This window comes from Sphaerisporangium rhizosphaerae (genome assembly GCF_042665155.1).
GTDB classification, from domain to species: domain Bacteria; phylum Actinomycetota; class Actinomycetes; order Streptosporangiales; family Streptosporangiaceae; genus Sphaerisporangium; species Sphaerisporangium rhizosphaerae.
Genome location: NZ_JBHTCG010000015.1, coordinates 115,344 through 171,694, shown reverse-complemented (window position 1 = coordinate 171,694; position 56,351 = coordinate 115,344). Strand labels below are relative to the sequence as shown.

Sequence of the window (56,351 nt, the reverse complement as noted above, 5' to 3'; positions counted from 1 at the left end):
GTCGAGGACGCCTCCGCCCGGCTGCGGGAGGCGCTCGCCGGCGCCGACGTCGTGGCCGCCGAGGACACCCGCCGGCTGCGCCGGCTGGCCGCCGACCTCGGGGTCACGCTCGCGGGCCGCGTGGTGTCCTACTACGACGCCAACGAGGCGGCCAGGGCGGGCGAACTGCTCGCCGACCTCCAGGACGGGCGCACCGTGCTGGTCATCACCGACGCCGGGATGCCGGGGGTCTCCGATCCCGGCTACCGGCTGACGCACCTCGCGGTCGAGGCCGGCATCCCGGTGACGGCGCTGCCCGGTCCGTCGGCCGTGACGACCGCGCTCGCGATCTCCGGCCTGCCCAGCGACCGGTTCTGCTTCGAGGGCTTCCCGCCGCGCAAGCCCGGAGAACGGGCCCGGCGGCTGGCCGCGCTCGCCGCCGAGGAGCGCACCATGGTCTTCTTCGAGGCCCCGCACCGGTTGCGCGCCTGCCTGGCCGCGATGGCCGAGGCGTTCGGCGCCGAGCGGCCCGCGGCGGTCTGCCGCGAGCTGACCAAGACCTACGAGGAGGTGCGGCGCGGCCCGCTGTCGGAGCTGGCGGCCTGGGCCGAGGGGGACGTGCGCGGCGAGATCACGCTGGTCGTCGCCGGGTACGCGCCCGGTGACGCCGAGCCCGACATCGGCGCGCTGGTCGCGGAGGTGGCCCGGCGGGAGCAGGCGGGGGTGTCGCGCAAGCAGGCCATCGTCGAGGTGGCCAAGGCCGCCGGCGTCCCCAAGCGCGAGCTGTACGACGCCGTCCACCGCGCCTGACGCCCCTGCCGCGGGGCCTGATCTCTGGATGCGGGTGGCGCCCTGCCAATAGGGTGCCCGGGTGTCCGTTCGCGTCTTCCTTCCGAGATTCGCCAGAAACACGCGACTTGTCGCCGGAGCGCCGCTCCGACCGCCCGGCGAGGCCGGCGACGTCGGCGACGCCGTCGGGAGCGCCGAGGACGCGGCCCCCGTGCCGGTGCGCGACCGGCTGGTCCCGCCGTTCCAGGGCGGCGCCCTGTGGGGGTGGCTGAGCCCGATCCTGGTGGCGGTGTTCGGCGCCCTGCTGCGGTTCGACCGGCTCGGCACCCCCAAGGCGGTGGAGTTCGACGAGACCTTCTACGCCAAGGACGCGCTGTCCCTGCTCAGGTACGGCGTCGAGCGCACCTTCCTCGGCACGGACAAGGACCCGATCGCCGACCGGCGGCTCATCGCCGGCAGGGACGACCTCTGGGTGAGCTGCACCCCCGACAACCTCGACCCGTGCGCGCAGTACGTGGCGCACCCGCCGTTGGGCAAGTGGATGATCGGGGTGGGTGAGTGGTTGTTCGGGGCGAATCCGTTCGGGTGGCGCTTCGCGGCGGCGCTGGTGGGGGCGGTGTCGATCCTGGTGCTGGCCCGGCTGGCGCGGCGGATGACGCGTTCGACGCTGCTGGGGTGCATGGCGGGGTTGCTGCTGGCGCTGGACGGGCTGCATTTCGTGCTGAGCCGCACGGCGCTGCTGGATGTGTTCCTGATGTTCTGGGTGTTGTGCGGCTTCGCCTGCCTGGTGGTCGACCGCGACCGCTCCCGCGAACGCCTGGCGGACTGGTACGAGACCTCGCCGCTGAGCGACGGCGGACCGTGGCTGGGCATGCGACCTTGGCGGATCGCGGCCGGGGCGTGTCTCGGCGCGGCCTGCGCCACGAAATGGAGCGGCATCTTCTTCCTGGTGGCCTTCGCGGTGATGAGCCTGGTGTGGGACGCCGGAGCCCGCCGGGCGGTCGGGCTGCGCCGCCCGTTCTCCGGCATGTTCCGCCACGATGTGCCCACCTCACTGGTCGCGGTCGCCGCCGTACCGGCGCTGACGTACACGGTGTCCTGGACGGGCTGGTTCGCCACCGCCTACGGCTACGGCCGCAACTGGGCCCAGGCGACCTCCAGCGGCTGGGTCTACTGGGTGTTCAGCTCGGCGCGGTCGTGGATCGACTACCAGCTCCAGGTGCTCACCTTCCACACAGGCCTGGAGCAGACCCATCCCTACCAGTCGTGGCCCTGGCAGTGGCCGCTGCTGCTGCGCCCGGTCGCCTTCTACTACCAGAGCCCCAAGGGATGCGGCGCGGCCAGCTGCTCGCAGGCGACGCTCGGGGTGGGCACGCCGGTCATCTGGTACGGCGCGCTGGTGGCGTTGATCGCGCTGATCGCCTGGTACGTGGCCGCCCGCGACTGGCGGGCCGGCGCGGTGCTGCTGGCCTACGGCGTCGGCTGGCTGCCGTGGGTCTACTACGCCATCGCCGACCACCGCACCATGTTCCTGTTCTACATGGCGCCCGTGGTGCCGTTCATGATCCTGGCGCTGACGCTCGCGGCCGGGCTGCTCATCGGCCCCTCCCGCGTCACGGGCTCCCGCAGGGCCGTCGGGGCGGCGGTGACCGGGGCGTTCGTGCTGCTGAGCATCGCCAACTTCGCCTGGCTGCACCCCGCGCTGACCGCCGAGCTCATCCCCTACGACGACTGGTACCGGCGCATGCTCCTACGCAGCTGGATCTAGCCGCGTCTCGGCGGGCGGCGCCGGCTCGCCGCGGCGCGCGGGCCACAGGCCGTGCCGGACGGCGATGGCGGCCGACAGGAAGGCCAGCGGCGCGGCGGGCAGCAGGTAGCGGTAGTCGAACTCGGCGGTGGCCGCCGGCGCGACCACCAGGGCCGCGGCCGCCACCAGCGGCAGCAGCCCGGGCCCGCCCAGCCGGCGCCAGCGCACGACCGCCCCGGCCGCGCCCACCAGCATCGCCAGTCCGAGCCCCAGACCGGGCATGGCGGCGACGCGCTGGTAGCGCTCCATGACCGTCGCCCACGGCCAGTACACCCGGGTGCTGGCCCTGCCCTGCTCGTAGGCGACCATGTCGCGGTCGGTCCAGCCCAGGTAGCTCGGCCAGTGGGGGAGCGAGGTCAGCAGCCGCGTGGTGTCGTGCCGGTTCACGCCCTTGCCGTCGAACTGGTACTGGTTCCAGGTGTTGGGGTCGGGGAAGACCGGCCGGTCCCAGCGGAAGCTGCGCAGCAGGTCGCCGGTGACGGCCGCCAGGTAGTCGCCGGGCTGGGCGAGGATGGCCCGCTTGGCGAACGTGCCCGCCGCGTCGTTCAGCGACCGGTCGAACTTGTCGGCGCCGTAGCGGTGCAGGACCTCGCCCCAGCCGCTGTACCAGAGGTAGAGCTGGGAGAACTTGCTGCGTTCGACGTTGGGGTTGATGCACAGGGGGATGAGGTTCTGCTCGCGCTGGACGTCGATCTGCATCTTCCTGCAGTCGGCGAACTTGGCGGTGCGCATGTAGAGGATCAGCCCGTCGCTCTGCGTCATCGCGAACTGGCCGTTGACCGCCGAGAACCACCCCATGTACGCGACCACCGGCACCGCGCAGGCGGCCACGACGGCGACCACGGGTTTCCAGTGGGTGCGCTTGACCAGCAGGAAGACCACCACGACGGCGAGAATGGGCAGGCCGATGCTGCGCGTCAGCGCCGTCAGGGCCAGCAGCAGCCCGACGGCGGCCCCCGCCTTCCACGACAGCCGCCTGTGCCACAGCACCAGCGTGACCACGCCCACGATGAGCAGCGTGAACATGGTGTCCGACATGATCATCTGTTCGAGCTGGATCTGGTAGGCGTCGAACAGCACCGGCACGGTGGCCAGGGTCGCCCCCCAGTCGGGCAGGCCAAATTTGCGCCTGAGAAGCGCATAGACCAGCACCGCCGTCGCCAGCCCCATGAGGTGCTGGGTAAAGACCACCAGCGCGAAGCTGTGGAACGGCTTGAGGATCAGCAGCCAGAATCCGTACCCGTCCGGGCGAATGGGGTGCGGGCGGGGGTGCAGGGCGACCGAGACGTACTCGTAGGAGTCGTTGAACCACATCGCCGGCCGGTAGCCGAGCATCGCGATCACCCGCAGGACCGCGCCGAGCGCGACGGCGATCACGAACAGCCGCCGCGTCCTGACGAACTCCCAGAGTCGCGCACCCTTGCGCGGCGTGGGCAGGCCGGCCTGTGCCGGGTCGGCAACGGTCACCATGGTTTACAGGATGCCAGCCCTTTCGACGTCTTGACCCGAGCACCGGGGGGCAGAGGGCATCATGGTTGAACTACGCAGACGATGATCGAGGCGCGAACGAGGGGTTTCGACGTGGAACTGACCGTGGTCATGCCATGCCTGAACGAGGCGGAGACCGTCGAAACGTGTGTCCGTAAGGCGCTGGCCTGCATGGCGGAGCAGGGCATCGAGGGCGAGGTGGTGATCGCCGACAACGGCAGCACCGACGGGTCCCAGCAGCTCGCCCGCGACGCCGGGGCCCGCGTGGTCCACGTGGACGCGAAGGGCTACGGCAACGCCCTGATGGGCGGCATCCGCGCCGCGCGCGGCCGTTATGTGATCATGGGGGACGCCGACGACTCTTATGACTTCACCGCCTTGGCGCCCTTCGTGCAGGAGCTGCGCTCCGGCGCCGACCTGGTGATGGGCAACCGCTTCCGCGGCGGCATCGCCCCGGGCGCCATGCCGCCGCTGCACCGCTACCTCGGCAACCCGGTGCTGTCGTTCATCGGCCGCCTGTTCTTCCCCAGCGCCATCCGCGACTTCCACTGCGGCCTGCGCGGGTTCCGCCGCGAGTCCATCCTCAACCTCGGCCTGCAGACCGGCGGCATGGAGTTCGCCAGCGAGATGGTCGTCAAGGCCACCCTCCAGGGCCTGGACGTGCGCGAGGTGCCGACGACGCTCAGCCCCGACGGCCGCACCCGCCCGCCGCACCTGCGCTCCTGGCGCGACGGCTGGCGCCACCTGCGCTTCCTGCTGCTGTACAGCCCGCGTTGGCTGTTCCTCATCCCCGGCATGGTGCTGATGGTCCTCGGCCTGGCGGCGGGCGCGGCGCTCACCTTCGGCCCGGTCTACATCGGCAAGCTCGCCTTCGACGTCGACACCCTGGTCGGCGCGTCGGCGGGGGTGGTCATCGGCTTCCAGGCGGTGCTGTTCGCGCTGTTCACCAAGGTGTACGCCGCCGAGGAGGGCTTCCTGCCCGAAGACCGCCGCATCAAGCGGCTGGTCGACGTCGTGACGCTGGAGAAGGGCCTGGTGGCGGGCGGTCTGCTCGCCCTCGCGGGCCTGGCCGGCATGGTCGCCTCGCTGGCCCACTGGCAGGTGCGCAACTTCGGGCCGCTGATCCCCGCCGAGTCGCTGCGCCTGGTCGTCCCGTCGGCGACCGCCCTCATCATGAGCTTCCAGACGATCTTCGCGTCGCTGTTCATCAGCATCCTCGGCATCCGCCGCACCAAGGAGACCCTGGCCGACGTCGCCGCCTCCGCCGCCGAGGAGGCCGCCGAGGCCGTCAAGCGCGAGAGCACCCCGGCCGCCTGATCCTTCCTTCCGCCCAGAGCCGTCTGACAGGGTGTCAGGCGGCTCTTCGCGCGGGTAGGGGTAAACGGTTCGAGACGTTCCGCCGGGGCATCTAGGCTTGTGCCATGTCCCAGCACATCTTGACCGCCGTCGCGTGGCCGTACGCCAACGGCCCCCGCCACATCGGGCACGTCTCCGGGTTCGGCGTGCCGTCCGACGTCTTCAGCCGCTACCAGCGGATGGCGGGCAACAAGGTGCTGATGGTCAGCGGCACCGACGAGCACGGCACGCCGATCCAGGTGCAGGCCGACAAGGAGGGCGTCACCGCCCGCGAGCTCGCCGACCGCTACAACCGGGTGATCGCCGAGGACCTCACGGCCCTCGGCCTGTCCTACGACCTGTTCACCCGCACCACGACCGGCAACCACTACGCCGTCGCGCAGGAGATCTTCAAGGGCCTGTTCGACAACGGGTACGTCTTCCCCAAGACCACCCTGGGCGCGGTCTCGCCGTCCACCGGCCGCACGCTGCCCGACCGCTACATCGAGGGCACCTGCCCCATCTGCGGGTACGACGGGGCGCGCGGCGACCAGTGTGACAACTGCGGCAACCAGCTCGACCCGGTCGACCTGATCAACCCGCGCAGCAAGGTCAACGGCGAGACGCCGAAGTTCATCGAGACCGAGCACTTCATGCTCGACCTGCCCGCCTTCACCGAGGCGCTGGGCACGTGGCTTTCGTCCAAGCAGGGCGAGTGGCGGCCCAACGTGCTGAAGTTCTCGCTGAACCTCCTCGGCGACCTGCAGCCGCGCGCGATCAGCCGCGACCTCGACTGGGGCGTGCCGATCCCGCTGGACGGCTGGCGCGACCGCGGCGACAAACGGCTGTACGTCTGGTTCGACGCCGTCATCGGCTACCTCAGCGCCTCCATCGAGTGGGCGCGCAGGTCCGGCGACCCCGACGCCTGGCGGCAGTGGTGGCAGAACCCCGACGCCCGCGGCTACTACTTCATGGGCAAGGACAACATCGTCTTCCACTCCGAGATCTGGCCGGCGATGCTGCTCGGCTACAACGGCGAAGGGGCGCGGGGCGGCACGCCGGGGTCCCTGGGCAAGCTCGCGCTGCCGTCCGAGGTGGTCTCCAGCGAGTTCCTGACCATGGAGGGGCGCAAGTTCTCCTCCAGCCGCCAGGTCGTCATCTACGTGCGCGACTTCCTTCAGCGCTACGACGCCGACGCGCTGCGCTACTACATCGCCGTGGCCGGCCCGGAGAACCAGGACACCGACTTCACCTGGTCGGAGTTCGTGAACCGCAACAACGGCGAGCTCGTCGCCGCCTGGGGCAACCTGGTCAACCGCTCGATCTCGATGGCGGCCAAGAACTTCGGCGCGGTGCCCGAGGCGGGCGAGCTGACCGACGCCGACCGCGCGCTGCTCGAGCGCAGCCGCGCGGCCTTCCCCGCGGTCGGCGCCGAACTCGGCAGGTCGCGGTTCAAGAACGCCGTCACCGAGGCCTTCGACGTCGTCCGCGACGCCAACCGCTACCTGGCCGAGCAGGAGCCCTGGAAGCTCAAGGACGACCCCGCGCGCGTGAAGTCCATTCTGCACGTCGCGCTCCAGGTCGTCGACGACGCCAAGACCCTGCTCACCCCGTTCCTGCCCGGCTCGTCGAACAAGGTGCACGCCATGCTCGGCGGGGAGGGCGTGTGGTCGGGCATGCCGCAGATCCGCGAGGTCGACGACGAGGACGGCCGCCACTACCCGGTGATCGGCGGCGAGTACGACGGCGCGGCCACCTGGGAGTCCAGGCCGCTGCGGCCGGGCGTTCCGCTGGCACCGCCCACGCCGCTGTTCGCCAAACTCGACCCCAAGGTGGTGGAGGAGGAGCTCGCCCGCCTCGACTCCCCGTCCGCCGAGTGAGCGAGCGCCCGGCGGCCGAGGTTCCGCCCGCGCCGTCGCCGCTCGGCGCCGAGGTCTTCGACAGCCACTGCCACCTGGACATCATGGTGGGCGACCGCAAGGCGTCCTCGGGTGACCAGGTGGCACTGGCCGCCCAGGCGGCGAGCGGCGGGGTCGAGCGCATCCTGGCCAACGCGCGGGCGGTCGGCGTCACCCGGCTGGTGACGATCGGCTACGACCTGCGCTCCTCGCGGTGGAACGCCGAGACCGCGCGCCGGCACGACGACGTCTACGCGGGCGTGGCGATCCACCCCAACGAGGCGCACGCCGCCACGCCCGAGGTGCTCGCCGAGATCGAGAAGCTCGCCGGCGAGCCGCAGGTCCGCGCCGTGGGTGAGACCGGGCTCGACTACTTCCGCGACTGGGCCTCCCATGACGACCAGCAGGCGTCCTTCCGCGCGCACATCGAGATCGCCAAGCGCACGGGCAAGGCGCTGGTGATCCACGACAGGGACGCCCACGACGACGTCCTGCGGGTCCTCGCCGAGGAGGGCGCCCCCGAGGTCGTGGTGTTCCACAGCTTCTCCGGGGACGCCGAGATGGCCCGGCGGTGCGGGAAGGCGGGGTACGTCATGTCGTTCTCCGGCCCGGTGACCTACAAGAACGCCGCCTACCTCCGCGAGGCAGCCAGGGTGGCGCCGCCGGAGCTCGTGCTGGTGGAGACCGACGCCCCTTACCTGCCGCCCACCCCGCACCGCGGCAAGCCGAACGCGCCCTACCTGATCCCGCTCACGCTCCGCTGCCTGGCCGAGGTCAAGGGGACGCCCGTCGACGACCTGGCCCGCGCCATCAGCGCCAACGGCGAAAGAGTCTTCGGCGCCTGGTGATTCCGCAGGGGCCGTCCCCGTCCCGGCCGGTCGATCACGGCCGGGGTGCGGTGGCGGAGCAGCCGTTCGTCCCTTCGTCCCTTTGATCCGGTCCGGTACTCCCAAGCGGAGTCAATGTCACGGATTGGTTTCGGCGAACCGGTTGAGGAGGGGGGAGGCCCGGCGCTAGCGTCGGCAGCCCTCGGTGGGACCGACCGCGCGGCCCACCGGTCCTCTACCGTCTTCGGTCTACCTGAAGGACGCGCTGTGGATCCATCTCCGGCCCCTGGACGGGGCGCGCGGCGTGCGGGATCGCGTCGTGCCCGCCGTCGCCGCACGTCCCGGCCTCGTCCGCCCGGCCTGCACTCCGGTCCGCGGCCGGCCGTCCGCGCCGTCCGCGCGGTGTGGGCGGTGTGGGCATGGGCGGTGGGCGCGGTCGTGGCGGGCGTCTCGCTCGGCCTGCTGACCGGCCACGTGCTGGCCAAAGAGGTGCGGCTGGCCGTGGACGGCGGCGAGACCACCGTCCGCAGCCTCGGCGCGACCGTGCGGGACGTCCTCGCCGCGGTCAAGGTGCGGGTCGGCCCGGGGGACGTGGTGTCCCCGCCGCCCGCGGCGCCGGTCGCCGACGGCTCGTCAATCGTCGTGCGCCACGCCCGCCCGCTCCGCCTCACCGTGGACGGCAGGAGGAGCGTGCACACCGTGACCGCCATCAACGTGGGCGAGGCGCTCCAGCAGCTCAAACTGAACGACCGCCTGGCCACCCTGTCGGCCTCCCGGATGCGGCAGATCCCCATCTCGGGCTTCGCGCTCGACGTGCGCACGCGCCGCCGGGTGACGGTCGTGCGGGGCGGGGTCCGGCTGGACGCCGTGACCACCCGGCGCACGGTGCGGGCCGTGCTGGCCCAGCAGAAGATCACCCTGGCCCGGGGCGACCGGGTGCGTCCCCCGATGGACGCCTTCCCCGAGGACAGCGAGGTGATCCGCATCATCCCGGCGGCGCCCGCCGTCCCGCCGCACACGGTGGCGGTCAGCCCCGCCGTCGCCGCGCTCAACTGGCCCGCGCTGGCGCGATGCGAGACCCTCGCCAACCCCAAGGCGTTCGACCCGGCGGGGCCGTACTTCGGGATGTACCAGCTCAGCCTGGCCATGTGGCAGGCGGCCGGAGGGATGAGAACCCCGCTCGACTGGGCGGCGGACGAGCAGACCTACCGCGCCCAGCTCCTCTACCAACGGGTCGCCGGCCGCTGGCGCGCCCAATGGCCGGTCTGCGGCGCCCTGCTGTTCACCCGCTGACGCCCCCTCCGCCGGACGCGGCACTCGTCTCCGGGGCGGTGGCCGCGCGGTCGTCAGCCGCTGACGGAGGCGCCGAAGTCGACGGAGGCTCCGCCGGGGACGGCGGGCACCGCGTCGCGTCCGGGGACGACCAGGCGGGCCGCGGCGCCGTCGCGGAGCACCGCCACCGCCCCTCCGGGAGCGTCCCGCCGGTCCGGCACCCCCGCCAGCAGCCCCGCGCCGGGGCCGAAGGAGTCCGCCGCGCCGAAGGCGGCGATCGACCCGCCAAGGTGGTCGTACGGCCGGGCCAGGCCCGCCTGCGCGGCCCCGCCCGCCGGGCCGCCGACGAGCGGCACCTGCCTGATCGCGCCGCCCTGCGGTGCGCCGGCGGAGTCGAACGGGCCGCCGATCGCCAGCCGCAGCGACGTCGCGGACCCGACCATGGCCAGCGACCAGCCGAGGGACGCCCCGGCCTTCGGGGGCTGGTCGGCCAGGCCCTCGCCGCCGAGCCGGATCGTCCGTGAGGGAACGGGAGCGCCGTCCTTGCCCAGGGTGAACACCTGCACCAGGCCGGCGTCGGTCGCCCCCGGCAGGTCGGCGAGCGGCGCGCCGGCCGCCAGATACGGCCGGCCGCCGGACTCGGCGTAGGCCAGGGCGTACCCGTACCGGTCGCCGGGGTGCTCGGTGACGCCCTTGACCGAGTTCGGGATGCCCCACTTGACGCTGGTGTACTTCTTCGTGGCCTCGGCGGCGTCGTAGATGATCTCGACCGCTCCGGTGTCGGCCTTGCCGGAGTCGCCCGCCTGCCTGCCGACGCCGTCGTCGTTCTCGTACGGAGTGCCGACCGCGAGGTCCACCGAGTCGTCGCGCCCGCCGAACCGGCCGAACACCAGCGACCAGCCGTACATGTCGCCCTGCTCGCCGTTGCCGACGATGCCCTCGGACTCCTGGGTGATGCGCAGCGCGGGCTCGGCGCCCCCTTCGGGCTTGGCGCAGTACAGGTAGATCGCGCCGGAGTCGCCGGTGCCGTCGGCGTCCTCGTACGGCGCCCCCACGGCGATCACGCCGGCCGGGCGGCCCGCGGACCGGGCGGCGGCCAGCGACCAGCCGAAGTGGGCGTCCCGCTCGGGCTGGGGGGCGGAGATCTCGCTGATCGCGCCGGCCGGCACCCGCCCGTCGTAGGCGCCGCCGCGGATCACGTACACCGCTCCGGCGTCGGCGGCGTCCCCGCTGTCGGCGTAGGGGGCGCCGACGATGACGTCCAGGCACCGGTCACCGTCGTAGTGGGTCGTGCGGACGGTCCAGCCGAACGCGTCGCCGGGACGCGGCGTGGGCGCGGTGATCACCAGACCCCGGCCGGGGCCGTCGCCGCCGACCGGCAGCACGTGCACCGCCCCGGCGCCGCGCACGCCGGCCGCGTCGGCCAGCGGATCGCCCGCCACGACGTCGTCGCGGCCGTCCCCGTCGAAGTCGTTGGCGCTCGCCTTCGCGCAGCCGGCCGCCGCCTCGGCACGCTGGGCGCCCGGCACGACCAGCGACACGGCGAGCATCCCGGCCGCCACCAGCACGGCCGATAAGCGGGATGACCCGGATATCTCTGATCGGCTCGATAACCCGGACGAGCCCGAGGTTCCGGACGGACCCGACGAGCAGGACGATTTTGCGGCCCTGCCCGAGGTCGACGAACCGGACGAGCCTGAAGCCCGGGGCGAGCTCGAGGTCCCGCGCGAGCTCGAGGGGGAGTCGGCCGGTGAGGTGGTGAAGGCGGCCGATGACGGCCGCGGGCGCAGGGTCACAGCCGCACCTCGATCGTGGTCGTGTCGGAGATCGGCACCTTCAGGGTGGCCGCGCCCCGGGCCGGCGGCAGGTCGTAGACGAGCACGCCGTCGAGCCTGCCGCCCGGCGGCAGGGTCGCGGGGGCCGCTGAAGACCCCGAGGACGCCGCGCCGGTCGTAAGCGGCTCGTGCTCGGCGCCGCGGTCGTCCACCAGCACGGGCGGCGTCGGCGAGACCGCCGCCGGGACCCCGCCGGGGTTGATCAGCGTCCACCTGACCACGCAGAACCGGCCCTCGTCGGGCGTGGCTCCCTGGTAGGAGGTGAGGCCGCACTGGGGCCTGGACGGGATGACGAACTGCGGGCCGTCGAGCGTCTCGCTCGCCGCGTAGCGGCGGCCGATGTCGGTCTCACGTGTGGGGGTGGGGGCGGTGACGGCGGCCACGCCGGTGGCGCGAACCGGGGTGCGGTCGGGCAGCACCATGACCAGCACGCCCGCCGTGACCAGGAGCCCGCCGAGCACCGTCAGCGCCGGCACCAGCCACCTGCGGCCGAGCGACCTGCGCCGCGGCTCGCCGCCGGTCGTGGGGATCACGGACGGCACGGTGACCCCGTCCGCCCCCGCGGACGGCCGCGTGTCCTCGGTCCGCGTCCCCGCGGCGGCGGTCGCGCTCTCCGCCAGGAAGGCCCCGGGATCGATCGCGGTGTCCGTGGGGAACTCCGCGGCGGTCGGGGCCTGCGATGCGGCGGCGAAGCCACGGCCGGCCGAGGAGACGGCCTCGGCGGACGCGGCGCCCCCCGGACCGGACGGCGCGGCCGTTCCCGGGGCGGCGGACGCGGCGCCCCTCGGACCGGACGGCGCGGCGGTTCCCGGGGCGGCGGACGCCACGGCTCCGGACGCGGAGGGGGCGGCGGTCTCCGGGCCGGCGGACGTCGCGGTTGCCGGCGTGAGAGGCCCGGTGGTCCCTGAGATGGCGGACGTCGCGGCTCCGGGCGCGGAGGGCACGCCGGTCCCCGGGCCGGCCGGTGCCGAGGTCGCGGACGGGGGCGGCGCGGTGGTCCCCGAGGCGCCGGGCGGCGTGGTTCCCAGGCCGGACGGCGTGGTTCCCGGACCGGACGGCGTGGTTCCCGGACCGGACGGCGCGGGGGTTCCCGGGGCGGAGGGGGTGCCGGTTCCCGGGGCGAAGGGTGTCGCGGCTCCTGCTGTGGAGGTGGCGGTGCGTCCTGGGATGGAAGGTCCGGCGGCGCCGGGTGCCGGGCGCGAGGACAGGTGCCGGGGCAGGGCGAGCCCGGGGAGCGACAGGCCGGGGTTGGTGTCGTCGGTGTCCCCGATGCCCTCGGCGGCGATCCCGCTCGAAGTCCCTCCTACGGCAGCCCCGGAGGGGACGTCCGCGGTGGATGTGGATGCAGCGGAGGGCGTACCGGCGGCGGGCGTGGCAGGAACGAAGGGCACGCCGGCGGAGGGCCCCGTGGCCCCTTGAGAGCCCTGAGAGCCCTGAGAGCCGTGAACGCCTTGGGCGCCTTCGGCTCTCTGAGCCTCTTCGGCGGCGGCGACGTTGGCGGGGGGTTCCCACGACTCGTTCAGCATCTCGGTGGCCACGAGCGTCGGCGGGTCCACGGGAACGACCCGCGCGGCGGCCGGCGGCGGCGTGGCACCGGTCGGGTCGCCGCCGACCAGGGCGATCAGCAACTCCTGGGCGGAGGGCCTGCGACGCGGGTCGGGATCGGTGGCCTGCCGCACGAGCCGGTCCAGCGGAGCGGGCAGCGTCCCGAGGTCCGGCCGGCCGGCCAGCACGCGGGAGGCGAGCGTCATCAGGTCGCCGCGCCCGTAAGGGTGCCGCCCGTTGCCGGCGTAGGCGACCAGGCATCCCCAGGCGAAGACGTCGGCGGCCGGGGAGATCTCCTCGCCGCGCACCTGCTCCGGCGCCCACCAGCCGGGGCTGCCGAGCAGCTCGCCCGAGCGGGTGACCCCCTGGGTGGCGTCGAGGGCGCGGGCGATGCCGAAGTCGATCACTCGCGGGCCGGACATCGACAGGATGACGTTGGCCGGCTTGAGGTCCCGGTGGACCAGCCCGGCGACGTGGATGGCGGCCAGCGCGGCGGCCACGCCGAGGGCGACACCGTGCAGGGTGCCCGCCTCCAGCGCGCCGAAGCTGGAGATCTGCTTGGACAGCGGCGTCCCGGCGATGTACTCGGTGACCATGTACGGCCGGCCGTCGTCGGCGTTGCCGTTGTCGAGCACCTCGGCGGTGCAGAACGACGCGACGCGCCGGGCGTTGGTGACCTCGGCGTGGAAGCGGACGGCGAAGCCCTCGTCCACGGTGAACTCGGCTTTGACGACCTTCACCGCGACGGGCCGTCCGGTGGGCGCCTCGGCGAGATAGACGGTGCCCATACCTCCCTGGCCGATGCGGCCGAGCAACCGGTAGGGCCCGATGTTCGGGGGATCGGCAGGGAGGAGCGGGTCCGCACCTGTACGGTCCATCGACGACGCCTCCTCGCTCCCTGGCGTGGCCACACTACCCATGCCCACTTTCCTTCCGCTTGAAGATCGGTTACGGCTCGCAGGGCGATTCGAGCGGTTCGTCCGCCGGTTCTGGGGAGTGTTCGGTGCGAGACACTGAATGGATGGGGAGTTCAATTGTGGGTTTGCTGGGCCCGTCCGAAATACGTAATTTGGCGCACAAGCTCGACCTTCGTCCGACAAAGCGGCTCGGGCAGAACTTCGTCATCGACGGCGGCACGGTCCGGCGCATCGTCAGAGTGGCGGAGGTCACCTCCGACGACGTCGTGATCGAGGTGGGGCCCGGGCTCGGGTCGCTGACCCTGGCCCTGCTCCCCGAGGCCGCCGAGGTGGTCGCCGTGGAGATCGACCCGGTTCTCGCGGCTCAGCTCCCGATCACCGTCGCCGAGCGCGCCTCCGAGCTGGCCGGTCGCCTGACCGTCGTCCAGGCGGACGCGATGCGCGTCTTGCCCGGGCAACTGGGCGCACAGCCCACCGCCCTGGTGGCCAACCTGCCGTACAACGTGGCGGTGCCCGTCGTGCTCCACCTGCTGGAGGTGCTGCCGTCGCTGCGCAAGGGCCTGGTGATGGTGCAGAGCGAGGTCGCCGACCGCATGGCCGCAGGTCCGGGATCCAAGGTGTACGGGGTGCCGTCGGTCAAGGCGGCCTGGTACGCCGACGTGCGCCGCGCGGGTCCGGTCGGCCGCACGGTCTTCTGGCCGGTGCCGAACGTCGACTCGGGGCTGGTGGCACTCACCCGCCGCGAGCCGCCCGCGACCACCGCCTCGCGTGAGGAGGTGTTCGCGGTCATCGACGCGGCGTTCGCCCAGCGGCGCAAGACCCTGCGGGCGGCGCTCGCCTCCTGGGCCGGCACTCCCGCCGCCGCCGAGACGGCGCTCCGCGCGGCCGGCGTGGACCCCGCCCAACGCGGCGAACAACTCCCCGTCGAAGACTTCGCCCGCATAGCCGAACACCGCCCCACCCCTATGTGAGGGCGCCGTCAGATATGTCCGGTGCGGTCGCGGCGAGATGGTCGCGGATGGCCCGGACGGCGTGCTCGGCTTCGGCGGGGACGCTGTGCTGCGGGGCGTTGAGCTGGGGTCATCCCGCGACCGTGGCGCCGAAGTCGGTGGGGTGGTGGGTCCGGTCGAAGGGCATGATGTGCCCGTCGCCCGGGCGTAGCGGCTCGGCGTCCGTGCCGCCCATCCGCACCAGGCCGATCGCGCCCGTCCCGTCCCGGTCGGGAGCGCCGACGATCACCCATCCCTCGCCCGCGCCGCTCACCGACCAGCCGAAGTGCTCGAAGCTCTGCGGGCCGCGCGATCGCACCAGACGGGCGGGCTGAGCGAGCGGCGGTTCCGTGGACGGTGTGGGACCGGACGCCGTCCCGGCCGGCGTGAGCGTCAGCACGTGCACGGCCCCGGTCTCCGGATGGGTGCCGTCCCCGTCGAACGGCGCGCCCACCACCAGGTCGCGGCCGCCCGAGAAGGCCAGCGAGAAGCCGAACGCGTCTCGCGGCTCGCTGATCTCCCCCACGTTCCCCTGCCAGAACGTCCACGCCGGAACGGGTTCGGGCGCCGTGCGGCCGCCGGAGAATATCTGGACGATCCCGGCGTCCCGGGCGCCGAGCGGATCGGCGTACGGAGCGCCGGCCGCGAGCCGGCCGACGGCGTCTCCGTAGGAGAGGGAGTACCCGAACAGGTCTCCCTCGTTGACCGGCACCTGGTCGGTCAGCTTCGACAGGTCCCAGCCCTTGCCGCGGTACCACCCGCCGGGGCCCTCCGCGGCGTCGTACAGCACCGTCACGGCCCCCGAGTCGCGCACCGTCCGGCCCTCGAGCGGAGTGTCCTCGTACGGGGCGCCGACGGCCAGGTCCGGGGCGGGGCCCTTGGCGAGCGCGCCCAGCGCGACCGACCACCCGAACAGGTCGCCGGCCTCCCCGTCGCCCGGCACGCCCGGCGTCTGCTGGGTGATCCGGCGGGGATCGCCGGGGACGCGGCCGCGGTCGCCGCCGAAGCGGTACAGGTAGACCGCGCCGGAGTCGGGGACGCCGTCGGCGTCCTCGTACGGCGCCCCGACGGCGAGCAGGCCGGAGGCGACGGCGAGCGACCAGCCGAAGTGCGCCTCGTTGCGGGGGGAGGGGGCGTGCAGGTCCAGCCGGGCGGCCCCGGGGCGGCCGAAGTCCGGCCCGCCCCAGTAGACGGTGACGGTGCCCGCGCCGGGGACGAGCGTGACCCGGTTGCTCGACTTGTCGGTGACGTAGCCGTTCCAGTGAGGGCTCGCGACCACCAGGTCCAGGCAGCCGTCGCCGTCGAGGTGCCCGGCGCGGGCCGTCCAGCCGCTCAGGCCGCCGCCGCTGGGGAACGGTCTGCCGACCACGTCGGGGAATCCCCGGGAGGTGCCGCTGAGGAGGAACAGGTGGCCCCAGCCCGCCCACCGGTCGGGCGGCTCGCCGAAGGGGTCGCCCACCACGACGTCGTTGAAGCCGTCCCCGTTGAAGTCCGCCGTTCCCGCGTGCGCGCACGCCTCAGGGCCGGGGGCTGAGGCGGCGGGAAAGGAGGCTGTGGCGCTGGGGGAGGGGGCCGTGGCGCTGGGGGAGTAGGCGTGCCGGGCCGTGGAGCCGTGGGAGGCGGTGGCGTCCAGGGGCAGCAGGAGCAGCGGCACCACCAGTGCCAGCCGCCGCAGGAGGAGTGTCACAGGCGGACCTCGATCGGAGCGGTGCCGGCGGCGATGCGGCCGGTGAGGGCGACGGCCGTGCGGCCGGCGGGCAGTTCGTAGGCCGCCCCGAAGGTCAGCACCTGCCCGGGACGGATGTCGACGGGGCGTTCTCCGGGGCCGGGTGCGACGGCCCCGGGGCCGTCCGGCGCGCCGGTCCTGACGGCGCGGGTCATCGCGTGCCGTCCGCCGGCGTCGTCCACGAGCTCCGGCGCGCCGGTGAGCGTCACGGGCGTCCCGCCCATGTTGAGGACGAACCAGTACGCACGGCAGGTCTGCCCGCCGGGGCCTCCCGTGCCGCCGGCCGGTGGCGGGCCGCCGCAGACGGGCGGGGCGCTGACCAGGAACTGCAGCCCCCGCTCGCCGACCAGGACGCGACGGCCGAGGTCGGTGTCCCGGGCGGGCGCGCCGGCTCCTCCGCCCGCGTCCGGCCCCATCCATCGCACCACGAGGGCGGCCCCGGCGATCAGCGCCAGCGCGGCGGCGACGGCGGCGGCCGCGCGCGTCCGCGCCCGTCGCCGCCCGCCCGGCCGCCACGCCGCCGGTCCGTGGTCGCGCCCGTCCGCCGGTCGGGAGTAGCCCGCCGGGCCGGAGTCGTGCCGGCCCGGCGACTCGCTGTCCGGCTCGGCGCCGGGCCCGTGCCCGCGCAGAGTCGCCCCCTCGTGCCCTGATGGGAGCGCCTGCTCCGGGGACGGCCCGGGCTGGGGTTCTTCTCCCGGCTCATGCCGCGGTCGTCCCGGCCGATGGTCGGGGCGTGTCGTCCCGTCCCTGCCGTCGTGGCCGCCGAAAGGCCCGCCGGGGTCGTCGTCCGGACCGGACGGCCCGCCAGGAGCCCGCAGGTTGCTCGGCGGCTCCCACAGCGCTTCGAGGACGTGCGTGGAGGGCCCGTCGGCCTCCCCGCCGATGAGGTCGAGCAGCAGGTCGCGGGCCGTCGGCCGCAGGACCGGGTCGCGGTGGAGCGCTCGGCGGGCCAGGCGGTCCAGCGGCTCGGGCAGGCCGGCGAGCCGCGGTTCCTCGTGCAGGATGCGGTAGGCGACGGTCATCGGGTCGCCGTCGCCGAACGGATGCCTCCCGGTGCCGGCGTAGGCGACCAGGCACCCCCAGGCGAAGACGTCCGCCGCCGGGGTGACCGGTCCGCCGTCGATCTGCTCGGGGGCCCACCATCCTGGCGTGCCGACGACCTCGCCGGTCAGTGTGGGGCCGGTGAGGCCGCTGAGCGCGCGGGCGATGCCGAAGTCGATGACCCGGGGCCCGGTCATGGACAGGATGACGTTGCCGGGCTTCAGGTCGCGGTGGACCAGGCCCGCGGCGTGGATGGCGGCGAGCGCGGCGCAGACCCCGAAGGCCATGCCGACCAGCGGCGACTCCTCCAGAGGGCCGTAGGTGGCGATCTGTGTGGACAGGGGGGTGCCGGAGATGTAGTCGGTGACCATGTAGGGCCGCCCGTCCTCGGCGACGCCGTCGTCCAGCACCCTCGCCGTGCAGAAGGAGGCGACCTTGCGGGCGTTGGCCACCTCCGAGCGGAAGCGCGCGGCGAACCCGGCGTCCTCGGTGAACTGCCGCTTGACGACCTTGACCGCGACCCGGCGGCCGGTCGGGGACGTGCCGAGGTAGACCGTTCCCATGCCGCCCTCACCCAGGCGTCCGGTCAGCGTGTACTCCCCGATCGCGCGAGGATCGTCCTTCGTCAGCGGGGAGGAGACGTTCTGGCCGTCGATGGATCTCTCCTTCACCGTTCACCCCGTGGCCCCCGAACGGTCACCGTACAGATGCTCGATGTGCTTTGTCCGACCGTTTACCTACATATCCGTTACGGTCGGCGGTCGCCGAGGCCGCGCGCACCCGCCGCGCACCCGCCCGGACGCACACATGCCCGGACGCACACATGCCCGGACGCACACATGCCCGGAGGTGCACATGCCGGGACGCGCGCCGTGGCGCGGTGGCGCGGGCGTTACGATCGGATCCCGTGACCTCCGTGACCGTGCGGGTGCCCGCCAAGGTGAACCTGCAGCTCTCCGTCGGCCCGCGACGTGACGACGGCTACCACGACCTGGTGAACGTCTTCCACGCCGTCTCCCTGTTCGACGAGGTCACCGCGACCGATGTGACCACGCCCGCCGAGGACGCCATGGCCGCCGTGGCAGCCGATGACGGCACGGTCACCGGCGAGACCACGCCCCCGAGCGCCGCCACCGGCACGGCCACCCCGTCCGGAGCCATGATCACGGTGAGCGTCGAGGGCGACCCTGCGGGCCAGGTGCCGCTCGACGGGGAGAACCTCGCGGTCAAGGCGGCCGTCGCCCTGGCGGCGCGCGCCGGCCGGCCCGTGCGCGCCCACCTGGCCATCCGCAAGGCCATCCCCGTCGCCGGGGGCATGGCGGGCGGCAGCGCCGACGCGGCCGCCGCCCTGATCGCCTGCGACGAGCTGTGGGCCCTGCGCCTCGACCGGCGGGAGCTGATGGACATCGCCGCCGATCTCGGGAGCGACGTCCCCTTCGCCCTGTTCGGCGGTACGGCCGTCGGAACCGGGCGCGGCGAGAAGCTCGCGCCGGTCCCTGTGACGGGCGAGTTCCACTGGGTGTTCGCGCTCGCCGAGGGCGGCCTCTCCACGGCCAAGGTGTACGGCGAGTGCGACCGGCTGCGCGAGGCCGCCGGTGAGCCGGTCGCCTGGCCGCGGGCCGACGACGCCCTCATGGCCGCGCTCGCCGCCGGAGACGTCAAGGCGCTCGGCGCGGCGCTGGTCAACGACCTGCAGCCCGCCGCGCTGGCGCTGTGCGATCCCCTGGCCCGCACCCTCGCGGCGGGACGGGACAGCGGAGCCCTCGGGGCTCTGGTGTCCGGCTCCGGCCCCACCTGTGCCTTCCTCGCCGAGTCCGAGGCCCACGCGGCCGGCCTGGCGACGGCCCTGCGCGCGGCGGGCGTCTGCCGCGAGGCCGTCACCGCGCGAGGCCCCGTCCCGGGCGCCGTGATCGTCCCCGCCTGACGCTCACCTTCCCCCAGGGTCGTCCTCCGCCTGACGGTCCCCCTTCCTGGGGTCGTCCGCGTCTGACGATCACCTCCGCCGGGCCGTTCGCAGGGACCCGCGGGGGGCTGGGCGGGGCAAGGGCCGGGGCGGTGCGGCGGCGAGTGGGCGCGGATAGGCTTTGGGCACGATGAATCTGGTTAACCTCGAATCGGTCTCCCATGCCTACGGTCCCAAGCCCCTGCTCGGCGAGGTGTCGCTCGGCATCGAGGCCGGCGACCGCATCGGCGTCGTGGGGCGCAACGGCGACGGCAAGACGACGCTGATCTCCGTGATCGCCGGCACGCTCAAGCCCGACGCCGGGCGGGTCACGCACACCCGCGGGCTGCGCATCGGCTTTCTGTCCCAGCGGGACGATCTCGACCCCGCGGTGACCGTGCGGGAGGTCGTGCTGGGCGAGCGCGCCGAGCACGAATGGGCCGGTGACCAGGCGGTCAGGGAGATCCTGGCCAACCTCATCGGCGACATCGACCTCTCGGCGCGGGCGGGCGAGCTGTCCGGCGGCGAGCGGCGGCGCACCGCGCTCGCCCGGCTGCTCATCGACGAGCACGATCTGGTCATCCTGGACGAGCCGACCAACCACCTCGACATCGAGGCCATCGCCTGGCTGGCCGGCCACCTGTCGCAGCGCCGGTCCGCCCTGCTCGTCGTGACGCACGACCGCTGGTTCCTGGACGCGGTGTCGACCCGCACCTGGGAGGTCGTGGACGGCACGGTCCAGCGGTACGAGGGCGGGTACGCCGCGTACGTGCTGGCCAAGGCCGAGCGGGCGCGCATCGCGCAGGCGTCCGAGGAGCGCCGGCAGAACCTCATGCGCAAAGAGATCGCCTGGCTGCGCCGCGGCCCGCCCGCCCGCACGTCCAAGCCCAAGTTCCGCATCGAGGCCGCCCAGGCGCTCATCGCGAACGAGCCGCCGGTCCGCGACACCGTCGAACTGGTGAAGTTCGCCTCGGCGCGGCTCGGCAAGACGGTGTACGACCTGGACCAGGTCACTCTGCACGCCGGAGGGCCGGGGGAGGGTCCGCTGGTGCTCGACCGGTGCACCTGGCAGTTCGGCCCGGGCGACCGTGTCGGGCTGATCGGCGTGAACGGCTCGGGCAAGTCGTCGGTGCTGCGGCTGCTCGCGGACGCGGTCCGGCCCGACTCGGGCACGGTCGTGCGCGGCAAGACGGTGCGGCTGGCCCACCTGTCGCAGGAGCTGGCCGAGCTCGACCCGAACCGCCGCGTCCTGGAGACCGTCGAGGAGATCCGCAAGTTCATCCAGGTCGGCAAGCGCGAGTGGACCGCCTCGCAACTGCTGGAGCGGCTGGGCTTCCGCGGCGAGGCGCAGTGGAAGGTCGTCGGAGACCTGTCCGGCGGCGAGCGGCGGCGGCTGCAGCTGTTGCGGTTGCTCATGGACGACCCCAACGTGCTGCTGCTGGACGAGCCCACCAACGATCTCGACATCGAGACGCTGAACGAGCTCGAGGACCTTCTGGACGCCTGGCCGGGCACGCTGGTGCTGGTCAGCCACGACCGCTACTTCCTCGAGCGGGTGACCGACCGCTGCGTGGCCCTGCTGGGCGACGGCCGGCTGTCGCTGCTGCCGGGCGGCGTGGAGGAGTATCTCCAGCGCCGGTCGTCCGGCACGGCGCTGACGGCCAGGGCCGGTTCGGCTCCGGCGGGTTCGCGCGCACCGGCCGCCGGTGAGGCGGGCGGCGGGCGGCAGGAGGCCGCGCCGGCGGCGCCGGGCCTGTCGGCCCGTGAGCTGCGTGAGCTGCAGAAGGAACTGTCCCGGCTGGAGCGCCAGCTCGACAAGATCAGCGGGCGCGAGTCGGTGCTCCACGCCGCCATGGCGGACGCGGCCTCCGACTACGGCAGGCTGGCGTCCCTGGACGCCGAGCTCAAGGACCTCCGCGCCCAGAAGGAAACCGTCGAACTGGAATGGATGGACCTGGCCGAAAAACTCGGCGAGTGACCCCCACGGCCCGTCCCTTGTCCCTGCCTCCTCGCGGCCGAGGGGAGGCGCATGATCGGTGACCGGACGGGGGTCAGGTGGTGTTCTGGGCTGAGTCGAAGGGGACCAGGATGGTGCGTAGCAGGGCGGCCAGGGTGTCGCGGTCGGCGGGGTCGAGGCCGGCCAGCAGCTCTCGCTCGCGCCTGAGCAGGTCGGCGAAGGCCTCGTCGACGCGGGCCCGGCCCTGCTCGGTCAGCGACACCAGCACTCCGCGCCGGTCTTCGGGGTCGGGCCGCCTGCGCACCAGCCGTGCGGCCGCCAGCCGGTCGATGCGGTTGGTCATCGTGCCGGAGGTGACCAGGGTGGCGCGCAGCAGGGCGCCGGGGCTCAGCTCGTACGGCGGGCCGGAGCGGCGCAGGGTCGTCAGGACGTCGAACTCCCACGGCTCCAGGCCGTGCTCGGCGAAGGACGCGCGGCGGGCGCGGTCGAGGTGGCGGGCCAGCCGGGACACCCGGCTCAGGACCTCCAGCGGCGAGACGTCGAGGTCGGGACGTTCCTGGCGCCACGACGCGACGAGCTGGTCGACCTCGTCCCGCGCGGAATCTTCGGCGGTCCCATCGCTCCGGCGCGTCGTCATGGGCAGAGTCTATCTCTCTTGACATCGAGAGATCTCGCCCAGTATGAATATCTTGATGTCGAGAGATATGTGGGACCCCGCCGTCTACGGCCGGTACGCCGACGAGCGCGCCCGGCCCTTCTTCGAGCTGATCGCCCGGGTCCGCGCCGATGATCCCGAGTACGTCGTCGACCTCGGATGCGGCACCGGCGAGCTGACCGCCGCGCTGTGCGAGCGCTGGCCGGGCGCCGCCGTCCACGGTGTCGACTCCTCGCCCGCGATGATCGCCAAGGCTCCCAAGGCCCCCGAGGGGCCCGCGTTCAGCGTGGGGGACGTCCGGTCCTGGCGTCCGGAGCGCCCGGTCGACGTGATCGTCTCCAACGCCCTGCTGCAGTGGGTGCCCGAGCACCGGGAGCTGCTCCCGCGCTGGGTCGGGGCGCTGCGCGCGGGCGGCTGGCTCGCCTTCCAGGTGCCCGGCAACTTCGACGCCCCGAGCCACGCCCTGGTCAGGCAGGTCTGCGCCGGCGACGCCTGGAGGGACGAGCTCGGCGACCTGGTGCGGTACACCCCGGTCGGCGATCCCGAGGAGTACCTCGCGCTGCTGGCCGGGCTGGGGTGCGAGGTCGACACCTGGGAGACGACCTACGTTCACCTGCTCCAGGGCGAGAACGCCGTGCTCAACTGGATCATGGGCACGGCCCTGCGTCCGATGCTCGACCGCATCGGCGCCGACGAGCACAGACGCGAGGCGTTCCTCGCCGACTGCGCGCGGGTGCTCGCCGAGGCCTACCCGCGCAGGCCGTACGGCACGGCCTTCCCCTTCCGCCGTGTCTTCGTCGTCGCCCGCGCCCCACGCCCCGCCTGACCGGCGACCGCCCCGGCCCCTGGGCTTCCCTGCGCGCGAGCGGTGGCCGCCCGGACCAGGGGTTCGCCTATGCCGGACCGGTGACCGCTCGTCCGGGCGATGCGTCCCGTATTGTCCTTGATGGGACGAGGATCGTATCCGGCCGGCTGTGAGGTGAGCATGGCGCTCGAGATCGAGGACAAGTTCGATGTGCCGGCGGACTTCGCGGTACCGGACCTCGCCGCCGTCCGCGGGAGCGCCGAGGCCGTCGAGCTGGTCGCGGAGAAGCTGGTGGCCGTGTACTTCGACACCGCCGACCTGCGGCTGGCCGCGCGGGGGATCACCCTGCGCCGCCGGCGGGGCGGCCACGACGCCGGGTGGCACCTCAAGCTGCCCAAGGCCAAGGGCGTGCGGAACGAGGTCACCCACCCACTGACGCGCAGTGCCAAGATCGTTCCGCGCCGCCTGTCCGACCTGGTCCTGGCGCTGACCCGGGGTGAGCCGCTCGTCCCGGTCGCCGAGCTGGAGACGGTGCGCAAGGTCACCAGCGTCCGGGACGCCGACGGCCGGCAACTGCTGGAGGTCGCCGACGACAACGTCAAGGGGACGGTGTTCGCGACGGCCTTCGGCGAGGACCGGCACGTCGAGCGCTGGCGCGAGGTCGAGGCCGAGCTGACCGGCGGCGACGAGGCGCTGCTCAAGCGGGTCGGCAAGGCGCTGCGCAAGGCCGGGGCGATCCCGGCCGGCACGCAGAGCAAACTGGCCCGGTTGCTCGGGGACCGCATCCTTGTCCCGGTGCTAGCCGAGCAGGAGGATGGCACGGCCGGCGCCGTCGTGGTCGGTTACCTGAGATCACAGGTCACCGCGCTGCTCGCCCAGGACCCCCGGGTGCGGCAGGTCGAGGAGGACGCCGTCCACCAGATGCGGGTGGCCTGCCGCCGCCTGCGCAGCGCGCTCCGGTCCTTCTCCGACGTGGTCGCCGAGACGACGGGCGTCCAGGACGAGCTGCGGTGGATCGCCGGCGTGCTCGGCGAGGTCCGCGACCTGGAGGTCATCCGCGACCGGTTCGCCCGCACACTGGACGAGCTGGAGCCCCGCCTGATCGCCGGGCCGGTCCGCGCCCGCCTCGGTGAGGATCTCGAACGCCGCGAGGGCGAGGCGCTCGCGCGGGCCACGGAGGCGATGAAGGGCGAGCGCTACTTCGCCCTGCTGGACCGGCTGGACACGATGGTCGCCAAGCCGCCGCTCACCCCGCTCGCCGCCAAGAAGGCCGACACGACGCTCGCCAAGGTCGCCGACAGGTCCTGGCGCCGCGTGGCGAAGAAGTACGACGAGGCGCGGATGATCGAGGACCCCGAGGCGCGCGAGACCGCCATGCACGACGTCCGCAAGGCCGCCAAACGGGCCAGGTACACCGCCGACGCGCTCAAGCCCCTGCTCGGCGACCGGGCGTCCGGCCTCGCCGGGCGGGCGAAGGCCGTCCAGGAGTCGCTCGGGCTCTACCTCGACGGCGTCGTGGCCCAGGAGGTTTTGCTGGAGGAGACCGAGCGGGCCCGCGAGGCGGGGGAGGACACCTTCACCTACGGCCTGCTCCTCGGCCTGGAGCGCGCCGCCGCGGAGCGCTCCCGAGCCGTCTTCCCCCGCGTCTGGGACGAGGTGACCTCGGTCGCCACCTGACCGCGCGGAGCCTCTCGGTCGCCACCTGACCGCGCGATGCCGTCAGGAGCGTTCAGGAGCCGCCGAAGCGGTCCAGAAGAGGGCCGTCAGGAGCGTTCGGAAGCCGTCGAAGCGGTCCGGAGAGGGCCGTCAGGAGCGGTCAGGTGCGGTAGCGGTCGATGGCGACGATGCGCCCGGCGGCGTGGTGCAGCACCGCGAGCGCGCCCTTGCGCAGGTGGAAGTCCTCCGGCCGGCCGTCGAGGCGCCGCTCGCACAGCCCGCCGATCAGCTCGGGCAGCACCTTGCCGTGGCTGCACACCGCCGTGGACAGGCCCTCGTCCAGCAGCGGCAGCGTCGCCTTCAGCGTCAGCGAGCGGTCGAAGTTCGTCTCGTTCAGCACGCGTTCGGTGCGGATCGGCAGCGCCTGCCGGGCGGCGTACGGCAGCAGGGTCTGCACGCAGCGCCGGCTCGGCGAGCTGACCAGCGACGCGGGACGGTAGCCGTACAGGATGTCGCGGACGGCCTCCGCCTGCGCCTCGCCCTCCGCGTCCAGGGGGCGCAGCTCGTCCTCGCCGTCCCACGCCTGCCGGGAGCCGGCGTAGGCGTGCCTGACCATCACCAGCGGCGTGGTGTCCACCGGCGCCGAGGTCAGGGCCGTGAGCAGCCCGGCGTCCCACTCGTAGGTGAGCCGGCGGCGGGCCTCGGCGACGGGGAGCCATGCGAGGTGGTCCACCTCGTCGGTGGGGTCGTGCGCCACCTCGGCCACCACCCGGGCGGCCCAGTAGTCGACGCGCTTGAGCCGCGAGCCCTTCATGTAGTGGACCGCGGGCAGGCGGCGGCCGAGCGTGGCGCTCACCCCGGTCTCCTCGGCCACCTCGCGCAGGGCGCCGGTGATGGCGTGCTCGCCCGGCTTCAGCTTGCCCTTGGGGAAGGACCAGTCGTCGTACTTCGGCCGGTGGACGACCGCCACCTCCGGGGCGCGCGGGTCGCCGCGCCAGACGACGGCGCCGCCCGCCCTGATCATTCCGCCGCTGTTCGGCGTGCCGTCAGTCATCGATCGTCCTCCAGCGGCGCCGGCCGACCAGGTGTGACTGCAGGTCGAGCAGTGGATCGCCGTTCTCCGCCTGATGGTGGCGCACCCAGGTGCCCTCGCTGGTGAGCCACCAGCTGCTGGTGGTGTCGGCCAGTGACAGGTCGAGCAGTTCCGACAGGTAGGCCCGGTGCTGGGCGCTGTTGACCTTCACCAGCGCCTCCACGCGGCGTTCGATGTTGCGGCGCATCAGGTCGGCGCTGCCGATCCAGATCTCCGGCCGCCGCCCGTACCCGAACTCGTAGATGCGCGAGTGCTCCAGGAAGCGGCCGAGGATGCTGCGGACCCGGATGTTCTCCGACAGGCCCGGGACCCCCGGCCGGAGCGTGCAGATGCCGCGCACGACCAGGTCCACCGGCACGCCGGCCTTGGACGCCGCGTACAGCGCGTCGATCACCGGCTCGTCGACCAGCGAGTTCGACTTGATCCGGATGCGGGCCGGGCGGCCGGCGACGTGGTGGGCGATCTCGCGCTCGATGCGGGCCAGCAGTCCCGACCGCAGCGAGTGCGGGGCCACCAGCAGCCGCCGGTACGCCGAGTGGTAGGAGTACCCGGTCAGGTGGATGAACAGGTCGGTGAGGTCCTCCCCGACCATCGGGTCGGCGGTGAGCAGGCCGAAGTCCTCGTACTGCCGGGCGGTCTTGGGGTTGTAGTTGCCGGTGCCGATGTGGCAGTACTGGCGCAGCTCGCCCGACTGCTCCTGCCGGACGACCAGGGCCAGCTTGGCGTGGGTCTTCAGGCCGAGCACGCCGTAGACGACGTGGCAGCCGGCCTTCTCCAGCTTGCGGGCCCAGGTGATGTTGGCGTGCTCGTCGAACCTCGCCTTGATCTCGACCACGACGACGACCTGCTTGCCGGCCTCGGCGGCGTCGATCAGCGCGTCCACGATGGGGGAGTCGCCGCTGGTGCGGTACAGGGTCTGCTTGATGGCCAGGACGCTCGGGTCGGCCGCCGCCTGCTCGATGAACCGCTGCACGCTGGTGGAGAAGGAGTCGTAGGGGTGGTGCACGAGGATGTCGCGTTCGCGCAGCACCGAGAAGATGTCGTCCTCGGCGTGCACGGCCTCGGCGGGGACGAACGGCGGGAAGCTCAGCTCGCCGCGGTCGAGGTCGGCGATCGCGTGCAGACCGGTGAGGTCCAGCGGGCCGGGCAGGCGGTAGATCTCGTGGTCGGCCACGTCCAGCTCGTCCACCAGCAGGTCGAGCACGGCGGGGCTGATGGTGTCCTCGATCTCCAGCCGCACCGGCGGGCCGAAGCGCCTCATCAGCAGTTCCTTCTCCAGGGCCTGCATGAGGTTCTCGGTGACGTCCTCGTCCACGTCCAGGTCCTCGTTGCGGGTCACCCGGAAGACGTGGTGCTCCAGGATCTCCATGCCCTTGAAGAGCTGGCCGAGGTGGGCGGCGATGACGTCCTCGAGGGGGACGAAGCGGTTGGGCGAGGCGGCGACGAAGCGCGGCAGCTGCGAGGGCACCTTGACCCGGGCGAACACGGTCTGCCCGTTGCCCGGGTTGCGCACGGTGACGGCCAGGTTGAGCGAGAGGCCGGAGATGTAGGGGAACGGGTGCGCGGGGTCCACGGCGAGCGGGGTGAGCACGGGGCGGACCCGCTCGCGGAACAGCTTGCGCATCGCCGTGCGCTCGTCCCTGTCGAGGTCGTCCCAGCGCACCACGTCGATGCCCACGTCGGCGAGCTGCGGGCAGAGCTGCTTGTGGTAGGCGGCGGCGTGCCGCTGGGCGAGGTCGTCCGCGATCGCCGCGATGCGGGCCAGCTCCTCGCGCGGCTTGAGCCCGCTCTTGGTGCGCAGCAGCAGACCGGTCGCCATCCGCCGTTTCAGGCCCGCGACGCGGACCCGGAAGAACTCGTCCAGGTTGCTGGCGAAGATGGCGAGGAAACGCACCCGTTCCAGCAGCGGGACGGCGGGATCCTCGGCCATCTCGAGGACGCGCTGGTTGAAGTGGAGCCAGCTCTCCTCGCGGTTGAGGAAGCGTTCCTGGGGAGACTGAGGCTCGTCGTGTCCTTCAGGGGTCGGCTGCACGATCTCGGCGGACATATGTCCAAAATGCCCTACTCGGTTGAACGGCACGTTAACTTTTCAGCAACGACGGTTTTACTTCGCCCGCTCTTCCGCTTCGGTGCTGGTGGAGGGCTCTGTGATCTGGGTCTCCCGGCCTTCCAGCTCGGCCTGCCCGGTGTGCCTGGTGTGTCCCGTGTGCCCGGCGTGCTCGGTCAGCGGGACGCGCTCGACCAGCTCGATGCGCTCGACCAGTTCCACGCGTTCGCCCCGCTGGGCGCGCTCGGCCCGCTCGGCGGCCAGCTTGGCGCGTCTGGCGGCCTCGCGCTCGGCCTGCCTGGCCTGCTGCTCGGCGAGCTTGACCTCCTGGGCGTGGAGCTTCTCGCGCTCACGCTGCTCGCGGGCGACCAGCTTCTCCTCCTCGCGGCGCAGCTTGTCCTGCTCGCGCACCTCGCGCGCCCGGGCCTTCTCCTGGTCGCGGAGCAGCCTCTCCTGCTCGCGCAGTTCGCGCGCGCGGACCTTCTCCTGCTCCTTGTGCTCCTTCTCGCGGAGCCGTTCGAGGTCTTTGAGCTCTTTGTCGGTGGGCCGGGCCAGGCTCCGCAGCTCGGCCGCGGCGGTCATCGCGGGCAGTCCGCGGGCGGTGACGGCCGTGAGCGCCGGGTGCGCCTCCAGGCCGGTGAGACCGTTCCAGGCGAGGTTGACCAGGTGGGCGGCGACCTCCTCGCGGTCGGGCTTGCGCGCGTCCAGCCACCACTGGCCGGTGAGGGCGACCATCCCGACGAGCATCTGGGCGTACATCGGGGCGAGCGTCGGGGCGTAACCGCGGTCGGCGAACTGGTCGGCCAGGACGTCCTCGACCTGGCTGGCGATGTCGCTGATGAGGCTCGCGAACGTGCCGGTGCCCGAGGCCGCGTGCGAGTCGCGCACGAGGATGCGGAACCCCTCGCTGGACTCCTCGACGTACTGCAGCAGCGCCAGCGCGGCGCGTTCGAGGCGGACCCGGGGGTGGCCGGCGTTAAGCGCGACGGCGACCAGGGCGAGCAGTCGCTGCATCTCGCGGTCGACGACGACGGCGTAGATGCCTTCCTTGCCGCCGAAGTGCTCGTACACGACGGGCTTGGACACCCGGGCGCTGGCGGCGATCTCTTCGATGGAGGTGCCGTCGAACCCCTTTTCCGCGAACAGGGTGCGGCTGACGCGGATGAGCTGCTCTCTGCGTTCCTTGCCGGTCATGCGCACGCGTGAGCGCGGTTCGGTCATGGATTCAATAATGGCTGGCCGCACGGGCGCGGCAACCGCCAATACCCCAGTTTGACGAGCTATGTCGGGTTTCCGTGGTGTGGCGGGAGCGGGAACGCGGGCGCGAGAAGGGGGCGCGTTCTGGGGGGTGGGGGGAGGGGAGATGAGAGATCGGGCCGCCACCGGGCGGCCCGACAGGGAGGCTGGATCAGCCAAGCCGCTTCGCCGCCAGCCGCTCCGGGGTGGGCCACCGGACGTCGGTCGCCCAGCCGGCCTGCTCGAACCAGCGGATCACGCGGGCACTCGGGTCGATCTGCCCCTTGAGCGCGCCGTGACGGGCGGCCGTCGGGTCGCAGTGGTGCAGGTTGTGCCAGGACTCGCCGAAGGACGGGATCGCGAGCCACCACACGTTGCGGGACTTGTCGCGCACCTCGAAGGTCTCGTCGCCGAAGACGTGGCAGACCGAGTTGATCGACCAGGTCACGTGGTGCAGCAGGCAGATGCGCACCAGGCTGCCCCAGAAGAAGGCGGTCAGCGCGCCGGTGATCGACCAGGTCACCAGGCCGCCGATGACGGCCGGGAGCGCCAGCGAGGCGAAGACCAGCCAGGGGAACAGGTTGTGGATGCGGCTGACGTCCTTGTCGTTCATCAGGTCCTTGGCGAAGCGCTCACGGTTGGTGCGCTCGGAGGAGAACATCCAGCCGATGTGGGCGAACAGCAGGCCCTTGGTCAGCGCCTTCCAGTCGTTGCCGAAGCGCCACGGCGAGTGCGGGTCGCCCTCCTTGTCGGAGTACTTGTGGTGGCGGCGGTGGGTGGCGACCCAGTCGATGACGCCCATCTCCAGCGACATGCTGCCGGCGATGGCGAGCACGATCTTGAGCGGGCGGTTGGCCTTGAAGGAGCCGTGGGTGAAGTAGCGGTGGAGACCGACCGTGACGCCGAGACCGGTGAACACGTAGAAGAAGAGGGTGATCGCGACGTCGCTCCAGCCCAGGAAGTGGCCCCAGGCCATCGGCACCGTCGCGATCAGCGCGAGGAACGGGACGGTCACGAAGATGACGAGCAGCACGCGTTCGAAGTTGCTCTTCGGTTCCGGCTCGAGATCCGGCCGCGGCGGCGGCGGGCTCGTACGGTCGGCGACGACTGTCATGGGCTACCTCACGTGGTTCGAGCGAAGTGTGGCTGTAGCTACGTAACCGTAACCTACGCCATCGTAAGTTAGGAATCCCTAAGCCGGAATGTGGGGAAGGTGACGGTTCGGCCCGGAACCCGTGGCGGGTCCACGCCTTGCGCATACATGCCCCCATCTGTTAAAGGGATGCACCCTCACCCCCACCAACATCAGACCGTTTCCCGCGCTCGGCCGCACCGGCTCAAAGCGCCCGAGCACCGGGCGACCGGCGAGAGCGCCATGGGCACAGAAGACCCGACACCCGGGCCCTCGCCCCGCCCATACTGCGGATTCCCATGGCTGGGCCCCCCATACCGTGCTCGGGCGCGCCGGTGTCCTGACCGACGAAGGAGGAAGTGCGAGGAACGAGCGCTTCCGAGTGAGGAGGGAAGGGCACCGGCTCAAAGGCGCCCGAGCACAGCGCGAGCGGAGCGAGCGCCATAGGCACAGTGCGGGACCGGTCCCTCGTGGGTATTCTGGTCTCCGCGGTTCGGGGAAGGTGTCGCATCGGTCCGGCGTAGGGTAATTGGCAGCCCACCTGCCTTTGGAGCAGGGTTGTCCTGGTTCGAGTCCAGGCGCCGGAACTTTTCCTTATCTTGTCGCGAGCCTCCTCACAACGGGTCCGCACAGCTCGTGACTCTTCCGCGAGGGGGCTGGATCCCTCCCGGGAGACGACGGGTATTCTCACGGTGTCGGGTGGGTGGCCGAGCGGTGCCTGTACGGTTGCCGCGCGCCGGCCCGTCCGCCAATGTCTCAGCCGCGACGCCGAGGGAGCCTCAGTCCGTGAGTGTGCCGCGCCCGGCAGCCGTCATCGTCCTCGCCGCCGGCGAGGGCACCCGGATGAAGTCCGTCAAACCCAAAGTCCTCCACGAGCTGTGCGGCCGCGCGCTGGTCGACCACATGCTGGAGGCCGCCAGGGGCCTTTCCCCCGAACGCCTGATCGTCGTGATCGGGCACGCCCGTGAGCAGGTCGAGGCCCATCTCGCCGCGACCGGCCCCGACGCGCACGCCGTCGTCCAGACCGAGCAGAACGGCACCGGCCACGCCGTGCGCACCGTCCTTGAGACGGTGGGCACGATCAACGGCACCGTCCTGGTCACCTACGGCGACACGCCGCTGCTGCGCACCGAGACCCTCGGCGAGCTGCTCGCCACGCACGCGGCCGAGGGCAACGCGGTGACCGTTCTCACCGCCGAGGTGCCCGACCCGGCCGGGTACGGCCGCATCGTCCGCGACGCCGCGGGCGCCGTCCTGTCGATCGTCGAGCACAAGGACGCCTCGCCGGAGCAGCGGATGATCAGGGAGATGAACTCCGGGGTCTACGCCTTCGACGGGCTGCTGCTGGCCGACGCGGTCAAGCGCGTCTCCACGGCCAACGCCCAGGGCGAGGAGTACCTCACCGACGTGCTGTCCATCCTGCGCGAGGAGGGGCACCGCGTCGGGGCGTACATCGCCGCCGACCACGTCGAGGTGGAGGGCGTCAACGACCGGGTCCAGCTCGCCTTCGCCCGCGGCGTGCTCAACACCCGCATCCTGCACGCCCACATGCGGGCGGGGGTCACCATCATCGACCCCGCCACCACCTGGATCGACGTCAGCGTCACCATCGAGCCGGACGCCGTGGTGCACCCCGCCACCCAGCTGCACGGCCGCACGAGCGTCGCCTCCGGCGCGGAGGTCGGGCCCGGCACCACGCTCACCGACACGGTCGTCGGCTCCGGCGCGGTGGTACGCAACGCCGTCTGCGAGGGCGCCGAGATCGGCCCCGACGCCTCGGTCGGCCCGTTCACCTACCTGCGGCCCGGCACCGTCCTCGGTCCGAGGACCAAGGCCGGCAGCTACGTCGAGATGAAGAACGCCCGCGTCGGCGCCGGGTCCAAGGTGCCCCACCTGTCCTACGTCGGCGACGCGACCATCGGCGAGGGCAGCAACATCGGCGCCGCCACGGTGTTCCTGAACTACGACGGCGTCCACAAGCACCACACCACGGTCGGCGACCACGCCCGGGTCGGCGGCGACAACATGCTCGTCGCCCCGGTCACCATCGGCGACGGCGCCTACACCGCCGCGGGGTCGGTCATCACCACCGACGTTCCCCCGGGGGCGATGGCGGTCGGCCGGGCCCACCAGCGCAATATCGAAGGGTGGGTCGCGCGCAGGCGCGCCGGCACGGCCGCGGCGGAGGCCGCCGCGCGTGCGCTCGCCGGGCGTGACGGCCACGAGGGTGGGACGAACGGCCCGGACGCACCGTCCGGGCGTGCGGGGAACGGCGGGCCGGGTACACCATCCCAGCAGGCCGAAAGCAGCGAGCGGGCCGAACCGGCCGGCGAACGATAGCGGGGAGCTTTGGAAATGAACCAGCGCGGCGGGCCGGCCGACAGGCGCGACGAGCCCTTCACGGCTCCGTCCGGTGGCCAGGCGGCCGAGGAGGTCAACATCACCGGGCGCAAGACCACCGGGGAGAAGCACCTGATGTTCTTCTCCGGCCGGGCCTATCCAGAGCTGGCCGAGGAGGTCGCGCAGCACCTCGGCATCCAGATCACGCCGACCAGGCTGCACGACTTCGCCAACGGAGAGATCTACGCCCGCTACATGGAGTCGGTGCGCGGCAGCGACGCCTTCGTCATCCAGAGCCACACCGAGCCCATCAACACGTGGATCATGGAGCACCTCATCATGGTGGACGCCCTCAAGCGGGCGTCGGCCAAGCGCATCACCGTGGTGCTGCCCTTCTTCGGCTACTCCCGGCAGGACAAGAAGGGGCGCGGCCGTGAGCCGATCACCGCGCGCCTGATGGCCGACCTGTTCAAGACCGCGGGCGCCGACCGGCTGATGTCGGTCGACCTGCACACCCCGCAGATCCAGGGCTTCTTCGACGGGCCCGTCGACCACCTGTTCGCGCTGCCGGTGCTCCACCGCTATCTCAGCGGCAAGCTCGACCCGGCGGTCACCACGATCGTCTCGCCCGACACCGGCCGGGTGCGGCTGGCCGAGCGCTGGGCCGACCAGCTCGGCACCCCGGTCGCGTTCATCCACAAGCGCCGCGACCTGGACGTGGCCAACCAGGTGAAGGTGCACGAGGTCGTCGGACAGGTGCGCGGGCGCACCTGTGTGCTGATCGACGACATGATCGACACCGGCGGCTCCATCTGCAAGGCGGCCGACGCGCTGTACGAGCAGGGCGCGACGAACGTCATCGTGGCCGCAACCCATGCGATCTTCTCCGAGCCGGCCGTCGACCGGCTGAAGAACTCGCGCATCTCCGAGGTCGTGGTCACCAACACGCTGCCCATCCCGCAGGCCAAGCGCTTCGACAAGCTCACCGTGCTGTCGATCGCCCCGCTGATCGCCCGCGCCATCAGCGAGGTCTTCAGCGACGGTTCGGTCACCAGCCTCTTCGAGGGCGACGCCTGACCTCCGCCCCCGCCGCCTGGTGAAGCGGACCTGCTCAGGTGGGGGCCGGGGAGCTTGGTGAGCAGGACGCGGAGTTCCTCGCTCCGTGTCCTGTCCGCGCTCCTGTCCGCCCGGCGGCGATCCGCGCGACGCGGCCGGTCGGGTAAGCTCTGAGGGTTCCGCGAGGTTCCGCGCTCGTAACGCCTTCCGCTAGGGCGGGTGAGGGTGAGCGCCGTTCTTCCTTTCCGAGGTTCCCGAGTTTCCCTAGGAGACACGCCGTGTCCGAAGTACGCATCGCCGCAGAACCGCGCTCCGAGTTCGGCAAGGGCGCCGCGCGCAAGATCCGTCGCTCCGACAAGGTCCCCGTCGTCCTGTACGGCCACGGCACCGAGACCAAGCACCTGATCCTGCCGGGTCACGAGCTGCTGCTCGCTCTGCGCACGCCGAACGTCCTCATCCGCCTCCAGGGTGACGGCCTGAACGAGCTGGCGCTGCCCAAGGGCGTCCAGAAGGACCCGATCAGGGGCTTCCTCGAGCACGTCGACCTGCTGCTGGTGAAGAGCGGCGAGAAGGTCACGGTCGAGCTCCCGGTCACCACGACCGGCGACATCGCCCCCGGCGGCCTGTTCGACCAGCAGCTCCTCTCCATCGCCGTCGAGACCGAGGCCACCCACATCCCGACGGGCGTCGAGGTCGACATCGAGGGCCTGGAGGTCGGCGCGGTCGTCACCGCGGGCGACCTGAAGCTGCCCAAGGGCACCACGCTGGCCGCCGACCCCGAGACGGTCATCCTCCAGGTCACCGGGGTCCCGACCTCGGCCGAGACCGAAGAGGGCGAGGAGGGCGGCGCCGAGGGCGAGGCGGCCGCCGCCGAGTAAGGCCGCACCCGCCGGCCGCCCGCGCCTCGCGGGCGGCCCGCACCCAACGGCAGTCCCGTATCGTCGCCAGGGCAGCCGGGCGCCCGTTCATCGGCCGCCCGGCTGCCCTGTCCGGCGTGCGGACGCCGGTCCCGCCGGCCACGCGCCGCGGGCTCTGAGTGGAACCGAAGACGGAAGAGGTCGTCGTGGACCGCTGGTTGGTCGTCGGGCTGGGCAACCCCGGTCCCGAGTACGCCGGTAACCGGCACAACGCCGGGTTCATGGTGGTGGACGAGCTCGCCGCGCGGGTCGGCGGCCGGTTCAAGGCGCACAAGTCGCGTGCCGAGATCGTCGAAGGCCGCCTCGTGGGCGCTCCCGTCGTGCTGGCCAAGCCGCGCTCGTACATGAACCTCTCCGGCGGCCCGGTCAAGGCGCTCGCCGACTTCTACAAGGTCCTGCCGGCGAACGTCATCGTGATCCACGACGAGCTGGACCTCCCGTACGGGGCGCTGCGCGTGAAGCTCGGCGGGGGCGACAACGGCCACAACGGGCTGCGCTCGCTCACCAAGTCGCTGGCCACCAAGGACTACCTGCGGGTGCGCTTCGGCGTCGGCCGGCCGCCCGGGCGCATGGACCCCGCCGACTTCGTGCTGCGCGACTTCGCCACGGGTGAGCGCAAAGACCTCCCCCTGCTCGTCGACCGCGCCGCCGACGTCGCCGAGTCGCTGATCACCTCAGGCCTGGAGGCCACCCAGAACGCCTTCCACGCCTCCGACCTCAAACCCCTCAAACCCCCGCGCTGACCTCGCCAGGTCCGACGCCGATCGCCGACGCGGCGCGGCAGGGCCGACATTGCGCGGCGGTCGTCCGCGCGCTGACACGCCCGTGCGTTCGTAAAGGGAGTTACCGGATTCCCCCAAGAGTGTCCGAGGCGACCGCTAGCATCCTCACCGAGAGTGTTCGATCGGTCACCTTGGGGGATGCGTGCGCGAGGGGGAGAGCTCCGTTGCGGCCTTCGTGGCGCTTGCGGCCGTCAGGCCCCGTGCCCGTCTCCGTCCCCGGGCGCGGCGGCGGGCCGGTGCGGGCGGGGGGTCGTTCCGCCCGCGCTGGGTCCGGCGCTACCGGCTGTGCGCCGTGGCGGGCGATCTCGGGTGCGGGCTGGCCGCCGGGGCGGTGGCGATCGTGGTGCGGTTCGGCGAGGTCACGCCGTACGTCGCGCCCTATCTCGTGCTCAGCCTGGTGCTGCCGGTGCTGTGGGTGGCGGCCGTGGCGCTCAACCGCGCCTACGAGGCGCGGCTGGTCGGCGTGGGGCCGGAGGAGTTCCGCCGCATCACGCGGTGCGGGTTCTTCCTGACCGCGGGCGTGGCGATCGCCTCCTACGTCACCAAGACCGACCTGGCACGCGGGTACGTCGTCCTCGACCTTCCTCTCATGACCGCGCTCACCCTTTCCTCCAGATATGCCCTGCGCCTGGCGCTCCACCACCGCAGGGCGAGGGGGCGGTGCATGCGGCGGGTGGTGGCGGTCGGCCACCGGTCGTCCACCGCCGAGCTGGTCCGCCGCTTCCGGCGCGAGCCGTACCACGGCATGCAGATCGTGGGCGTGTGCCTGCCGCGGGGCGAGGCCGCCGGCACGGTCGAGGGCGTCCCGGTGTTCGGCGACTTCTCCGACGTCCCGCTGGTCGTCGGGCAGGTCGCGGCCGACACCGTGGCCGTGCTGGCGTGCCCCGAGCTCGACGGCACCGCCCTGCGCCGCCTGGCGTGGCGGCTGGAGACCACCCGCACCGACCTGGTCGTCGCCCCGGCGCTGATGGAGGTCGCCGGGCCGCGCACCACCATCAGGCCGGTGGCCGGGCTGCCGCTGCTGCACGTCGAGCATCCCGAGCTGTCGGGGTTCCGCCAGCTTCTGAAGAACCTCTTCGACCGCGCGGTCGCGCTCCTGGCCATCGCCGTGCTCGCGCCGGTCCTCGCCGCGCTCGCGGTGGCCGTCCGGTCGAGCGGCCCGGGGCCGGCGCTGTTCCGGCAGACGCGGGTCGGCAGGGACGGCGCGGAGTTCACCATCCTCAAGCTGCGCACGATGAGCCCGGACGCCGAGCGCCGCAAGGTCCACCTCGTGAGCGACGCCGGCGGCGTGCTGTTCAAGATCCGAGACGATCCGCGGGTCACCCCGCTCGGGGCCTTCCTGCGGCGGTACTCTCTGGACGAGCTGCCCCAGTTGTTCAACGTGCTCGCCGGTGACATGTCGCTGGTCGGCCCGAGACCGCCGCTCCCCGAAGAGGTCGCCGCTTACGGGGACGACGTCCGCCGGCGGCTGGTCGTCCGCCCGGGCATGACGGGCCTGTGGCAAGTCAACGGCAGATCTGACCTTTCGTGGGAGGAATCGGTACGGTTGGACCTGCGTTATGTCGAGAACTGGTCTCTCACATTGGATCTTCAGATCCTGTGGAAGACCTGGTCGGCCGTGGCACGTGGCTCGGGCGCATATTAGCCCGAGGTGAGGGACGACAACCCGGGTGCGCACCAGAAAGGGCATCGTGACGATACGCGACGACCACGCGCTCGCGAGAGACCTGGCGGCCGAGGCCGGCCAGAGGCTGCTGGCCCTGCGCGACCGCGAGGGGTTCGACGACCCGGTGGCGTTGCGCCACGCGGGTGACCTGGAGTCCCACGCCTATCTGGCCGAGGCGCTGGCCCGGCTGCGGCCCAGCGACAGCGTCCTGTCCGAGGAGGGCACGCGCGAGGAACGGCTCGATCCGCGCCGCCAGACCGCCGAGCGCGTGTGGATCATCGACCCGCTCGACGGCACCCGCGAGTTCGGCGAGCAGGGCCGCGCCGACTGGGCGGTCCACGTGGCCCTCTGGGAGCGCGCCTCCGGCACGCTGGTCGCCGGCGCCGTCGCGCTGCCGGCCCAGGGCGTCACGCTGTCCACCGCCGAGCCGCCCGCTCTCCCTGCCCCGCGCCGCGGCCGCGCCCGCATCGCGGTCAGCCGCACCCGCCCGCCGGAGTTCGTCAAGAAGCTCGCCCACCTCGTGGGCGCCGACCTGGTGCCCATGGGCTCGGCCGGCGCCAAGATCGCAGCGGTGATCACCGGCGAGGTCGAGGCGTACGTCCATGGCGGCGGGCAGTACGAGTGGGACTCCGCCGCCCCGGTCGCCGTCGCCCTGGCCGCCGGAGCCCACGCGAGCCGCATCGACGGGTCGCCGCTGACCTACAACCAGGAGAACCCCTCACTGCCGGATATCCTGGCTTCCCTACCGGATCTGGCGCCAACGTTGCTCGCCGGCATCCGCGACGTGCACCGATAGGGCCCACCCCGGAGGAAGAGCAGTGCTCCAGAGCGATTACACGACGTCGCAGCTCGATGTCCTCGAAGCCGAGGCCATCCACATCATGCGGGAGGTCGCGGCCGAGTTCGAACGTCCGTGTCTGCTCTTCTCCGGCGGCAAGGACTCCATCGTCATGGTCCGCATCGCCGAGAAGGCGTTCTGGCCGGCGCCCATCCCCTTCCCGCTGATGCACGTCGACACCGGGCACAACTTCGACGAGGTGATCGAGTTCCGCGACCGGCGCGTGGCCGAGCTGAACGCCCGCCTGGTCGTCGCCTCCGTCCAGGCGTCGATCGACGCCGGCCGCGTGGCCGAGGAGACCGGTCGCCGGGCCAGCCGCAACCGGCTGCAGACCACCACGCTGCTCGACGCCATCGAGGAGCACGAGTTCGACGCGGTCTTCGGCGGCGCGCGGCGCGACGAGGAGAAGGCCCGCGCCAAGGAGCGCGTGTTCTCCTTCCGCGACGACTTCGGCCAGTGGGACCCGAAGAACCAGCGTCCCGAGCTGTGGAACCTCTACAACGCCCGCATCCGCAAGGGCGAGCACATCCGGGTCTTCCCGCTCTCCAACTGGACTGAGCTGGACATCTGGGACTACATCCGGCGCGAGGGCATCGAGATCCCCTCGATCTACTACGCCCACACCCGCAGGGTGTTCGAGCGCGACGGCATGCTGCTCGCCGACCACGAGGTGGTCAACCGCGGCGACGACGAGCCCGTCTACGAGACCGTCGTCCGCTACCGCACCGTCGGCGACATGACCTGCACCGGCGCGGTCGAGTCCACCGCCGCCACGGTGGAGGAGATCCTCGCCGAGATCGCCGCCACCCGCATCACCGAGCGCGGAGCGACCCGCGCGGACGACCGCACCTCGGAGGCCGCCATGGAGGACCGCAAGAAGGAGGGGTACTTCTGATGCCCCCTCTTGCCACGCCCCCGCGCCCGCTCCTCCCGCGGCCCGCGCGCACGACCCTCCGCCGCTCCGCCCGCACACCCGATGGAGAGCAGTTCTGATGGACATCCTGCGTTTCGCCACGGCGGGCTCGGTGGACGACGGCAAGTCCACCCTCATCGGGCGCCTGCTCTTCGACTCCAAGGCGATCTTCGAGGACCAGCTGGAGGCCGTCGAGCGCACCAGCCGCGACCGCGGCACCGAGTACACCGACCTGTCGCTGCTCACCGACGGCCTGCGCGCCGAGCGCGAGCAGGGCATCACCATCGACGTGGCCTACCGCTACTTTGCCACGCCCAAGCGCAAGTTCATCATCGCCGACACCCCCGGCCACATCCAGTACACCCGCAACATGGTCACCGGCGCGTCCACCGCCGACCTGGCCATCGTGCTCATCGACGCGCGCAAGGGCGTGGTCGAGCAGTCGCGCCGCCACGCCTTCCTCACCACGCTGCTGCGGGTGCCCCACCTGGTGCTGGCGGTCAACAAGATGGACCTGGTCGACTACGGGCGCGACCGCTTCGAGGAGATCCGCGAGGAGTTCACCGCCTTCGCGGCCAAGCTGAACGTCGCCGACCTCACCTTCATCCCGATCTCGGCGCTGCACGGCGACAACGTCGTCACGCGGTCGGAGAACATGCCGTGGTACCAGGGCACCTCGCTGCTGCACCACCTGGAGAACCTGCACATCGCCTCCGACCGCAACCTGGTCGACGTGCGGTTCCCCGTGCAGTACGTGATCCGCCCCCAGCGCGCCACCGACCCGGCGTTCCACGACTACCGCGGGTACGCCGGCCAGGTCGCGGGCGGCATCCTCAAGCCGGGCGACGAGGTCATGCACCTGCCGTCGGGTCTGACCACCCGCGTGGCGGCCATCGACACCTTCGACGGCCCCATCGAGGAGGCCTTTCCCCCCATGTCGGTCACCCTCCGCCTGGAGGACGACATCGACATCTCGCGGGGCGACATGATCTGCCGCCCGCACAACCAGCCGCAGGTGGCCCAGGACATCGACGCGATGGTCTGCTGGATGACCGACGGCCTCAAGCTCGGCCCGCGCTCCAAGCTGGTCATCAAGCACACCACCCGCACGGCCCGCGCGCTGGTGCGCGACCTGCACTACCGGCTGGACGTCAACACCCTGCACCGGGACGAGTCGGCAGGCTCGCTCGGCCTCAACGAGATCGGCCGGGTCTCGCTGCGGGTCACCCAGCCGCTCTTCGTGGACGACTACGCCAGGAACCGCATGACCGGCGGTTTCATCCTGATCGACGAGGCCACCAACGGCACCGTCGGCGCCGGCATGATCGTCGACGCCCGCTGAGGCGTCCGCGCGGACCGATCGCGTCATGCGGGCCGCTGCCCGCTCGCGCCCTCGTGGGCCGGTGAGGTCCGCCGGCGCGTTCTCGCGGCTCTGTTTCGCGTCCGGTGATGGTCGCCCGGCGGCGTGTTCGCCGCCGGGCGGCCGATCTTCCGGACGTTCGTCCGTGGCTTCCTGTCGAATTCGCGTGGTCTGTGTCGTCGCCTGGTATGACGGCTCGCGATTCGAGAGGTGCACCGATGGACGACGAACACCACGACCCCGGTCCGGGAACCCCCGTTCAGCACACCGCCGACCTGGTCGCCTCCACAGAACTACGAGAGCTGATCGGCGTCCCCGACGCGGCTCACGCCTCCGACGTCGCTGATCCCTCCGCCGCCGCTGACGCCCGGTCGGGGTGAGCCGGGGGCGGTGCCGGACCGGCTCAGGTCAGGACGAGCCAGGTGCGGCCGTCTATGAGCTCGCGGGCCGCGTCGAGGTGGCCGGCGTGGCAGGCTGTCTCGGTGATGACGTGCATCACGACCTCCCGCGTCGTGTGGAGGCGCCAGTCGCCGAACAGGTCCCCAGGCCACCAGGCCGGCGGGGCGTCCAGCGGCGTGGTGCCGAGCACGGCGTCGGCGGCCTCGATCTCCCGCCGATAGAGGGCGAGGATCTCCTCGGCGGGCACGTCCACATCGACCTGCCAGGCGTCGTCGGACGGGTCGAGCGCGTCGATGACGGCCGGGTCTCCGGCGATGACGGCCCTGAACCAGAATCGCTCCACGTCCAGTGCCAGATGCCGCACCAGGCCCAGGCAACTCCATCCCGACGGCAGCACCGGCCGCCGCAGGTCCTTCTCGCCGAGCCTTTCCAGGATCCCCAGCACGTGGCGTCGTTGATCGTTCAGGGCGTCGAGCAGGACCTCGGTCTCAGTGGGAGCCGTTCGCGGCATGCTTGTCATCCTCCTCATCGGCGCGGTCGAGCAGGGCCCGGCGCTCCGGCTCGCCGTGGACGGCGGTGGCGGCCCGCCGGAACAAGGTGGCGGCCCGGGCGTGGTCGCCGTCACGGGCGGTGAGATCGGCCTCCGCGGCGACCGCGAGCGGATAGTCGTCCAGCGCGCCGCCGGAGCGGGCGCGGGCCAGCAGATCCAGCCCGGTCGCCGGACCGTAGGCGTAGCCGTGCGCCACGGCTCGGTTCAGTTCCACCACGGGGGTGGGTTGCAACCCGGCCAGCCGGTCGTAGCAGCGGGCGATCGCCGGCCAGTCGGTGCCGGAGAACGACTCCGCCGTGGCATGGCGCGCGGCGATGTGCGCCTGCAGCGCGTACGGGCCGTCCTGGCCGAGCCCGGCCAGGATGTCCAGGCCGTCGGCGATCGCGGCGTGGTCCCACAGCGACCGGTCCTGCTTGTCCAAGGAGAGCAGGTTCCCCTCGGCGTCGCGGCGGGCGTCGCGCCGGGAGTGGTGGAACAGGAACAGGGCCAGCAGGCCGGCCACCTCGGGCTCGCGCGGCATGAGCAGCCGCAGCAGCCGCGCCAGCCGGATCGCCTCCTCGGCGAAGGCGGGCTCGCCGCCGGCGGTGTAGCCGCGGGTGAACAGCAGGTACAGCACCGCGAGGACGCCGGGCAGCCGCTCGGCGAGCGCGCGCCCGGTGGGCACCCGGTACGGGATGCCCGCACCGGCGATCTTCGCTTTCGCCCTGGTCAGGCGGCGGGTCATGGTCGACTCGCTCACCAGGAAGACGCGGGCGATGTCGGCGGTCGGCACGGCGCAGATCGTCCGCAGGGTCAGCGCCACCCGCGCCTCCATCGACAGCGCCGGGTGGCAGCAGGTGAAGATGAGCCGGAGCCGGTCGTCCACGATCGTGTCCTCCGCTTGCGAGGCAGGAGCACCCCCGTCATCGGTGGTGAGCGCGAAGACCGCCAGCTCCCGCAACTTGCGGCGCTCCACCGACGCGCGCCGCAGGGTGTCGATCGCGCGGTTGCGGGCCACCGTCATGAGCCAGCCGCCCGGATTGTCCGGCACTCCGTTCACGGGCCACCGCTGCAGGGCCAGCGCCAGCGCCTCCTGGGCGCAGTCCTCGGCCAGCGTCCAGTCACCGATGACGCGGATCAGCGCGGCCACGATGCGCGGGTAGGCGTCGACGGCCGCCGCCGCGGCGGCCGCCTCCGCCGGGGACCCGTCAGGGCGACTCGTCACTGCTCGAAGTCGGCGAACGGCCGCAGCTCCAGCCGTCCCTCCCTGGCCATGGGGTGGGCGCGGGCCACCTCGATCGCCTCGTCGAGGTCGGCGCACTCCAGCAGGTCGAAGCCCACGATCACCTCCTGGGTCTCGGCGAAGGGACCGTCGGAGACCAGCAGCTCCCCGTTGCGCACCCGGACCGTGGTGGCGGTGGACGTGGGAGCCAGCGCCATACCTTGCAGGCGCCGGCCCTTCGCGTCGTTCTCCTCCACCCACACGTCGATGTCGGGCTCGTTCTCCTTGTCGGTGTCAGGCTCGGTATCGGTGCAGACGAACATCATGTACTTCATCTCATCGCTCCCTGGTTCGGTTGCTCGCACCCTGATGACGAACGACCGAATCAGATCCGGACAACCGGTACACACCCAATTCGTCAAAAAAACCTCTCGCGATGGGCGGCGGTCCGGACCGGGCTCCTTGGTGGAAGATCTGGCGGTCTTCGAGTCGCCGTTCGCTATGGCAGCAGTGTCATAGCTGTCGCATGACGGGGACGGACAACGGTGAAGTGGCGACGGTCCAGGGTAGCGACCTCGGTGATCCCCAGTCGCTCGGCACACATGAGCACCGAGGCATCCGATGTGCCGAGAGGGAGATCTCGGTAGGTGGAGACGAGCTCCGCCATCCGCAACCAGTCGGATGGATGCACCGGCTGTACCGCGAAAACGCCTCGAGCGAAGTCTCCTAGGAACTTCACTTCCGCTTCAGCGCCGAGACGGGTTGAGATGAGGTAAGCCGCTTCTGCCACCACTAGCGTGGGGACGATCAGGGGACCAGGATGGGACTCGAGGAGGGTGAGGCACTCCTTGTGATGCCTGTCATCTGTATCCACGTAGGCGTACAACGGTCCCGCGTCGACGACAAGCGCGCTTATGACGCCTCCCGTTGACGACGCACCCACTCGCGGTCGAGGATCTCATGAATTCGTTCGGAGATGTCGTCTTCTCCGCTGTGGCCTGCTCCGGCCGCGAGTAGCCGACGACGACCGTCTCCGGGCAGGTGAGCCGTAATGGCTTCACGGGTCCATTCGGAGACCGTCATGCCACGCCGTTCGGCCTCGTGCCGCACCCGGGCATCAAGATCTTCTGGAAGCTTCACGGTAGTGCGTTTCATGTATGCCAGCGTACCTATCTCACTGATCGTTCACCATCGATAACTCAAGGTGCATCATCATGTGCGGGAGTGGAGATCTCGTAGCACGACGTGTCAGGTGAGAGCGCCTCGGTCGTGATCTCGCACCAGACGGTGCAGCCGGGGCCGTCGGGGTTGGAACGGAAGCCCCAGTTCCCCGCCGACAGCATGTCGACGATGGCCAGGCCCCGGCCGCCTTCACCGAGAAGGAACGACGGCTCCACCTGAGTGCGCTCCGCCAGGAGCAACGCCTGCTCCACTCTGACCCGAGGACGCGTGGTGGACGGGCCTCCGTCCGTCACCTCGACCCGGAGCAGGTCCCCGTCCGCCAGCAGTCGAAGGAGCAGGCATGGGGCGTGGCCGTCTTGGCCGTCCTGGTCGTACGACCGGTCGTTGTTAGGACCGGCGGCGTGGCGGACGGCGTTGGTGACGAGTTCGGAGACGGCCAGGCGTACCGGCTCGTAGGCCGGGTGCTCCGTTCCGAGCCAGTCCCGGACGGCGGAACGGGCCTGCGAAGCCGACTCCGGGGTGCTCGGGAGGTACAGCTCTTTCAGCGTATCCGGCGCCATTGACATGCCTTTCGCCCGGTCGGTCCGACGGAATTCTCATTTCTCTCGGCCGGGCCGGCCGAGGCGCCGCCATGAAGCCGGGGCGGTTCTCATACGGTGGCAAACAATGGGAGACGGTAATGGCGCTTCGGGGTTCGCATTGTGTTCACAATCGCGTGAACCTCCTCGCGGTACTTCGCGAACTCCCTGCATGATGGCCTGGAGCTGTTACCAGGCGGACAGAAGGGAACCCGGCGATGACCATCCCCCTGGCACCGGATCCGTCCATATCCCCGCGCATTCAGTTCGGTACAGAGCTACGCAAATTCCGACTTTCCGCCGGGTTCACTCAGCGGCAACTATGCGATGTGATCCACCTGTCGGTCAGCCAGCTCAGCATGATCGAGAACGGGCATCGAGCGCCGACCATGGATTTGGCGCAACACGTGGACGAGGCCCTCGGGCTCGGCGCCACCCTCACCGGCCTCCTCGACCGCCTCAACCGCGCCGCCGCCCAACTACCCCGCTGGTTCCGCCCCTGGCTCGACTACGAACGCGAAGCCGAGACCCTGCGGATGTGGGAGCCGCTCATGGTCCCCGGTCTCCTCCAGACCGAGGACTACGCCCGAGCCATTCTGAGCCGCGAGCCAGGTACCACCGCCGAACAGACTGAGGAGCAAGTCGCAGCGCGACTTGATCGGCAAAGCATCCTAAGACGGCCGATGCCGCCAATGCTCTGGGTCGTCCTTGATGAAGGTGTCCTCCATCGCCCCATCGCGGCGCATGAAACCATGAGGGGCCAGTTCGAGCACCTTCTCGGCGTGGCGCAGACTTCGCGAATCTCACTGCAGGTGCTTCCCTATAGGGCGCACAGCGTGGTCGGGCTACTTGGTGGCTTCGTCATCGCCGACATGCAAAGGGGAACTTCTCCCGTCGCCTATATCGACTCCCAAAGCAGGGAAGATCGGGTAAGCGATCGATCGGAAGAAGTCGAAGCTCTAGCATTCAGATACGACGTGATCCGAGCAGACGCCCTGTCGCGGCAGGACTCGCTGAGCATGATCAAGGAGGCGGTGCGGAGATGGACGACGTGACCAACGAACTCGCTGGAGCCGACTGGCGTAAGTCTTCTTTCTCTGGGAGTGATGGAAGCAACTGCGTCGAGGTGGCTCGGTTGTCCAGTGGACGGCGCGGTGTGCGCGACAGCAAGGACCACTCCCGGGTACCCATCATCGTCAGCCCCTTGGAGTGGAGCGTCTTCCTCGACCACGTGCAGACCCAGCACTCCGCCTGACCTCGATCGAATAGCAGGTACAGGAGCGGAGGTGGACGGCGAACACTGAACGGGCCGAGCCGTGACCGGATTGGACGGCCCCGCCCGGCATGCAGGTGGGTGGTCCAGGTGTGGCTGCCCACCCCCATTGTCAGTCCCTGGCGCAGGCGGCAGTCGTTGGTGCCCGACACGACACAGGCGGGCGGTCGTTGGTGCCGACAGGACACAGGCGTATGGCTCAGCTACGACCGCTGACCCTTGGGGCCGATCACGTGGTTGGACGGTGCAGGGTGCGCAGGACGTCGAACTCGTTGCCCTCGGGGTCGGCCATGACCACCCAGCTCCGGTCGGGGCCCTGTCCCACGTCCACCTTGGAGGCGCCGAGGCCGAGCAGCCTGGCCACCTCGTCGTCGGTACTGCGGTCGATCGGGCTGACGTCGAGGTGGAGCCGGTTCTTCACGGTCTTGCCCTCGGGCACCGGGATGAACAGCAGGGTGGGCGGCATCTGACGGGCCCGGACCTCCTCGACGGTCGGCTCCCAGGAGCCGATCTCGACCGTGCCGTCGCTCCGGTCGATCACCTTGAAGTCCAGCACCGCGCACCAGAAGGCCGCGAGCCGCTCCGGATCGTGGCAGTCGACGACCAACTCGGTGAACCTACTGGTCATAACTCCCCCAGACAGTGCGGACGGTGGATCAGTCTATTGGGGCCGCTCAAGCCGACCGGCGCGCCTCCGGGTCGCGTCACGGGAGCGAACCCACATCTGTGCGGGCCCCGGCCAGGAACTCATGCTGCGGACCTCTGAGGTGGTCCCACATCGAACCCTCGGCCGCGATCTGCTCAGGCAGGCGCCATAGGACGTGGTCCACCGCACTCGCGTAAGCCCGAGCGAGCTGGTACATCTGAGGGCTGAACAGGACCTCGATCATCCGCTCGGCCACCCAGAGACGGTCGATGATGTTCCGGGCCGCCGCGAACCATTCAGGCGTTCCGGCGGCATCCCAGTCGGGGGCCTGATCTCGCTCCTCGGCGATGCGAATACCTGCCTGCGTGATCGCGATGAACTCGCGCAGCAGTTCCAGCCGCTCCGAGCGTCGAGCCTCGGCCCGCTGAGCCGCTTGCCGCTTCTCCTCGTTCCTGGCGGCAAGTCGCACGGTGGTGAACTGAGCCAGATACGACAGCAGCCCGCCTAAGATCACACCGAACAGCGAAGCCCAGACCTGCATCTCCATGGCAGTTGTGTATCAAAACCCCACAGGTCCCAACCGGCTGATCACGGAATCGGTGCACGTTCCCGGGCTACAGCAGATGGCTGACAAGGAGCCGGAGAGGTCTGTGGGGAGGTGTTCGCCGTGATCGATGGCATGCGGTGAGATGTCCCGTCCGAGGCCCTGTGGGCACCCCTGCCCCTGCGCCCGGAATTCCGGTTGCGCGGGCGCGAGAGGGCGTGGGAGGGTCGGACGCGTTGGGATGTGCAGGTACACGGTGAGGAATGAAGTCCATGGTTTCGGCGAGCCTTAGTGGCCGCCGTCGGCGCTGATCGGGTTCTCTGCCAAGAGCACCTTCAGTGTCCGCGTCCGTCTTGCGGCGGCCCCACGTGCGGTGTCCGACACCGCTCCATCTCCTTGTGCGGAGATGGCCCCGGCCCGAGGCCGGGTCTGACAAAGCATGCGGCTCCCGATCGCGGGAGCGCGCTTCACCATGTCATCTACGTGAGGTCATCATCACCGTGGGCACCAACGTCCAGAGTTTCGCCGTCGCCAACCTCCGCCGCCGTCCCGTGGTCGTGGAGGTCGGTGGCTTCGTCGTGGGGGTCGACCCCAGCACCACCAGCCCATTCATCAACTACGCGACCCCGTTGCCCGGTGCTCGGCCCACCGGCCGGGACGTCGCCGCCTTGGTTGGCGCGTTCCGTGAGCGCGGTCTCAAGCCGCGGCTGGAGTTCGCGCCGGACGCCGCGCCCGCCGTGGAGTCCGCGCTGAGCGAGGCTGGATTCACCGTGGAGGAGGTCCACGAGTACCTGGTCTGCACCCCGGCCACGCTGACGATGCCGCCGGCACTCGGTGAGCTCGCATCCGCGTCGACGTCCACGTCCGCTTCGGCATCCACATCATCCGCATCCACGTCGGCATCCGCCTCGGCATCGGGAACCGCATCCGCGGCCACGTCGGCAGACGCGCAGTACGGATGGTTCCGTGTGGAGAGTCCCGATACGGACGCGGAGTACAGGGCGATCGACGCGGCGTTGGCCGAGGCGTTCAGCGGCGTGTTCGCGTCGTCTCCGGAGGGGGCTGCGCGGCTGCGTCGTACCGAGGACGATGGCGGGGCGGTGCGGTTCGTCCGGGCGTCCGAGGGCGGCTGCGCCGGCGCGGCCATGTGCTCCGCGCCGGCCGAGGGGACCGCCGAGCTGGCGGGCGTGGGGACCCGTCCCGCCTTCCGTGGCCGAGGCATCGCGGCCGCGGTCACCGCCGCGCTGGCCGAGACCATGTTCGCCCGCGGGGCGCGGTCGGTGTGGCTGGAGTACTCCGGTGACGGCTCGCGCCGCGTCTACGAACGCGTCGGCTTCCGCCCCGAAGGCACCCGCCTCTACATGTCCCTCGAGGTGATCGAGGAGGCCGGCCGCCCGGCCGATGGGTGACACATCGTGCCGGCCGGTCACCCGGCCGGCACGAGCGTCGGCGCTACGGAAGCGGCGGGCTGACCAGGCGGCGGGTGGTGAATCACCTGCCGACGGGCCGTCCAGCAGAGCTCAGAGCGGGCGGATGGATCGACGCTCAGACGGGAGCTTACGGACAGTGAGTTCAGACAGGCATGGCCAGCCCCTCGCAAGCGATCTTCGTCGAAGCAGTTTGACTGCTTGTTTAGTTCATGCAGTCATCGCGGGCGTAGGATGTCTACATGAAGTCTTCTTCGCAACATCGCGCGATCTATGCAACGCCTTCCCTGACCACTGAGGACCGCGCGGTGCTGGCCGAGATCCATCAGATGCGCAAGCAGCTTCGGCACGTGCTGAAGACCCCAAAGCGTTGGGAGGGCGGCTTGCGTCGATCTGCGCTTGCTCGCGCTATCAGAGGATCAAACAGTATCGAAGGCTATCAAGTCGCCGAGGATGATGCCGCAGCCGCTCTCGATGACGAGGAACCGATCAGTGCCGATGAGCGCACTTTTCTTGAAATTCAGGGTTATCGTCACGCTCTGGGCTATGTGCTCGCAATGGGCGAAGATGACTACTCAACCTTCGACGCTACCGAGATTCGCGCAATGCATTACATGATGCTACGTCATGATCCAACTAAGTCACCCGGCCGCTATCGCAAAGGCCCGGTATTCGTGCATGATGAGCGCTCGGATATGGTGGTCTACGAAGGCCCCGATGCGGACGACGTGTCGGCACTCATGGATGCACTCGTCGAAAGCCTTCACTCCAATTCGGACATCGATCCCGTCGTACGGTCGGCGATGGCACATTTGAATCTAGTAATGATTCATCCATTTCGCGACGGGAACGGGCGTATGGCTCGCGCCCTCGCAACATCTGTACTGACGAGGTCAGACATCGGCGAGCCTGAGTTCTCTAGCATCGAAGAGTGGCTTGGAGCGAACACTGAAGACTACTACGCTGCCCTTGCTCTCACCGGTCAGGGCTCATGGCAGCCACGCGACGATGCACATCTTTGGATCTCCTTCAACCTCCGCGCCCATCACATGCAAGCTCAGACGGTGGCTCAGCGAGTTGAAGAGGCTGGAACTACATGGATCGAACTCGACGCCCTCATCTCGGAGCACGCGCTTCCCGAACGCGCGATCGAGCCGATGTTTGAAGCTGTCTTGGGCTATCGGGTGCGGCGGGCGGGCTATCTGAAGCGTACGGGTGTTGAGGAGCAGACTGCTACCCGTGACCTGGCAGCCCTCGCTGGCTCCGGACTCCTTATACCACACGGCAATGGAAGAGGGCGTTATTACACAGCCGGCGAGCCACTCCAGCAAATACAGCAGGGTCGGCGAGCAAGACGGAAGCCGCTCAGTGATCCCTACCCTTGGATGCGACCGCGACTTGCGGAAGCCCCCTGAGTCTCATCCGACTCAGCCCTATCGCGCCGAGTCGTGATGTCTCGCGGCATGTCGGCGGACGCCCCCCGTCCGGGGCGTCTTCACTCTGACGCAGAGCGATTGCCGACACGGCCGCTCAGTCCAATTGGGCGAGGTTGAAGGGGCGTGCCACTCAGGCGAGCGGAGCTACGGCCTTCGACAAGGGGTGCGCTAGCGGTAGTAGCCCTCCACCGGGACGCGGGCCTCGTCGAAGAGGGCGGGGCCTTCGGCGGGGGCGTCGGTGAAGGCGGTGCCGGGCGGCTTGAGGGTGTCGAGCTGCTCGCCGGACAGGGCGTAGACGACCCGGCCCAGGCCCGAGCGGGCGATCGCGCCGGCGCACATGCCGCAGGGCTGGCAGCTGGTGTACATCGTGGTGGCCGCCGCCGTTGCCGGGTCGAGCTCGCGGGCGGCCCAGCGGGCGAGCTTGAGCTCCGGGTGGGCGGTGATGTCCCGGTCGGTGAGGGAGGTGTTGTGGTCCTCGGCCAGGATGGCGCCGTCCGGGCCTGCCAGCAGCGATCCGAACGGCGGGTTGCCGCCGGCGCGTGCCTTGGCGGCCAGCTCGATGGCCCGGCGCAGCAGTTCTTCGTCCTGGTGTGTCATGGTCAGTCCTCCACGGTCTGTTCGGTCGTGGTCCACCGGCTCGCCACGGTCGCGAGGGCGTGCCAGGCCCGCTCGGGGCGCAGGGTCTCGTCGGGGTCGCCGTCGAACGGGTCGAGGACGACGGTGGTGGCGCCCAGGTCGCGCAGTTCGCGAAGGTCCTCGTCGATCTGGTCGGCGGTTCCCACGCCTGCGAGACGGTCGGGGGAGGCGACGGGCATGTCGGTGACCTGAAGAGCGATGCGCGGCACCAGCTCGGGAACCGGACGTCCCTGCTCGCGGGCGAACTCCCGAATGCGTTCCAGCGCCCCGCGCAGCCATGGCATGGTGAAGCGCAACGGGTGCCACGCCTCGCCGAAGCGGACGGCCCGGCGCATACCGGCGTCGCTGTTGCCGCCGACCCAGATGGGGATGCCCGCCGCCTGGTAGTCCTCCTCGTTCTCCCAGGCGGCGCGGATGGCGCGCAGGTTCTCGTCGGTCAGCGCGCCGCGCCGCTCGTAGGGCACGTCGAGGGCGGCGAACTCCTGCCGGGCCCAGCCGACCCCCACCCCGAGGACCAGCCGTCCGCCGCTGAGCTGGTTGAGGTTGGCGGCCATGCGGGCGGTCAGCAGCGGGTGGCGGTAGGGGAGCAGCAGCACCGTCGTGCCCAGCCGGATCCGGTGGGTGATGCCGGCCAGCCACGCCAGCGTGGTGAACGGCTCGTAGAACGGCGGCGGGTACTGCTCGGCGACGTCCGGCGTCACCACGAGGTGGTCGGAGACCATGAGCAGGTCGAAGCCGAGGCCCTCGACGGTCTGTGCCCACTGCCGTAGCGTTCCGGGGTTGGTGCCGGGGCCGAAATTCGGGACGTTCACGCCTATTCGCACAGCTTAAGGCTAGCCAGCCGCCATGATCGCAGGAAGGGACTGTTCCCGGCGTTGGAGCCGTTCAGCCGGGATATGTGCCGGTATATTCGGCGAATGGCCGTGAATCTTGATGCGACCGACTGGTCCATCCTGGCCGAGCTCCAGCGCGACGGCCGCGTACCGCTCACCGAGCTGGGGCGCCGGGTGAGCCTGAGCGCCTCCGCCGTGACCGAGCGGGTGCGGCGGCTGGAGGCCGAGGGCGTCATCACCGGATACCGGGCCGAAATCGACCTGCCGAAGGTCGGCCTCGCCGTGCTGGCCGTGGTGCGCCTGAAGTACCCCGGCAGCCGTCACGAGCCGCTGCACCGGATGCTGGCGGAACGCCCGGAGATCCTGGAGTGCCTGCGCACCACCGGCGAGGACTGCTACACGCTGAAGGTCGCGGCCACCTCCATGGTCCACATGGAGAAGGTCGTCGACGAGCTGGCCGGCTTCGGCAGCACCACGACGAACATCGTCTACAGCCACACCCTGCCGTACCGGGGCCCACGGACGCCCGGTTCCTAGGTTCGCCTCGCGAAACGGGCGGTGCCGGCGGTGGGACGTGCGCTCGGACCGGGGGTTCCGGCGGCGGGACGTGCGCTCGCGGGACGGGGCGTGAACTCGTCCCGGGGGTTGTGGAGAGACATGGGCGACACATCCCCCACGGGAAGGCCGGCTCGATGCCATGGTGCCGACGATGACCGCACCCCCCACCGCAAGGAGCGTCCTGGACTCGGACCTGATCGCCGAGTCCAGAGGACGACCGGAGGCGTTCGCGACGCTGTTCGACCGCTACGCCGCGATGCTCTACCGGTACGTCTCCCGCCGGCTCGGCCCCGAGGTCGCCGAGGACCTGGTGGGCGAGACGTTCCTCATAGCGTTCGGCCGCCGGGACCACTATGACCTGGCTTATCCCGACGCGCGGCCCTGGCTGTTCGGCATCGTCACCAAGCTGGTGTCCCGGCACCACCGCGCCGAGGCGGCCCGCTACCGCGCCCTGATGCGCAATCCCGTGGACGCCGTCGTGGAGGGTCACGCCGAGCAGGTCGCGAGCGAGGTGACCGCGAGAGCGTCCAGGTCGGTGCTGGCCCCGGCGCTCGCGGGGCTGTCCCAGGGCGACCGTGACGTCCTCCTGCTGATCGCCTGGGGGGACCTGTCGTACGAGGAGGTCGCCCACGCGCTCGGCATCCCGATCGGCACGGTCCGCTCGCGCCTCAACCGGGCCAGGCGCAAGGTGCGCGCCGTCCTCGGCGACACCAACCCCATGCACGAGCAGGAGGAGGACCGATGGACGAGCTGAGGGTGCTGCGCGACTTCGGCCGCGACCTGGAACACGAGCCCCCTGCGACGCTGGCCGGGCAACGCCGCCGGCTCCTCGATGTGATCGCCGCCGCCTCCGAGACGTCCTCCGATCGGGCCCCCACGGGCGCCACCCCTGACCGGGCCCCCTTCGGACGGCGCGAGCGATGGGCGGCACTCGCACGGCCACGGCGCGGGGCGGGGTGGGTGGCGCTCGCGGGGGCCGCCGCCGTCACCGCCGCGCTGGTGATCGTGCCCACGGTGCTGCTCCGCGGCGCCACGCCCGCCGGGACGACCGTGTCCGCGCCGACCTGGGACCGGCCCGCGAAGCCGGGCGGCGGCGCGCTCAACGTGCTCGTCGTGGGCTCCGACCAGCGGCCGGGGCCGAAGGGCATGCCCGCCGGCTCCCTCGGCGAGCGGAGCGACGTCATGATGCTGGTGCACGTGGCGGCGGACCGTAAGAAGGTCCAGGTGATCAGCCTGCCCCGGGACTCCATGGTCCGCATTCCGGCGTGCCGGTCGCGGTCCGGTCAGGACATCCCCGCACGCACGGACATGATCAACCAGGCGTTCGCCGCCGGGGGACTGAGCTGCGCCTGGAAGACCGTCGAGAGCACCACCGGGGTCCGCGTCGACCACGCGGTGGAGATGCGCTTCTCCGGGTTCAAGGACATGATCGACGCGCTCGGCGGGGTGGAGGTCACGCTGCCCACGGCGGTGAAGGACCCCAAGTCCAAGCTCGACCTGCCCGCCGGCCGGCAGTTGCTCAGAGGCGAGCAGGCGCTGGCGTACGTGCGGACCCGTTACGCGCTCGGCGACGGGTCCGACATCTCGCGAATTCGACGGCAGCAGGCGCTCCTGAGTCCTCTGCTGGACCGGGTGCTGGCCAGCGTCGACGAACCGGACAAGCTGCTACCGCTGTTCCAGGCCGCGCGGAGGGCCTTCACCACCGACGTCGACATGGACTTCGACACCTTCCTCACGATCATGCAGGGCGTTCGGGCGAACGGCGCCGGCTCCGTCCGGATCATGATCATGCCGGTACGTCCCTACCCTGCCGACCGCAACCGCCTCGAATGGCTCCAGCCGGACGCCGCCCGCCTGTTCGCCCAGCTCAGAACGGACTAGACGAATCCGGCGAACCGCCACCCCGGACCGGCCTCCGGGGCGGCGGACTCCGGCGGGGGATCGGTCAGGGGGCGACGCCGTTCAGAACGGGGATGAGGTGCTCCTCCTCGTAGTCCAGGTGGGCTTCCAGTTCGGCGGTGAGCCGTTCCACGTCGGCGAGCACGGAGGCGGTGTCGGGGGCGGTGGCAATAGCGGTGCCGGGAACGGTGCCAGGAGCGGTGCCGACGGCGGTGCCGGGAGCGGACCCCTCGCCCGAGAGCAGGCTCTGCAGCTCGTCCAGCAGCCGCTTGATCGTCTCGTGCTCCTCGCGCAGCCGCGCCAGAGGCGAGGCGAGCTCCGGATGCCGCTCGCCGAGGGTGGGGAGCATGTAGGTGTCCTCCATCAGGTGGTGGTGGTGGAGCCCCTGGCAGACGGTCAGGCAGTTGACGCGCAACTGCGCCCCGAGGCTCCGGCCCGACGCGGCGACCTCCTTGCGGATGAGCGCGAGCTCCCGCCGGAAGGCGTCGTGGACGGCCTTGAGGAAGTCGCCCGGCGCGCCGGAGGGGGGAGGCGGGCCGAGGGGGCGCAGGGCGACGACCGGGATGATCCGGGAGGTCTTGGCCTGGTAGGCGGCCCATCCCGGGTCCGCCTCGGTGGCGCGGGCGAAGATCTCCTCGCGTTCCTCCCCTTCCAGGACGACCGCGTCCGCCTCGTAGGTGAAGATCCCGTTCTCGACGGTGACCCGTGGATGGGCGAGGAGGTTGTGGTACCAGTCGGGATGCTTCGGACTGCCGGCGGCCGAGGCGATGATGACCAGCCGCTCGCGGTCCGGCAGGTAGGCGACCGGGGTCGTATGACGGGCTCCGGTTCTGGCCCCTGTCGTGGTCAGCAGGAGGAGCCGCGCGTCCTCGAAGGGGGCGCCCACTTTCCCGCGGTTGGCGCGGAACTCATCGATGATCTTTTGGTTCCAGTTTTCGGGCATGGTCAGATCTGCTCCTGGCGTGTTCGGGTCCGCGGACGCGCCGCGGCGATTACTCGTCCGCGGTCGCGCCGCGGTGGTCTACGGTCCGCGGCTGCGGCCCGACGACTTCTGGTCTGCGGTCGCGCCGCGGTGATGGGTGAACGGCCGGTGTCCGGCGGGCCTGGGGCGGATCCACGCGCGACGCGCCGCCGTACGCCCGTGCTGGGAGGACACCGGACGACGGTGGAGCGGACGTGCGGAACCGCGTCGGCACGCGGCGCACTGCTGTGGCCGTACTGGGGGTGGAACGGCGTGACGTCACCGCGCGTGGTCGGGCCGCCGGAGCGGCGCATCCGTCACCGGGCGGTCAGAAGCGAGGGCGACTCTCCGAGGGAGGCGGGTTTGTGCCACCCAAAGGAGTTCTGTGCCGCCGGAAACGGCTCTGGACCGCCGGAGGGAGCTTGTGCCACCGGAGGAGGGGACGACGCGCGGGCGCGACGCGATGATCAGGCGCGGCCTGTGGAGTAAGAACTCACGACATCATCCCCTATAGGTCGGGTGCCGTCCTGCCCGTCGCCTTCACGGTCGACGTCACAACGACACGCGGATCATTACAGGCCGTCCCCGCAAACCCTGTCAACCCCCACCATCAATCTCACACCGGCACAAGCACCATGGCCCACATCCCCACCGCCCACCGGCGTCGGCCTCACCGCACCCCCATCCGGCCGCCGCGGCGCCGTCAAGGTGTCCATGTGGGATGCGGTGTGACGCTGATGTGGCGCGCGCGATACCGGGCTCACCGCACTTCCAGTTCGCCGCCGCGGCGCCGTCAAGGTGTCCATGTGGGATGCGGTGTGACGTGGGGCACGCGATGCCCGGGCCGGCCGCACCCTCATCCCGTAGCCGCGGCGGCGCCGTCGAGCTGTCCACAGGGAATGGCGGTGTGGGGCCGATGTGCGATGGCGGGCCGATCGGCCTGGGCGGACGCTGTCGTGGCTTCCGCCGTGTGGCCTTAGGGAGGACATGGTGGACGGCGGGAAAAGGAGGTAGATCCTTTACTGTTTCGGCACGCCATGATTACTGTGCGCGCTAATCTGTGCACGTTGTGTAATGGCCGTCCATCGGGGGTCCGTCGCAGTGGCTGTTCGTGTGGTCTTCATCGGTGGGCTGGGGCGCAGTGGGACGACGCTGCTCGAGCGGCTGCTCGGCGAGATGCCCGGCGTCACGCCGCTCGGCGAGGTCGTTCATCTGTGGGAACGCGGTGTGTGCTCGCGCGAGCCCTGCGGATGCGGTGAGCCGTTCACCTCGTGCGCGTTCTGGCGGAGGGTCGGCCTGCGCGCGTTCGGCGGGTGGTCCCCAGGCCTGGCCGATCGAGTGCTGACCCTGCGGCGCCGGGTCGACCGCACGCGACACATCCCCGCGCTGGCTCGCCGCCGCTGCCGGGTCGGTCTCAGCGGGTACACCCGGGCCTACACGCGCGTCTACGAGGCGGCCGCGCAGGTCGCCGCCGCCCCGGTCGTGGTCGACTCCAGCAAGCACGCCTCGCTCGCTTTCTGCCTGAGCACCTCCCCGGTCGTCGATCTCAGCGTGGTGCACCTCGTCCGCGATCCCCGGGCGGTCGCGCACTCGTGGGACCGGCGGGTGAGCAGGCCCGAGAACGGCGCCCGCATGACCCGCTGGCGGCCGTGGCGCACCTCCCTTCACTGGGTCGTGCAGAACCTCGCCTTCGAGCTGCTCGCGCGGCGCGGCGGCAGGGTGATCCGCGTCAGGTACGAAGACCTGCTGGCCGATCCGCGCTCAGTGCTGGGCGCGTTGCTCGCCGATCTGCGGCTGGACGGGGGCGACCTGCCCTTCCTGCGTCCTGGGCTCGCCGAACTGTCCAAGTCCCACACCTGCGCCGGCAACCCCATGCGCTTCAGGGCCGGCCCGCTCCAACTCGCGAGGGACGACTCCTGGAGTGACCACCTGGCCTGGCGTCACCGATGGCTCGTCACCGCGCTGACCTGGCCGCTCATGCTCCAGTACGGCTACCGCGTACGCGATCGGCATGCCGCGGAGCCCGTGCCCGAGCCCGCGGCCGGCCCGTGGCTCACCACCGGCGTCACCGCCCAGGAGTGCCGATGAGCCCGTCGGTCGGCGTGGTCGTCCCCACCCGCGGTGACCGGCCCCGGCTGCTCCGCGCGGCGGTGGCCTCCGTGCTGGCGCAGACCCGCCCCGAGGCCGCGGACGTCATCGTGGTCGTCGACGGTCCCGCTCAGGTGCGGGCGGTCGCCCGACAACTGTCCGACGGCGCACCCCAAGCGACGCCGTGCACGGCCCAGGCCGCCGAGGATGCGGTCCAGGTGGCGGTTGATCGGCCGGGTCCTGGGGTTCCGGGGGCGGGTGACCGTGGTGCGGTCCGAGTCGTGGTCAATCGGCCGG

General features: G+C 71.4%; 49 protein-coding genes, 1 tRNA gene and 1 pseudogene (2 of these 51 cut by a window edge). 30 read left to right on the top strand and 21 right to left on the bottom strand.

Annotation, left to right across the window (positions count from 1 at the left end):
* On the top strand, nt 1-789 hold the 3' portion of the coding sequence (rsmI, locus tag ACFQSB_RS22840) for a 16S rRNA (cytidine(1402)-2'-O)-methyltransferase (protein WP_380828931.1). It extends 48 nt beyond the left edge of the window; 789 of the gene's 837 nt are visible here — the last part of the coding sequence; the start codon falls outside the window, past its left edge; it ends in the stop codon at nt 787-789.
* A gap of 61 nt (nt 790-850) precedes the next feature.
* Complete coding sequence (locus tag ACFQSB_RS22835; RefSeq protein ID WP_459117350.1) at nt 851-2,536, top strand: dolichyl-phosphate-mannose--protein mannosyltransferase; 1,686 nt, start codon at nt 851-853, stop codon at nt 2,534-2,536.
* Here ACFQSB_RS22835 and ACFQSB_RS22830 read toward each other — a convergent pair.
* Complete coding sequence (locus tag ACFQSB_RS22830; RefSeq protein ID WP_380828929.1) at nt 2,519-4,045, bottom strand: hypothetical protein; 1,527 nt, start codon at nt 4,043-4,045, stop codon at nt 2,519-2,521. The genes ACFQSB_RS22835 and ACFQSB_RS22830 overlap by 18 nt on opposite strands.
* Before the next feature lie 111 nt (nt 4,046-4,156).
* Here ACFQSB_RS22830 and ACFQSB_RS22825 point away from each other — a divergent pair, with 111 nt between their 5' ends.
* The 4 genes from ACFQSB_RS22825 to ACFQSB_RS22810 all read left to right on the top strand — a co-directional run bounded on the left by ACFQSB_RS22825 (nt 4,157) and on the right by ACFQSB_RS22810 (nt 9,416).
* Nucleotides 4,157-5,380: a glycosyltransferase family 2 protein gene (locus tag ACFQSB_RS22825; protein ID WP_354927609.1), complete on the top strand. Its 1,224-nt coding sequence runs from the start codon at nt 4,157-4,159 to the stop codon at nt 5,378-5,380.
* Between the two features lie 104 nt (nt 5,381-5,484).
* Nucleotides 5,485-7,278, top strand: coding sequence for a methionine--tRNA ligase (gene metG / locus ACFQSB_RS22820; RefSeq protein WP_380828928.1), 1,794 nt, complete (start codon nt 5,485-5,487; stop codon nt 7,276-7,278).
* On the top strand, nt 7,275-8,144 hold the full coding sequence (locus ACFQSB_RS22815; RefSeq protein ID WP_380828927.1) for a TatD family hydrolase: 870 nt from the start codon (nt 7,275-7,277) through the stop codon (nt 8,142-8,144). Before metG ends, ACFQSB_RS22815 begins: the two co-directional genes overlap by 4 nt.
* A gap of 405 nt (nt 8,145-8,549) precedes the next feature.
* Nucleotides 8,550-9,416 carry a resuscitation-promoting factor gene (locus tag ACFQSB_RS22810; RefSeq protein ID WP_380828924.1) on the top strand — a complete coding sequence of 289 codons (867 nt, stop codon included), beginning with the start codon at nt 8,550-8,552 and terminating at the stop codon, nt 9,414-9,416.
* Between the two features lie 53 nt (nt 9,417-9,469).
* Here ACFQSB_RS22810 and ACFQSB_RS22805 read toward each other — a convergent pair whose 3' ends face one another.
* Both ACFQSB_RS22805 and ACFQSB_RS22800 read right to left on the bottom strand, forming a co-directional pair.
* Complete coding sequence (locus ACFQSB_RS22805) at nt 9,470-10,963, bottom strand: integrin alpha (RefSeq protein ID WP_380828922.1); 1,494 nt, start codon at nt 10,961-10,963, stop codon at nt 9,470-9,472.
* A gap of 224 nt (nt 10,964-11,187) precedes the next feature.
* Nucleotides 11,188-13,695 carry a protein kinase domain-containing protein gene (locus tag ACFQSB_RS22800; protein ID WP_380828920.1) on the bottom strand — a complete coding sequence of 836 codons (2,508 nt, stop codon included), beginning with the start codon at nt 13,693-13,695 and terminating at the stop codon, nt 11,188-11,190.
* 101 nt (nt 13,696-13,796) lie between these two features.
* Here ACFQSB_RS22800 and rsmA point away from each other — a divergent pair, with 101 nt between their 5' ends.
* Nucleotides 13,797-14,663, top strand: coding sequence for a 16S rRNA (adenine(1518)-N(6)/adenine(1519)-N(6))-dimethyltransferase RsmA (gene rsmA, locus ACFQSB_RS22795; RefSeq protein ID WP_380828919.1), 867 nt, complete (start codon nt 13,797-13,799; stop codon nt 14,661-14,663).
* Between the two features lie 109 nt (nt 14,664-14,772).
* On the opposite strand, the gene ACFQSB_RS22790 is transcribed toward rsmA, so the two are convergent.
* Both ACFQSB_RS22790 and ACFQSB_RS22785 read right to left on the bottom strand, forming a co-directional pair.
* Nucleotides 14,773-16,368: a hypothetical protein gene (locus tag ACFQSB_RS22790; RefSeq protein ID WP_380828918.1), complete on the bottom strand. Its 1,596-nt coding sequence runs from the start codon at nt 16,366-16,368 to the stop codon at nt 14,773-14,775.
* Complete coding sequence (locus ACFQSB_RS22785; RefSeq protein ID WP_380828917.1) at nt 16,365-18,119, bottom strand: serine/threonine-protein kinase; 1,755 nt, start codon at nt 18,117-18,119, stop codon at nt 16,365-16,367. The genes ACFQSB_RS22790 and ACFQSB_RS22785 overlap by 4 nt, the downstream gene beginning before the upstream one ends.
* A gap of 245 nt (nt 18,120-18,364) precedes the next feature.
* On the opposite strand from ACFQSB_RS22785, the gene ACFQSB_RS22780 reads away from it, so the two are divergent.
* Both ACFQSB_RS22780 and ACFQSB_RS22775 read left to right on the top strand, forming a co-directional pair.
* On the top strand, nt 18,365-19,372 hold the full coding sequence (locus ACFQSB_RS22780; RefSeq protein WP_380828949.1) for a 4-(cytidine 5'-diphospho)-2-C-methyl-D-erythritol kinase: 1,008 nt from the start codon (nt 18,365-18,367) through the stop codon (nt 19,370-19,372).
* Between the two features lie 169 nt (nt 19,373-19,541).
* The gene (locus ACFQSB_RS22775) at nt 19,542-21,368 is read left to right on the top strand and encodes an ABC-F family ATP-binding cassette domain-containing protein (RefSeq protein ID WP_380828916.1); all 1,827 of its coding nucleotides are present in this window, start codon (nt 19,542-19,544) and stop codon (nt 21,366-21,368) included.
* 73 nt (nt 21,369-21,441) lie between these two features.
* Here ACFQSB_RS22775 and ACFQSB_RS22770 read toward each other — a convergent pair whose 3' ends face one another.
* Nucleotides 21,442-21,984, bottom strand: coding sequence for a MarR family winged helix-turn-helix transcriptional regulator (locus tag ACFQSB_RS22770; RefSeq protein WP_380828914.1), 543 nt, complete (start codon nt 21,982-21,984; stop codon nt 21,442-21,444).
* Between the two features lie 55 nt (nt 21,985-22,039).
* On the opposite strand from ACFQSB_RS22770, the gene ACFQSB_RS22765 reads away from it, so the two are divergent.
* A complete protein-coding gene (locus tag ACFQSB_RS22765) occupies nt 22,040-22,828 on the top strand; it encodes a trans-aconitate 2-methyltransferase (protein WP_380828913.1) in 789 nt (262 codons plus the stop codon).
* 159 nt (nt 22,829-22,987) lie between these two features.
* Nucleotides 22,988-24,484, top strand: a complete 1,497-nt coding sequence (locus tag ACFQSB_RS22760) for a CYTH and CHAD domain-containing protein (protein ID WP_380828912.1) — start codon at nt 22,988-22,990, stop codon at nt 24,482-24,484.
* A gap of 139 nt (nt 24,485-24,623) precedes the next feature.
* Here the strand turns inward: ACFQSB_RS22760 and ACFQSB_RS22755 are convergent, their stop codons facing one another.
* From ACFQSB_RS22755 to ACFQSB_RS22740, 4 genes are all read right to left on the bottom strand, one after another.
* On the bottom strand, nt 24,624-25,517 hold the full coding sequence (locus ACFQSB_RS22755) for an NUDIX hydrolase (RefSeq protein WP_380828910.1): 894 nt from the start codon (nt 25,515-25,517) through the stop codon (nt 24,624-24,626).
* Nucleotides 25,510-27,603, bottom strand: coding sequence for an RNA degradosome polyphosphate kinase (locus tag ACFQSB_RS22750; protein WP_380828909.1), 2,094 nt, complete (start codon nt 27,601-27,603; stop codon nt 25,510-25,512). Before ACFQSB_RS22750 ends, ACFQSB_RS22755 begins: the two co-directional genes overlap by 8 nt.
* 57 nt (nt 27,604-27,660) lie before the next feature.
* A complete protein-coding gene (locus tag ACFQSB_RS22745; protein WP_380828908.1) occupies nt 27,661-28,824 on the bottom strand; it encodes a TetR/AcrR family transcriptional regulator in 1,164 nt (387 codons plus the stop codon).
* Between the two features lie 187 nt (nt 28,825-29,011).
* Nucleotides 29,012-29,953: an acyl-CoA desaturase gene (locus ACFQSB_RS22740; protein WP_380828907.1), complete on the bottom strand. Its 942-nt coding sequence runs from the start codon at nt 29,951-29,953 to the stop codon at nt 29,012-29,014.
* 532 nt (nt 29,954-30,485) lie between these two features.
* On the opposite strand from ACFQSB_RS22740, the gene ACFQSB_RS22735 reads away from it, so the two are divergent.
* From ACFQSB_RS22735 to ACFQSB_RS22690, 10 genes and pseudogenes are all read left to right on the top strand, one after another.
* Nucleotides 30,486-30,558: transfer RNA gene (locus tag ACFQSB_RS22735), tRNA-Gln, on the top strand.
* A gap of 199 nt (nt 30,559-30,757) precedes the next feature.
* A pseudogene (glmU, locus tag ACFQSB_RS22730) lies at nt 30,758-32,179 on the top strand (bifunctional UDP-N-acetylglucosamine diphosphorylase/glucosamine-1-phosphate N-acetyltransferase GlmU); the annotation flags it as partial.
* 231 nt (nt 32,180-32,410) lie between these two features.
* Nucleotides 32,411-33,388, top strand: coding sequence for a ribose-phosphate diphosphokinase (locus tag ACFQSB_RS22725; protein ID WP_354840614.1), 978 nt, complete (start codon nt 32,411-32,413; stop codon nt 33,386-33,388).
* A gap of 257 nt (nt 33,389-33,645) precedes the next feature.
* Nucleotides 33,646-34,245: a 50S ribosomal protein L25/general stress protein Ctc gene (locus tag ACFQSB_RS22720; protein WP_380828905.1), complete on the top strand. Its 600-nt coding sequence runs from the start codon at nt 33,646-33,648 to the stop codon at nt 34,243-34,245.
* 185 nt (nt 34,246-34,430) lie between these two features.
* Entirely contained in the window at nt 34,431-35,027 is a 597-nt protein-coding gene (gene pth, locus ACFQSB_RS22715; RefSeq protein WP_354839800.1) for an aminoacyl-tRNA hydrolase, read from the top strand.
* A 331-nt stretch (nt 35,028-35,358) separates the two neighbouring features.
* Nucleotides 35,359-36,711 carry a sugar transferase gene (locus ACFQSB_RS22710; protein WP_380828904.1) on the top strand — a complete coding sequence of 451 codons (1,353 nt, stop codon included), beginning with the start codon at nt 35,359-35,361 and terminating at the stop codon, nt 36,709-36,711.
* 43 nt (nt 36,712-36,754) lie between these two features.
* Nucleotides 36,755-37,528: a 3'(2'),5'-bisphosphate nucleotidase CysQ gene (locus tag ACFQSB_RS22705; protein ID WP_380828948.1), complete on the top strand. Its 774-nt coding sequence runs from the start codon at nt 36,755-36,757 to the stop codon at nt 37,526-37,528.
* 22 nt (nt 37,529-37,550) lie between these two features.
* Nucleotides 37,551-38,465 (top strand): sulfate adenylyltransferase subunit CysD, encoded by a 915-nt coding sequence (cysD, locus tag ACFQSB_RS22700; protein WP_354927574.1) that lies wholly within the window; start codon nt 37,551-37,553, stop codon nt 38,463-38,465.
* A gap of 97 nt (nt 38,466-38,562) precedes the next feature.
* Nucleotides 38,563-39,825, top strand: coding sequence for a sulfate adenylyltransferase subunit CysN (cysN, locus tag ACFQSB_RS22695; protein ID WP_354927572.1), 1,263 nt, complete (start codon nt 38,563-38,565; stop codon nt 39,823-39,825).
* 236 nt (nt 39,826-40,061) lie between these two features.
* Nucleotides 40,062-40,223, top strand: a complete 162-nt coding sequence (locus ACFQSB_RS22690) for a hypothetical protein (protein WP_380828903.1) — start codon at nt 40,062-40,064, stop codon at nt 40,221-40,223.
* 23 nt (nt 40,224-40,246) lie between these two features.
* Here ACFQSB_RS22690 and ACFQSB_RS22685 read toward each other — a convergent pair whose 3' ends face one another.
* From ACFQSB_RS22685 to ACFQSB_RS22660, 6 genes are all read right to left on the bottom strand, one after another.
* On the bottom strand, nt 40,247-40,753 hold the full coding sequence (locus ACFQSB_RS22685; RefSeq protein WP_380828901.1) for a DinB family protein: 507 nt from the start codon (nt 40,751-40,753) through the stop codon (nt 40,247-40,249).
* Nucleotides 40,731-41,996 (bottom strand): RNA polymerase sigma factor, encoded by a 1,266-nt coding sequence (locus ACFQSB_RS22680; RefSeq protein ID WP_380828900.1) that lies wholly within the window; start codon nt 41,994-41,996, stop codon nt 40,731-40,733. The genes ACFQSB_RS22685 and ACFQSB_RS22680 overlap by 23 nt, the downstream gene beginning before the upstream one ends.
* On the bottom strand, nt 41,993-42,328 hold the full coding sequence (locus tag ACFQSB_RS22675; RefSeq protein WP_380828899.1) for a YciI family protein: 336 nt from the start codon (nt 42,326-42,328) through the stop codon (nt 41,993-41,995). Before ACFQSB_RS22675 ends, ACFQSB_RS22680 begins: the two co-directional genes overlap by 4 nt.
* Nucleotides 42,329-42,492: 164 nt before the next feature.
* Nucleotides 42,493-42,936, bottom strand: a complete 444-nt coding sequence (locus ACFQSB_RS22670; protein ID WP_380828898.1) for a type II toxin-antitoxin system VapC family toxin — start codon at nt 42,934-42,936, stop codon at nt 42,493-42,495.
* Nucleotides 42,906-43,148 carry a ribbon-helix-helix domain-containing protein gene (locus ACFQSB_RS22665; RefSeq protein WP_380828897.1) on the bottom strand — a complete coding sequence of 81 codons (243 nt, stop codon included), beginning with the start codon at nt 43,146-43,148 and terminating at the stop codon, nt 42,906-42,908. The genes ACFQSB_RS22670 and ACFQSB_RS22665 overlap by 31 nt, the downstream gene beginning before the upstream one ends.
* 44 nt (nt 43,149-43,192) lie before the next feature.
* Nucleotides 43,193-43,735, bottom strand: coding sequence for an ATP-binding protein (locus tag ACFQSB_RS22660; protein ID WP_380828896.1), 543 nt, complete (start codon nt 43,733-43,735; stop codon nt 43,193-43,195).
* A gap of 236 nt (nt 43,736-43,971) precedes the next feature.
* Here ACFQSB_RS22660 and ACFQSB_RS22655 point away from each other — a divergent pair, with 236 nt between their 5' ends.
* Both ACFQSB_RS22655 and ACFQSB_RS22650 read left to right on the top strand, forming a co-directional pair.
* Entirely contained in the window at nt 43,972-44,808 is an 837-nt protein-coding gene (locus ACFQSB_RS22655; RefSeq protein WP_380828894.1) for a helix-turn-helix domain-containing protein, read from the top strand.
* Nucleotides 44,796-45,008, top strand: coding sequence for a DUF397 domain-containing protein (locus ACFQSB_RS22650; protein WP_380828893.1), 213 nt, complete (start codon nt 44,796-44,798; stop codon nt 45,006-45,008). Before ACFQSB_RS22655 ends, ACFQSB_RS22650 begins: the two co-directional genes overlap by 13 nt.
* 247 nt (nt 45,009-45,255) lie before the next feature.
* On the opposite strand, the gene ACFQSB_RS22645 is transcribed toward ACFQSB_RS22650, so the two are convergent.
* Nucleotides 45,256-45,654, bottom strand: coding sequence for a VOC family protein (locus tag ACFQSB_RS22645; protein WP_354927556.1), 399 nt, complete (start codon nt 45,652-45,654; stop codon nt 45,256-45,258).
* Nucleotides 45,655-45,730: 76 nt separating this feature from the next.
* A complete protein-coding gene (locus ACFQSB_RS22640; protein ID WP_380828891.1) occupies nt 45,731-46,219 on the bottom strand; it encodes a hypothetical protein in 489 nt (162 codons plus the stop codon).
* Between the two features lie 497 nt (nt 46,220-46,716).
* Here ACFQSB_RS22640 and ACFQSB_RS22635 point away from each other — a divergent pair, with 497 nt between their 5' ends.
* Nucleotides 46,717-47,625 carry a GNAT family N-acetyltransferase gene (locus tag ACFQSB_RS22635; RefSeq protein WP_380828890.1) on the top strand — a complete coding sequence of 303 codons (909 nt, stop codon included), beginning with the start codon at nt 46,717-46,719 and terminating at the stop codon, nt 47,623-47,625.
* Nucleotides 47,626-47,885: 260 nt separating this feature from the next.
* A complete protein-coding gene (locus tag ACFQSB_RS22630; protein WP_380828889.1) occupies nt 47,886-49,058 on the top strand; it encodes a Fic family protein in 1,173 nt (390 codons plus the stop codon).
* A gap of 189 nt (nt 49,059-49,247) precedes the next feature.
* On the opposite strand, the gene ACFQSB_RS22625 is transcribed toward ACFQSB_RS22630, so the two are convergent.
* Together ACFQSB_RS22625 and ACFQSB_RS22620 are read right to left on the bottom strand one after the other, a co-directional pair.
* Nucleotides 49,248-49,676, bottom strand: a complete 429-nt coding sequence (locus ACFQSB_RS22625) for a nucleoside deaminase (protein ID WP_354839833.1) — start codon at nt 49,674-49,676, stop codon at nt 49,248-49,250.
* A 2-nt stretch (nt 49,677-49,678) separates the two neighbouring features.
* On the bottom strand, nt 49,679-50,539 hold the full coding sequence (locus tag ACFQSB_RS22620) for an LLM class flavin-dependent oxidoreductase (RefSeq protein ID WP_380828887.1): 861 nt from the start codon (nt 50,537-50,539) through the stop codon (nt 49,679-49,681).
* A 93-nt stretch (nt 50,540-50,632) separates the two neighbouring features.
* Here ACFQSB_RS22620 and ACFQSB_RS22615 point away from each other — a divergent pair, with 93 nt between their 5' ends.
* From ACFQSB_RS22615 to ACFQSB_RS22605, 3 genes are all read left to right on the top strand, one after another.
* Entirely contained in the window at nt 50,633-51,085 is a 453-nt protein-coding gene (locus ACFQSB_RS22615) for an Lrp/AsnC family transcriptional regulator (RefSeq protein WP_354927542.1), read from the top strand.
* A 172-nt stretch (nt 51,086-51,257) separates the two neighbouring features.
* Entirely contained in the window at nt 51,258-51,860 is a 603-nt protein-coding gene (locus ACFQSB_RS22610; RefSeq protein ID WP_354839842.1) for an RNA polymerase sigma factor, read from the top strand.
* Nucleotides 51,848-52,987, top strand: coding sequence for an LCP family protein (locus ACFQSB_RS22605; RefSeq protein WP_380828886.1), 1,140 nt, complete (start codon nt 51,848-51,850; stop codon nt 52,985-52,987). The genes ACFQSB_RS22610 and ACFQSB_RS22605 overlap by 13 nt, the downstream gene beginning before the upstream one ends.
* 64 nt (nt 52,988-53,051) lie before the next feature.
* On the opposite strand, the gene ACFQSB_RS22600 is transcribed toward ACFQSB_RS22605, so the two are convergent.
* A complete protein-coding gene (locus ACFQSB_RS22600; RefSeq protein WP_380828885.1) occupies nt 53,052-53,948 on the bottom strand; it encodes a nitroreductase/quinone reductase family protein in 897 nt (298 codons plus the stop codon).
* A 1,119-nt stretch (nt 53,949-55,067) separates the two neighbouring features.
* Between ACFQSB_RS22600 and ACFQSB_RS22595 the strand changes: the two genes are divergently transcribed.
* Nucleotides 55,068-56,054, top strand: a complete 987-nt coding sequence (locus ACFQSB_RS22595) for a sulfotransferase (protein ID WP_380828884.1) — start codon at nt 55,068-55,070, stop codon at nt 56,052-56,054.
* Nucleotides 56,051-56,351: the start of a glycosyltransferase family 2 protein gene (locus tag ACFQSB_RS22590; protein WP_380828883.1), read on the top strand. The gene runs 755 nt beyond the window's last position; 301 of the gene's 1,056 nt are visible here — the first part of the coding sequence; the start codon lies at nt 56,051-56,053; the stop codon falls past the right edge of the window. Before ACFQSB_RS22595 ends, ACFQSB_RS22590 begins: the two co-directional genes overlap by 4 nt.

What these genes read in the sequence shown, in the direction of transcription:
- ACFQSB_RS22755 (WP_380828910.1), bottom strand. Translation starts at nt 25,517, where the DNA reads ATGACTGACGGCACGCCGAACAGCGGCGGAATGATCAGGGCGGGCGGC.
- ACFQSB_RS22650 (WP_380828893.1), top strand. Translation starts at nt 44,796, where the DNA reads ATGGACGACGTGACCAACGAACTCGCTGGAGCCGACTGGCGTAAGTCT.
- ACFQSB_RS22640 (WP_380828891.1), bottom strand. Translation starts at nt 46,219, where the DNA reads ATGGAGATGCAGGTCTGGGCTTCGCTGTTCGGTGTGATCTTAGGCGGG.
- ACFQSB_RS22600 (WP_380828885.1), bottom strand. Translation starts at nt 53,948, where the DNA reads ATGCCCGAAAACTGGAACCAAAAGATCATCGATGAGTTCCGCGCCAAC.
- ACFQSB_RS22615 (WP_354927542.1), top strand. Translation starts at nt 50,633, where the DNA reads ATGGCCGTGAATCTTGATGCGACCGACTGGTCCATCCTGGCCGAGCTC.
- ACFQSB_RS22675 (WP_380828899.1), bottom strand. Translation starts at nt 42,328, where the DNA reads ATGAAGTACATGATGTTCGTCTGCACCGATACCGAGCCTGACACCGAC.
- ACFQSB_RS22745 (WP_380828908.1), bottom strand. Translation starts at nt 28,824, where the DNA reads ATGACCGAACCGCGCTCACGCGTGCGCATGACCGGCAAGGAACGCAGA.
- ACFQSB_RS22775 (WP_380828916.1), top strand. Translation starts at nt 19,542, where the DNA reads ATGAATCTGGTTAACCTCGAATCGGTCTCCCATGCCTACGGTCCCAAG.
- ACFQSB_RS22765 (WP_380828913.1), top strand. Translation starts at nt 22,040, where the DNA reads ATGTCGAGAGATATGTGGGACCCCGCCGTCTACGGCCGGTACGCCGAC.
- ACFQSB_RS22630 (WP_380828889.1), top strand. Translation starts at nt 47,886, where the DNA reads ATGAAGTCTTCTTCGCAACATCGCGCGATCTATGCAACGCCTTCCCTG.
- rsmA (WP_380828919.1), top strand. Translation starts at nt 13,797, where the DNA reads ATGGGGAGTTCAATTGTGGGTTTGCTGGGCCCGTCCGAAATACGTAAT.
- ACFQSB_RS22685 (WP_380828901.1), bottom strand. Translation starts at nt 40,753, where the DNA reads ATGCCGCGAACGGCTCCCACTGAGACCGAGGTCCTGCTCGACGCCCTG.
- ACFQSB_RS22605 (WP_380828886.1), top strand. Translation starts at nt 51,848, where the DNA reads ATGGACGAGCTGAGGGTGCTGCGCGACTTCGGCCGCGACCTGGAACAC.
- ACFQSB_RS22760 (WP_380828912.1), top strand. Translation starts at nt 22,988, where the DNA reads ATGGCGCTCGAGATCGAGGACAAGTTCGATGTGCCGGCGGACTTCGCG.
- ACFQSB_RS22655 (WP_380828894.1), top strand. Translation starts at nt 43,972, where the DNA reads ATGACCATCCCCCTGGCACCGGATCCGTCCATATCCCCGCGCATTCAG.
- ACFQSB_RS22690 (WP_380828903.1), top strand. Translation starts at nt 40,062, where the DNA reads ATGGACGACGAACACCACGACCCCGGTCCGGGAACCCCCGTTCAGCAC.
- ACFQSB_RS22800 (WP_380828920.1), bottom strand. Translation starts at nt 13,695, where the DNA reads ATGGGTAGTGTGGCCACGCCAGGGAGCGAGGAGGCGTCGTCGATGGAC.
- ACFQSB_RS22625 (WP_354839833.1), bottom strand. Translation starts at nt 49,676, where the DNA reads ATGACACACCAGGACGAAGAACTGCTGCGCCGGGCCATCGAGCTGGCC.
- metG (WP_380828928.1), top strand. Translation starts at nt 5,485, where the DNA reads ATGTCCCAGCACATCTTGACCGCCGTCGCGTGGCCGTACGCCAACGGC.
- ACFQSB_RS22770 (WP_380828914.1), bottom strand. Translation starts at nt 21,984, where the DNA reads ATGACGACGCGCCGGAGCGATGGGACCGCCGAAGATTCCGCGCGGGAC.
- ACFQSB_RS22660 (WP_380828896.1), bottom strand. Translation starts at nt 43,735, where the DNA reads ATGGCGCCGGATACGCTGAAAGAGCTGTACCTCCCGAGCACCCCGGAG.
- ACFQSB_RS22750 (WP_380828909.1), bottom strand. Translation starts at nt 27,603, where the DNA reads ATGTCCGCCGAGATCGTGCAGCCGACCCCTGAAGGACACGACGAGCCT.
- ACFQSB_RS22665 (WP_380828897.1), bottom strand. Translation starts at nt 43,148, where the DNA reads ATGAAACGCACTACCGTGAAGCTTCCAGAAGATCTTGATGCCCGGGTG.
- cysN (WP_354927572.1), top strand. Translation starts at nt 38,563, where the DNA reads ATGGACATCCTGCGTTTCGCCACGGCGGGCTCGGTGGACGACGGCAAG.
- ACFQSB_RS22830 (WP_380828929.1), bottom strand. Translation starts at nt 4,045, where the DNA reads ATGGTGACCGTTGCCGACCCGGCACAGGCCGGCCTGCCCACGCCGCGC.
- ACFQSB_RS22740 (WP_380828907.1), bottom strand. Translation starts at nt 29,953, where the DNA reads ATGACAGTCGTCGCCGACCGTACGAGCCCGCCGCCGCCGCGGCCGGAT.
- ACFQSB_RS22645 (WP_354927556.1), bottom strand. Translation starts at nt 45,654, where the DNA reads ATGACCAGTAGGTTCACCGAGTTGGTCGTCGACTGCCACGATCCGGAG.
- ACFQSB_RS22610 (WP_354839842.1), top strand. Translation starts at nt 51,258, where the DNA reads ATGACCGCACCCCCCACCGCAAGGAGCGTCCTGGACTCGGACCTGATC.